Source organism: Pantoea sp. X-Soil-MYKO-1289 (assembly GCF_059730625.1).
On the sequence record NZ_AP036004.1, the window covers coordinates 3,388,181 to 3,445,201 of the forward strand.

At 56.7% G+C, this 57,021-nt stretch carries 47 protein-coding genes, 4 tRNA genes and 4 pseudogenes (1 of these 55 running past the window's edge); 29 read left to right on the forward strand and 26 right to left on the reverse strand.

Translation table 11 applies throughout. The annotated features are described in order from the left end of the window. Window positions 1–256 precede the first annotated feature (256 nt). From deoR to AC6I7Z_RS16165, 4 genes are all read left to right on the forward strand, one after another. On the forward strand, window positions 257–1,030 hold the full coding sequence (deoR, locus tag AC6I7Z_RS16150; protein ID WP_497814946.1) for a DNA-binding transcriptional repressor DeoR: 774 nt from the start codon (window positions 257–259) through the stop codon (window positions 1,028–1,030). A gap of 133 nt (window positions 1,031–1,163) precedes the next feature. Continuing rightward, window positions 1,164–2,831 carry an energy-dependent translational throttle protein EttA gene (ettA, locus tag AC6I7Z_RS16155; RefSeq protein ID WP_033749401.1) on the forward strand — a complete coding sequence of 556 codons (1,668 nt, stop codon included), beginning with the start codon at window positions 1,164–1,166 and terminating at the stop codon, window positions 2,829–2,831. Between the two features lie 230 nt (window positions 2,832–3,061). Beyond that, entirely contained in the window at window positions 3,062–4,219 is a 1,158-nt protein-coding gene (locus tag AC6I7Z_RS16160; protein WP_497814947.1) for a mandelate racemase/muconate lactonizing enzyme family protein, read from the forward strand. Then, window positions 4,212–5,498, forward strand: a complete 1,287-nt coding sequence (locus AC6I7Z_RS16165) for an MFS transporter (RefSeq protein ID WP_497814948.1) — start codon at window positions 4,212–4,214, stop codon at window positions 5,496–5,498. Before AC6I7Z_RS16160 ends, AC6I7Z_RS16165 begins: the two co-directional genes overlap by 8 nt. A 26-nt stretch (window positions 5,499–5,524) precedes the next feature. Here AC6I7Z_RS16165 and nadR read toward each other — a convergent pair whose 3' ends face one another. Genes nadR through serB form a run of 3 tightly spaced genes read right to left on the reverse strand, consistent with a single transcriptional unit; the run spans window position 5,525 to window position 9,184 of the window. Continuing rightward, entirely contained in the window at window positions 5,525–6,763 is a 1,239-nt protein-coding gene (nadR, locus tag AC6I7Z_RS16170; protein ID WP_497814949.1) for a multifunctional transcriptional regulator/nicotinamide-nucleotide adenylyltransferase/ribosylnicotinamide kinase NadR, read from the reverse strand. A 50-nt stretch (window positions 6,764–6,813) separates the two neighbouring features. Further along, on the reverse strand, window positions 6,814–8,196 hold the full coding sequence (gene radA, locus AC6I7Z_RS16175; RefSeq protein WP_033749394.1) for a DNA repair protein RadA: 1,383 nt from the start codon (window positions 8,194–8,196) through the stop codon (window positions 6,814–6,816). A 10-nt stretch (window positions 8,197–8,206) separates the two neighbouring features. Further along, window positions 8,207–9,184, reverse strand: a complete 978-nt coding sequence (gene serB / locus AC6I7Z_RS16180) for a phosphoserine phosphatase (protein WP_497814950.1) — start codon at window positions 9,182–9,184, stop codon at window positions 8,207–8,209. A 108-nt stretch (window positions 9,185–9,292) separates the two neighbouring features. On the opposite strand from serB, the gene AC6I7Z_RS16185 reads away from it, so the two are divergent. Next, window positions 9,293–9,952, forward strand: coding sequence for a YtjB family periplasmic protein (locus AC6I7Z_RS16185; protein ID WP_497814951.1), 660 nt, complete (start codon window positions 9,293–9,295; stop codon window positions 9,950–9,952). Between the two features lie 194 nt (window positions 9,953–10,146). On the opposite strand, the gene yjjG is transcribed toward AC6I7Z_RS16185, so the two are convergent. The 3 genes from yjjG to AC6I7Z_RS16200 are packed head-to-tail and all read right to left on the reverse strand — an operon-like array spanning window position 10,147 to window position 11,667. Then, window positions 10,147–10,827 (reverse strand): pyrimidine 5'-nucleotidase, encoded by a 681-nt coding sequence (gene yjjG / locus AC6I7Z_RS16190; RefSeq protein WP_048780844.1) that lies wholly within the window; start codon window positions 10,825–10,827, stop codon window positions 10,147–10,149. Window positions 10,828–10,844: 17 nt separating this feature from the next. Beyond that, a complete protein-coding gene (gene rimI / locus AC6I7Z_RS16195) occupies window positions 10,845–11,285 on the reverse strand; it encodes a ribosomal protein S18-alanine N-acetyltransferase (RefSeq protein ID WP_033749390.1) in 441 nt (146 codons plus the stop codon). Continuing rightward, on the reverse strand, window positions 11,257–11,667 hold the full coding sequence (locus AC6I7Z_RS16200; protein ID WP_497814952.1) for a DNA polymerase III subunit psi: 411 nt from the start codon (window positions 11,665–11,667) through the stop codon (window positions 11,257–11,259). The genes rimI and AC6I7Z_RS16200 overlap by 29 nt, the downstream gene beginning before the upstream one ends. Window positions 11,668–11,774: 107 nt before the next feature. On the opposite strand from AC6I7Z_RS16200, the gene rsmC reads away from it, so the two are divergent. The 4 genes from rsmC (at window position 11,775) to AC6I7Z_RS16220 (ending at window position 13,262) form a co-directional block, all read left to right on the forward strand. Then, window positions 11,775–12,806, forward strand: coding sequence for a 16S rRNA (guanine(1207)-N(2))-methyltransferase RsmC (gene rsmC, locus AC6I7Z_RS16205; RefSeq protein WP_497814953.1), 1,032 nt, complete (start codon window positions 11,775–11,777; stop codon window positions 12,804–12,806). Between the two features lie 130 nt (window positions 12,807–12,936). Continuing rightward, a tRNA-Leu gene (locus AC6I7Z_RS16210) sits at window positions 12,937–13,023 on the forward strand. A gap of 32 nt (window positions 13,024–13,055) precedes the next feature. Next, window positions 13,056–13,142: transfer RNA gene (locus tag AC6I7Z_RS16215), tRNA-Leu, on the forward strand. A gap of 33 nt (window positions 13,143–13,175) precedes the next feature. Next, window positions 13,176–13,262: transfer RNA gene (locus AC6I7Z_RS16220), tRNA-Leu, on the forward strand. Window positions 13,263–13,307: 45 nt separating this feature from the next. Here the strand turns inward: AC6I7Z_RS16220 and AC6I7Z_RS16225 are convergent. Then, window positions 13,308–13,592: a DUF1435 domain-containing protein gene (locus AC6I7Z_RS16225; protein WP_497814954.1), complete on the reverse strand. Its 285-nt coding sequence runs from the start codon at window positions 13,590–13,592 to the stop codon at window positions 13,308–13,310. A 228-nt stretch (window positions 13,593–13,820) separates the two neighbouring features. Here AC6I7Z_RS16225 and AC6I7Z_RS16230 point away from each other — a divergent pair, with 228 nt between their 5' ends. The 3 genes from AC6I7Z_RS16230 to AC6I7Z_RS16240 all read left to right on the forward strand — a co-directional run bounded on the left by AC6I7Z_RS16230 (window position 13,821) and on the right by AC6I7Z_RS16240 (window position 16,392). Beyond that, entirely contained in the window at window positions 13,821–14,915 is a 1,095-nt protein-coding gene (locus AC6I7Z_RS16230; protein WP_497814955.1) for a GGDEF domain-containing protein, read from the forward strand. A gap of 127 nt (window positions 14,916–15,042) precedes the next feature. Beyond that, entirely contained in the window at window positions 15,043–15,834 is a 792-nt protein-coding gene (gene fhuF / locus AC6I7Z_RS16235; RefSeq protein ID WP_497814956.1) for a siderophore-iron reductase FhuF, read from the forward strand. Window positions 15,835–15,927: 93 nt separating this feature from the next. Next, entirely contained in the window at window positions 15,928–16,392 is a 465-nt protein-coding gene (locus AC6I7Z_RS16240; RefSeq protein WP_497814957.1) for a YbaK/EbsC family protein, read from the forward strand. On the opposite strand, the gene AC6I7Z_RS16245 is transcribed toward AC6I7Z_RS16240, so the two are convergent. The 4 genes from AC6I7Z_RS16245 to AC6I7Z_RS16260 form a co-directional block, all read right to left on the reverse strand. Further along, window positions 16,389–17,609 carry an MFS transporter gene (locus AC6I7Z_RS16245; protein WP_497814958.1) on the reverse strand — a complete coding sequence of 407 codons (1,221 nt, stop codon included), beginning with the start codon at window positions 17,607–17,609 and terminating at the stop codon, window positions 16,389–16,391. The genes AC6I7Z_RS16240 and AC6I7Z_RS16245 overlap by 4 nt on opposite strands. 195 nt (window positions 17,610–17,804) lie before the next feature. Beyond that, a complete protein-coding gene (locus AC6I7Z_RS16250) occupies window positions 17,805–18,791 on the reverse strand; it encodes a nucleoside hydrolase (protein WP_497814959.1) in 987 nt (328 codons plus the stop codon). Continuing rightward, complete coding sequence (locus AC6I7Z_RS16255) at window positions 18,788–19,777, reverse strand: LacI family DNA-binding transcriptional regulator (RefSeq protein WP_497815466.1); 990 nt, start codon at window positions 19,775–19,777, stop codon at window positions 18,788–18,790. The genes AC6I7Z_RS16250 and AC6I7Z_RS16255 overlap by 4 nt, the downstream gene beginning before the upstream one ends. A gap of 124 nt (window positions 19,778–19,901) precedes the next feature. After that, entirely contained in the window at window positions 19,902–21,293 is a 1,392-nt protein-coding gene (locus AC6I7Z_RS16260; RefSeq protein WP_497814960.1) for an MFS transporter, read from the reverse strand. A gap of 575 nt (window positions 21,294–21,868) precedes the next feature. Between AC6I7Z_RS16260 and AC6I7Z_RS16265 the strand changes: the two genes are divergently transcribed. After that, window positions 21,869–22,423: a histidine phosphatase family protein gene (locus AC6I7Z_RS16265; protein ID WP_497814961.1), complete on the forward strand. Its 555-nt coding sequence runs from the start codon at window positions 21,869–21,871 to the stop codon at window positions 22,421–22,423. Here the strand turns inward: AC6I7Z_RS16265 and AC6I7Z_RS16270 are convergent. Further along, window positions 22,416–23,371: pseudogene (locus AC6I7Z_RS16270) on the reverse strand (beta-propeller fold lactonase family protein). The gene AC6I7Z_RS16265 and the pseudogene AC6I7Z_RS16270 sit on opposite strands and share 8 nt — an antisense overlap. A gap of 429 nt (window positions 23,372–23,800) precedes the next feature. Here AC6I7Z_RS16270 and AC6I7Z_RS16275 point away from each other — a divergent pair. After that, entirely contained in the window at window positions 23,801–24,820 is a 1,020-nt protein-coding gene (locus tag AC6I7Z_RS16275; protein WP_497814962.1) for a glycosyltransferase family 32 protein, read from the forward strand. Here the strand turns inward: AC6I7Z_RS16275 and AC6I7Z_RS16280 are convergent. Beyond that, the gene (locus AC6I7Z_RS16280; protein ID WP_497814963.1) at window positions 24,794–25,711 is read right to left on the reverse strand and encodes a LysR family transcriptional regulator; all 918 of its coding nucleotides are present in this window, start codon (window positions 25,709–25,711) and stop codon (window positions 24,794–24,796) included. The two genes, AC6I7Z_RS16275 and AC6I7Z_RS16280, sit on opposite strands and share 27 nt — an antisense overlap. A 120-nt stretch (window positions 25,712–25,831) precedes the next feature. On the opposite strand from AC6I7Z_RS16280, the gene AC6I7Z_RS16285 reads away from it, so the two are divergent. After that, entirely contained in the window at window positions 25,832–26,221 is a 390-nt protein-coding gene (locus tag AC6I7Z_RS16285; RefSeq protein ID WP_033749377.1) for a tautomerase family protein, read from the forward strand. Window positions 26,222–26,420: 199 nt separating this feature from the next. Beyond that, window positions 26,421–28,712, forward strand: a complete 2,292-nt coding sequence (opgB, locus tag AC6I7Z_RS16290) for a phosphatidylglycerol--membrane-oligosaccharide glycerophosphotransferase (protein ID WP_497814964.1) — start codon at window positions 26,421–26,423, stop codon at window positions 28,710–28,712. A 1-nt stretch (window position 28,713) separates the two neighbouring features. On the opposite strand, the gene AC6I7Z_RS16295 is transcribed toward opgB, so the two are convergent. Continuing rightward, window positions 28,714–29,427, reverse strand: a complete 714-nt coding sequence (locus AC6I7Z_RS16295; RefSeq protein WP_497814965.1) for a GNAT family N-acetyltransferase — start codon at window positions 29,425–29,427, stop codon at window positions 28,714–28,716. 87 nt (window positions 29,428–29,514) lie between these two features. On the opposite strand from AC6I7Z_RS16295, the gene pdxR reads away from it, so the two are divergent. Further along, window positions 29,515–30,984 (forward strand): MocR-like pyridoxine biosynthesis transcription factor PdxR, encoded by a 1,470-nt coding sequence (gene pdxR, locus AC6I7Z_RS16300; protein WP_497814966.1) that lies wholly within the window; start codon window positions 29,515–29,517, stop codon window positions 30,982–30,984. Here pdxR and AC6I7Z_RS16305 read toward each other — a convergent pair. Then, the gene (locus AC6I7Z_RS16305; protein ID WP_497814967.1) at window positions 30,978–32,048 is read right to left on the reverse strand and encodes a LacI family DNA-binding transcriptional regulator; all 1,071 of its coding nucleotides are present in this window, start codon (window positions 32,046–32,048) and stop codon (window positions 30,978–30,980) included. The two genes, pdxR and AC6I7Z_RS16305, sit on opposite strands and share 7 nt — an antisense overlap. Window positions 32,049–32,243: 195 nt before the next feature. On the opposite strand from AC6I7Z_RS16305, the gene AC6I7Z_RS16310 reads away from it, so the two are divergent. The 4 genes from AC6I7Z_RS16310 (at window position 32,244) to AC6I7Z_RS16325 (ending at window position 35,860) form a co-directional block, all read left to right on the forward strand. After that, window positions 32,244–33,056, forward strand: a complete 813-nt coding sequence (locus tag AC6I7Z_RS16310) for an ABC transporter substrate-binding protein (protein WP_048784279.1) — start codon at window positions 32,244–32,246, stop codon at window positions 33,054–33,056. 72 nt (window positions 33,057–33,128) lie between these two features. Further along, window positions 33,129–33,941, forward strand: coding sequence for an amino acid ABC transporter permease (locus AC6I7Z_RS16315; RefSeq protein ID WP_033793395.1), 813 nt, complete (start codon window positions 33,129–33,131; stop codon window positions 33,939–33,941). Then, entirely contained in the window at window positions 33,938–34,711 is a 774-nt protein-coding gene (locus AC6I7Z_RS16320; RefSeq protein WP_048784273.1) for an amino acid ABC transporter ATP-binding protein, read from the forward strand. The genes AC6I7Z_RS16315 and AC6I7Z_RS16320 overlap by 4 nt, the downstream gene beginning before the upstream one ends. A gap of 36 nt (window positions 34,712–34,747) precedes the next feature. Continuing rightward, window positions 34,748–35,860: an NAD(P)/FAD-dependent oxidoreductase gene (locus AC6I7Z_RS16325; RefSeq protein ID WP_497814968.1), complete on the forward strand. Its 1,113-nt coding sequence runs from the start codon at window positions 34,748–34,750 to the stop codon at window positions 35,858–35,860. Between the two features lie 172 nt (window positions 35,861–36,032). Here the strand turns inward: AC6I7Z_RS16325 and AC6I7Z_RS16330 are convergent, their stop codons facing one another. Further along, a complete protein-coding gene (locus AC6I7Z_RS16330; protein WP_312058731.1) occupies window positions 36,033–36,542 on the reverse strand; it encodes an RcnB family protein in 510 nt (169 codons plus the stop codon). Window positions 36,543–37,203: 661 nt separating this feature from the next. Between AC6I7Z_RS16330 and AC6I7Z_RS16335 the strand changes: the two are divergent. Further along, a pseudogene (locus AC6I7Z_RS16335) lies at window positions 37,204–37,425 on the forward strand (type VI secretion system tube protein Hcp); the annotation flags it as partial. A 35-nt stretch (window positions 37,426–37,460) separates the two neighbouring features. Next, window positions 37,461–37,910 carry a hypothetical protein gene (locus AC6I7Z_RS16340; RefSeq protein WP_497814969.1) on the forward strand — a complete coding sequence of 150 codons (450 nt, stop codon included), beginning with the start codon at window positions 37,461–37,463 and terminating at the stop codon, window positions 37,908–37,910. Between the two features lie 98 nt (window positions 37,911–38,008). On the opposite strand, the gene AC6I7Z_RS16345 is transcribed toward AC6I7Z_RS16340, so the two are convergent. Next, window positions 38,009–38,773, reverse strand: a complete 765-nt coding sequence (locus AC6I7Z_RS16345) for a CDP-diacylglycerol diphosphatase (protein WP_497814970.1) — start codon at window positions 38,771–38,773, stop codon at window positions 38,009–38,011. A gap of 180 nt (window positions 38,774–38,953) precedes the next feature. Between AC6I7Z_RS16345 and AC6I7Z_RS16350 the strand changes: the two genes are divergently transcribed. Continuing rightward, entirely contained in the window at window positions 38,954–39,163 is a 210-nt protein-coding gene (locus tag AC6I7Z_RS16350) for a hypothetical protein (protein WP_497814971.1), read from the forward strand. Window positions 39,164–39,225: 62 nt separating this feature from the next. Here the strand turns inward: AC6I7Z_RS16350 and AC6I7Z_RS16355 are convergent, their stop codons facing one another. Together AC6I7Z_RS16355 and AC6I7Z_RS16360 are read right to left on the reverse strand one after the other, a co-directional pair. Next, window positions 39,226–40,017 (reverse strand): MetQ/NlpA family ABC transporter substrate-binding protein, encoded by a 792-nt coding sequence (locus AC6I7Z_RS16355; RefSeq protein WP_497814972.1) that lies wholly within the window; start codon window positions 40,015–40,017, stop codon window positions 39,226–39,228. A gap of 9 nt (window positions 40,018–40,026) precedes the next feature. Further along, window positions 40,027–41,043 carry an isopenicillin N synthase family dioxygenase gene (locus AC6I7Z_RS16360; RefSeq protein WP_497814973.1) on the reverse strand — a complete coding sequence of 339 codons (1,017 nt, stop codon included), beginning with the start codon at window positions 41,041–41,043 and terminating at the stop codon, window positions 40,027–40,029. 504 nt (window positions 41,044–41,547) lie between these two features. On the opposite strand from AC6I7Z_RS16360, the gene dndB reads away from it, so the two are divergent. The 4 genes and pseudogenes from dndB (at window position 41,548) to dndE (ending at window position 46,614) form a co-directional block, all read left to right on the forward strand. Beyond that, entirely contained in the window at window positions 41,548–42,633 is a 1,086-nt protein-coding gene (gene dndB, locus AC6I7Z_RS16365) for a DNA sulfur modification protein DndB (protein WP_497814974.1), read from the forward strand. Further along, entirely contained in the window at window positions 42,630–44,252 is a 1,623-nt protein-coding gene (dndC, locus tag AC6I7Z_RS16370) for a DNA phosphorothioation system sulfurtransferase DndC (RefSeq protein WP_497814975.1), read from the forward strand. Before dndB ends, dndC begins: the two co-directional genes overlap by 4 nt. A gap of 1 nt (window position 44,253) precedes the next feature. Next, window positions 44,254–46,255: pseudogene (gene dndD, locus AC6I7Z_RS16375) on the forward strand (DNA sulfur modification protein DndD). Next, entirely contained in the window at window positions 46,255–46,614 is a 360-nt protein-coding gene (gene dndE, locus AC6I7Z_RS16380; RefSeq protein WP_497814976.1) for a DNA sulfur modification protein DndE, read from the forward strand. Before dndD ends, dndE begins: the two are co-directional and overlap by 1 nt. A 284-nt stretch (window positions 46,615–46,898) precedes the next feature. Here the strand turns inward: dndE and AC6I7Z_RS16385 are convergent, their stop codons facing one another. The 7 genes and pseudogenes from AC6I7Z_RS16385 to AC6I7Z_RS16415 form a co-directional block, all read right to left on the reverse strand. After that, on the reverse strand, window positions 46,899–48,293 hold the full coding sequence (locus tag AC6I7Z_RS16385; RefSeq protein WP_497814977.1) for an ATP-binding protein: 1,395 nt from the start codon (window positions 48,291–48,293) through the stop codon (window positions 46,899–46,901). Window positions 48,294–48,333: 40 nt separating this feature from the next. Beyond that, on the reverse strand, window positions 48,334–51,948 hold the full coding sequence (gene dptH / locus AC6I7Z_RS16390) for a DNA phosphorothioation-dependent restriction protein DptH (protein ID WP_497814978.1): 3,615 nt from the start codon (window positions 51,946–51,948) through the stop codon (window positions 48,334–48,336). Then, window positions 51,929–53,284 carry a DNA phosphorothioation-dependent restriction protein DptG gene (dptG, locus tag AC6I7Z_RS16395; RefSeq protein WP_497814979.1) on the reverse strand — a complete coding sequence of 452 codons (1,356 nt, stop codon included), beginning with the start codon at window positions 53,282–53,284 and terminating at the stop codon, window positions 51,929–51,931. Before dptG ends, dptH begins: the two co-directional genes overlap by 20 nt. Continuing rightward, window positions 53,284–54,090, reverse strand: a complete 807-nt coding sequence (gene dptF / locus AC6I7Z_RS16400; protein WP_497814980.1) for a DNA phosphorothioation-dependent restriction protein DptF — start codon at window positions 54,088–54,090, stop codon at window positions 53,284–53,286. Before dptF (AC6I7Z_RS16400) ends, dptG begins: the two co-directional genes overlap by 1 nt. Continuing rightward, on the reverse strand, window positions 54,062–54,883 hold the full coding sequence (gene dptF / locus AC6I7Z_RS16405) for a DNA phosphorothioation-dependent restriction protein DptF (RefSeq protein ID WP_497814981.1): 822 nt from the start codon (window positions 54,881–54,883) through the stop codon (window positions 54,062–54,064). Before dptF (AC6I7Z_RS16405) ends, dptF (AC6I7Z_RS16400) begins: the two co-directional genes overlap by 29 nt. Window positions 54,884–55,009: 126 nt before the next feature. Next, window positions 55,010–56,310 (reverse strand): annotated as a pseudogene (locus AC6I7Z_RS16410) (tyrosine-type recombinase/integrase). 186 nt (window positions 56,311–56,496) lie between these two features. Continuing rightward, window positions 56,497–56,581, reverse strand: a tRNA-Leu gene (locus AC6I7Z_RS16415). A gap of 268 nt (window positions 56,582–56,849) precedes the next feature. Between AC6I7Z_RS16415 and AC6I7Z_RS16420 the strand changes: the two genes are divergently transcribed. Continuing rightward, on the forward strand, window positions 56,850–57,021 hold the start of the coding sequence (locus tag AC6I7Z_RS16420; RefSeq protein ID WP_051563702.1) for a YjjA family protein. It continues 350 nt past the right edge of the window; the window shows 172 of its 522 coding nt (coding positions 1–172); it begins with the start codon at window positions 56,850–56,852; its stop codon lies off the right edge, out of view.

Genomic DNA, 57,021 nt, shown 5'->3' on the forward strand with positions numbered 1-57,021 from the left:
TTACGCAGCGCGCCGCACAGGCTGGCTAAAAGCGCGTTGCTGGCTGGCGCGCGACAATGACATTCTGTTAAAAACCCGTGTAAAAATAAGGCGCGCATGGCGGCGTTTGCGGGGCGATCTGATTACGGGTAAGATTGATCGCCTGCCGGCCTGGACGCGCAACGCATTAAAATTGCGGCAATTATCGCGGTTAACCGGATATGCCCTCTCCTCCAGGGCGCATCACTCTCGGCTATCAACCACAACAGAGACCTCTATGGAAACCCGGCGCGACGAACGCATTCAGAAACTGACCCTGGCGCTAAAACGCACCGACAAGCTGCATCTGAAAGACGCCGCGCAGCTTTTAGGCGTTTCGGAGATGACCATTCGGCGCGATCTGAGCGAACCGGCATCGACCGTGGTGCTGCTGGGCGGCTATATCGTCAGCGATCCGAAAAACCATGGCGGCCACTATTTCGTTTCGGATCAGCATGGTCAGAACGCGGCGAAAAAGCAGCGCCTGGCGCAGGCCGCCGCCAGCCTGATCGGCGAAAACGACACGGTATTTTTCGACTGCGGCACCACGATCCCTTATATCGTCGATGCCCTGCCCGAGGATCTGCCCTTCACCGCCATCTGCTGCGCCATGAATACCTTTCTGGCGCTCAAAGAGAAACCGGCCTGCAACGTGATCCTGAGCGGCGGCGAGTTTCACGCCGACAACGCCCTGTTCACGCCGATCGGCGCGCACTCGATCCTTGACGACCTCTGCCCGACGCTGGCGTTTATCTCGGCGGCCGGCATCGATATTGAGCAGGGCGCGACCTGCTACAACCTCAACGAGCTGGCGATGAAACATCACGCCATGCTGCGCGCGCGCCAGCGTATTCTGGTGGCGGACAGCAGCAAATTCGGCAAGGTGCTGCCCGCACGCATCGGCGAGCTGCACCGCTTTGACCTGCTGGTCAGCGACAGCGCGCCGGACAATGCGCTGGCGGAGTGGCTGGCGCAGCAGCCGCTGCCGCTGCGTCTGCCCGAGTCGGTCTGACTCCCGCCTTTTCTCTTTACGCGTAACAACGCCGCGCGCCCGGAATTATCCCGGCGCGCGGCTGGGATTAGCCAGGCAAAAAGGCTAAACTTCGTCACTAATTCACCCACCAGAATCAGAGGCTCATTACAACGTGGCTCAATTCGTCTATAGCATGCATCGCGTCGGCAAAGTGGTTCCGCCGAAGCGTCATATTCTAAAGAACATCTCCCTCAGCTTTTTCCCGGGCGCGAAAATCGGCGTGCTCGGCCTGAACGGCGCGGGTAAATCCACGCTGCTGCGCATCATGGCGGGCATCGATAAAGATATCGAAGGGGAAGCGCGTCCGCAGCCGGGCATTAAAGTAGGTTATCTGCCGCAGGAGCCGCAGCTTAACCCGGAACAGACGGTGCGCGAATCTATCGAAGAAGCGGTCTCCGAAGTGGTCGGCGCGCTGAAGCGTCTGGATGAGGTTTACGCGCTCTACGCCGAGCCGGACGCCGACTTCGACAAGCTGGCGGCCGAACAGGGTCGTCTGGAAGAGGTTATTCAGGCGCACGACGGCCATAACCTGGAAACGCAGCTGGAGCGCGCCGCCGATGCGATGCGCCTGCCGGACTGGGACGCCAAAATCGGCAACCTTTCCGGCGGCGAACGTCGCCGCGTGGCGATGTGCCGCCTGCTGCTGGAAAAACCGGACATGCTGCTGCTGGACGAACCAACCAACCACCTGGACGCCGAGTCCGTGGCCTGGCTGGAGCGCTTCCTGCACGAGTTCGAAGGCACCGTCGTGGCGATTACCCACGACCGTTACTTCCTCGACAACGTTGCGGGCTGGATCCTTGAGCTGGACCGCGGCGAAGGCATTCCGTGGGAAGGCAACTACTCTTCCTGGCTGGAGCAGAAAGATCAGCGTCTGGCGCAGGAAGCCTCTGCTGAAGCCGCCCGTCGTAAATCGATCGAGAAAGAGCTGGAGTGGGTACGTCAGGGCACGAAGGGCCGCCAGTCTAAAGGCAAGGCGCGTCTGGCCCGCTTTGAAGAGCTGAACAGCACCGAATACCAGAAGCGTAACGAGACCAGCGAACTCTTTATTCCGCCGGGTCCGCGTCTGGGCGATAAAGTGGTCGAGGTGAAAAACCTGACTAAATCCTACGGCGACCGCGTGCTGATCGACGATCTCTCTTTCTCGGTGCCGAAAGGCGCTATCGTCGGCATTATCGGTCCGAACGGCGCGGGTAAATCGACCCTGTTCCGCATGATGACCGGTCAGGAGCAGCCCGATGCCGGCAGCATCGAGCTGGGCGAAACCGTCAAGCTGGCGTCGGTCGATCAGTTCCGCGACGCGATGGATAATTCCAAAACCGTGTGGGAAGAGGTTTCTGGCGGACTGGACACCATGCGTATCGGCACCTTCGAGATGCCGAGCCGCGCCTACGTCGGCCGCTTTAACTTCAAAGGCACCGACCAGGGCAAACGCGTCGGCGAACTCTCCGGCGGCGAGCGCGGTCGTCTGCACCTGGCGAAACTGCTGCAGGTTGGCGGCAACCTGCTGCTGCTTGACGAACCCACCAACGACCTGGATATCGAAACCCTGCGCGCGCTGGAAAACGCCCTGCTGGAGTTCCCGGGCTGCGCCATGGTGATCTCGCACGACCGCTGGTTCCTCGACCGTATCGCTACCCATATCCTCGACTATCAGGATGAGGGCAAGGTGGAGTTCTTCGAAGGCAACTTCAGCGAGTACGAAGAGTACAAGAAACGCACCCTCGGCGCGGACGCGCTGGAGCCGAAGCGTATCAAGTACAAGCGTATTACCAAGTAATCCAAAAGGCGGCAGCGATGCCGCCTTTTCTCTTTTTGTGACTGCCTGCGCCTTTCTCTGTCGCTTCGCCCAATTCTTCCCGCTATTGCGCCTTTAACCCTGGGCTGCTGCCCGATGCCGCGTCAACACCCGCTTTTTATACTCGCTGATGATCTGACCCGATCCACCTTACCGTTCCGGCAGGCTCTGATAATAATTCGCGCCGGAGGTCATCTTACGAGGTCTATGGCATGAAAATAGCTTCAATTGACGTCACGCGTATCGCCATCCCGTTTGACGCGCAGCGACGCGCGCCTGAACACCAGGAAACCACCTTTAATGCCGCCTCCTCTTCTCTGCGCCGCATGGAAACGCTGCTGGTTAAAGTCACCTGCGACAACGGCCTGTGCGGCTGGGGCGAAGCCTTTGGCCATCTGGCCAATCCCGTCACAGAACAGGCGATTTGCACGCTGGTGGCGCCGGCCTTTATCGGCAAACCGCTGCCGGATTCACCAGACGCCATCGCCGCCCTGATGCAGCAGGCGGAAAAAGCGCTGCACGCTTTTGGCCGCAGCGGCCCGGTGCGCTACGCGCTCTCCGCGGTGGATATCGCCCTGTGGGACGCGCTCGGCCAGCGGCAACAACAGCCGCTCTGGCAGCTGCTTGGCGCTGCGCGGCAGCGCATTGAGCGCTACGCCAGCCTGGTGAGCTACGACAACCAGCCCGCCGCCGTCGCCGCGCAGGTAAAACGCGCCTGGGATGAGGGCTTTACCACGCTGAAACTGCACGAAACCACCTTCGACGCCATTCAGGCCGCGCGCGCCGCGCTGCCGGCGCAGGCGGAGCTGCTGGTCGACGTCAACTGCCCCTGGACGCGCGAAGAGGCCGCCCGGCAGGCGCATGAGCTGCGCTCGCTCCAGCTCGGCTGGCTTGAAGAGCCGATCTGGCCGCCCGACGATTATCAGGGGCTGGCGCAGCTCAAGCGCGTCGGCGTGCCGCTGGCGGCGGGCGAAAACGTCGACGGCGACTGGGGCTTTATGCATCTGCTGGAAAACGGCGCGGTGGATGTGGCGCAGCCCAGCGTGGCGAAAGTGGGCGGCATCAGCGCGGCGCTGCGCGTGTTCGCCGCCGCGCAGCAGTACCGCGTGCGCGTGGTACCTCACTGTTTCTATTACGGCGCCGGCCTGCTGGCGACCGCGCATCTGGTGGCGCTGCTGCCCGACGAGGTGAAGCTGGAAACGCCCTGGATCGATTTCGAAGCGCGCCTCTATCCCGATCTGCCGCGCGACGTCGCCTTTACCCTCTCCTCGCGTCCCGGCCTGGGCTACGCGCCGGATGAAGAGGTGCTGCGCCACTACCGCCTCTCGCTGAGTCAGATTACCGATAAAGGAGTCCGCCGCTATGCGTAAAAACTATCGCGTGGTGATCGCGCTGCTGCTCTTCTTCGCCGGCATGCTGAACTATCTCGACCGCGCCGCGCTCTCGGTGATGGCGCCGCTGATTAAAAGCGATCTGCACATCAACGACGCGCAGATGGGCATCCTGTTTAGCTGCTTTTTTATCGGCTACTGCGCCTTCTGCTTTCTCGGCGGCTGGGCGGCGGATCGCTTCGGCCCGCGTCGCGTCTACGCCTGGGCGGCGGGCGTCTGGTCGCTGTTTTGCGGCGCCACCGCGCTGGTCACGGGCTTCGCCCATCTGCTGATTGTGCGCATGCTGTTCGGCATCGGCGAAGGGCCGATGGGCACCACCACCAACAAATCGATCGCCAACTGGTTTCCCAAAAAAGAGACGGGACGCGCGGTCGGCTTTACTAACGCCGGGCAGCCGCTTGGGGCGGCGATCGCGGCGCCGGTGGTCGGGCTGGTAGGTCTGCACTACGGCTGGCGCATCGCCTTTATCGTTATCGCCCTGCTGGGCTTTGTCTGGGTCGCCTGTTGGCTCTGGCTGTTCCGCGATAAGCCGGAGGATCATCCGCGCGTCGGCCCAGTCGAACGCGAGCTGATCAGCCGCCATCGCCCGGCAACCCAGGCGGCGGCCGCGCCGCAGCAGGATCGCCATTCCCTGTGGCGCTACGTCTTTTCGCTGCCGGTGCTGGGCGTGGCGAGCGCCTTTTTCTGCTTCAACTACATCCAGTACTTCTTTCTCTCCTGGCTGCCAAGCTATCTCACCGATTTCCAGCATCTGGATATCAAAAGCATGAGCATTATCGGCGTGCTGCCCTGGCTGGGCGCGACGGCGGGCTTTCTCGGCGGCGGCATCATTTCCGATATGCTGTTCCGCCGCACGCAAAACTTTTTGCTGTCGCGCAAGCTGGTGATCTTCGTCGGGCTGGCGGTGGCGGCGCTCTGCGTGCTGCTCACCGCCTGGAGCCGGGATGTGGTGAGCGCGGTCACGCTGATTACGCTGGCCAGCGTGTTCGCCTATATGACGCCGCAGGCGTGCTGGTCGCTGCTGCAGGATATCGTGCCGGCGGGACGCATCGGCACCGCAGGCGGCTTTGTCCATCTGCTGGCGAATCTGGCGGGGATTCTGTCGCCGGGCATTACCGGCTTTTTGATCCAGTATGGCGGCGGCTACCATACGGCATTTCTGCTGGCGAGCGCGCTGGCGGTGGCGGGCATGCTGCTGCTGGCGCTGCTGGTGCGGCAAAAAGGGGTTAATACGCTGCGCGCGCTGGCGGCGAACTGAAGCGCGCGGGGGCGAGGCCCCCGCTTTCAGGCAGGGGTCTTGCCGTCCATCATCCCCTTCACCAGCTCGATACAGCGCAAAAAGCGCGTATCGTAATCGTCCTCGCGCACGTGCACAAAGTCGACGTTGTTCTCCCGCAGCATGGTCACCAGCATCGACTGGAACTCGCGGCGGTCCACCGAGCTGCCCAGGCTGCGCAGGCCGTCCGCCACCCAGGGCACGTTATTCTCCAGCAGGATCACCAGATCGAAACGGTATTCGTCGATCAGCGCCTGCACGAAGGGGTGCTCCCGGCCTTCATACTTCAGGCAGAACGCCTGGGTAGTGATGAAATCGGTATCGATAAAGGCGACTTTATTGGCGTACTTCACCGCAAAGTCGATGTACTGCGCCTGGCCGAGGGCGATCTTGTCGTAGTCGGAATATTGCAGCGCCATCTCGTCGCCGCCGAGGTGAGAGAAGACGTAGTCGCGGCCATACTCCCAGGCGCTGGTGGTGTTGAAAATGTTGGCCAGCTTGTTGACCAGCGTCGATTTGCCGCTGGATTCGCCGCCGAGCACGGCAACGGTGCGCACGAAAAAGGGCTTCACCTCGGTCGGAATATATTCCCAGTAGCGAAAGGGATCCTGACGGATCTGCGCGCCGCTGATATTCATAAAGGATCGCGCCGGATCGACCAGCACGGTGCGCACGCCCAGATGCTGCTGATACATCTCCGCATCCGCGGTTTCGCTGGTGTAGATGCAGTCGGGCGCGATGCCCTGATCGCTGAGAAAGGTTTTTACCCCTTCGCTCCAGACGTCCCAGCCGTGCGGGTAGGGCTCAATGCCCTCTTCATTAAACGAGTGAATGCGAATGTTTTTTTGATACTTGAAGGTTTGCAGCAGCCAGCGCAGCCGATCGCTGATGGTCGGCTGCTGCGACATGGCGCTGTTCTCGAACAGCTCGCGATCGCGCGGCTCGTCGTGCCCCATAATAATATGCAGCTCGTCGACCTGGCTGCAGGCGCGCTGGATCAGGTAAATATGGCCGGTATGCAGCGGATAGAACTTGCCGAACACCACGCCGACGGTTTTATCGCGGCGCGGAAACTCCAGACCCAGAAAGCGATGCAGCGCTTCCAGCTTTTGCGCGCTCGGGCTTTTGATTTTGGCGTTGAGCAGCTGGCTCAGATAGCCCTTGGTCATCCCGCTGGCGTCGGCCACCTGCTGCAGGGTATGCCCCTGCTGGCGAATGGCGGTTTTCAGATAGTCGAACGACGTCATGCTGCCTCCTGCATGGATTGAAGTTGCCTGCGAGTTTACCCGCTCAGCCTTTAAAGCTCATCCAGTATCGCCAGCGCGTCCGCCAGTTTTTTCGCGCTGTAAACCTTCATGCCGTCGACCGCTTTCTTCGGCGCATTGCCGGCCGGCACGATGGCGCGCTTGAAGCCGTGTTTGGCCGCTTCGGAGATACGCTCCTGCCCGCTCGGCACCGGACGGATCTCGCCCGCCAGCCCGACTTCGCCGAAAATCACCAGATCCTGCGGCAGCGGACGGTCGCGCAGGCTCGACACCATCGCCAGCAGCAGCGCCAGATCGGCGCTGGTCTCGGTGACCTTCACGCCGCCGACCACGTTGACGAAGACATCCTGATCGGCCATCTGCAGGCCGCCGTGGCGATGCAGCACCGCCAGCAGGATCGCTAACCTGTTTTGCTCCAGTCCCACCGCGACGCGGCGCGGATTGCCCATCATCGAGTGATCCACCAGCGCCTGGATCTCCACCAGCAGCGGGCGCGTGCCTTCCCACACCACCATTACGGAGCTGCCGGAAGTGACCTCGTCGCCGCGCGACAGGAAGATCGCCGACGGATTGCTGACCTCGCGCATCCCCTGCTCGGTCATGGCGAATACGCCCAGCTCGTTAACCGCGCCGAAGCGGTTTTTATGGCTGCGCAGCGTGCGGAAGCGCGAGTCGGCGTCGCCGTCCAGCAGCACCGAACAGTCGATGCAGTGCTCCAGCACTTTCGGACCCGCCAGCGAGCCATCTTTGGTGACGTGGCCGACCATCACGATCGCCACGCCGCGCGTTTTGGCGAAGCGCGTCAGATAGGCGGCGGTTTCGCGCACCTGCGCCACGCTGCCCGGCGACGACTGAATATCCGCCATGTGCATCACCTGGATGGAGTCGATCACCATCAGCTTCGGCTCTTCCTGCTCGGCGATCTGGCAGATCTGCTCGATGCTGGTTTCCGACAGCATGTTGAGGTTTTCGCTCGGCAAACCGAGACGGTGCGCGCGCATCGCCACCTGCTGCAGCGACTCTTCGCCAGTGACGTAGAGGGTTTTCATCTCCTGCGCCAGGCGACACATCACCTGCAGCAGCAGCGTCGATTTCCCCGCGCCGGGATTGCCGCCGATCAGGATGGCGCTGCCCGGCACCACGCCGCCGCCCAGCACGCGGTCGAACTCTTTGAAGCCGGTCGAGAAACGCGGCAGCGCCTCCAGGCTGATTTCCGACAGCTTCTGCACCCGGCTGACGCCCGCGCTGCCGGCGTAGCCGCTCAGGCGCTCATTGCGCGCCGCCGCCGGCGACGCCGCAATACGCACTTCGGTGATGGTGTTCCAGGCGTGGCAGGCGCTGCATTGCCCCTGCCAGCGCGGATAGTCTGCGCCGCATTCGTTACAAACGAAGGCGCGTTTTGCCGCTTTGGCCAAATCAATACCTCTAACGCTCTTCGTGAATCAAGCTGCCGCTGAGGATGCAAAATACGCCCATCAGATCGGCGTGACGGATAGTCACCTGCGTCTGCTCATTCACTTTGGGTTTAGCATGATAAGCGATACCCAGCGCCGCAGCCTTAATCATCGGCAGGTCGTTGGCGCCGTCGCCGATGGCGACGGTTTGCTCCGGCGCGATGTCGAAACGCTGCGCCAGCTTCTTCAGGGTATCCGCTTTGTATTGCGCGTCGACAATCTGTCCCAGCACTTCGCCGGTCAGCCTGCCGTCGCGCATCTCCAGTTCGTTGGCGGCGACGTGCGCCAGATGCAGAGTATCGCGCAGGTATTCCGCAAAATAGGTAAAACCGCCGGAGGCGATCGCCACCTGCCAGCCCAGCGCCTGCAGCTTCTGCACCAGCTCGGTCAGCCCTGGCATCAGCGGCAATTCGTCGCGCACCTGCTTCAGAATATTGGCGTCGGCGCCTTTCAGCGTCGCCACGCGCTGGCGCAGGCTGGCGGCGAAGTCCAGCTCGCCGCGCATCGCGCGCTCGGTCACTTCCGCCACCAGCTCGCCGCTGCCCGCCAGTTTGGCGATCTCGTCGATGCACTCGATCTGAATCGCAGTGGAATCCATGTCCATCACCAGCAGGCCCGGCGTTTTCAGATGCGGGATCTTGCCAAGCGGCGCGACGTCGAGGCCGTTCTCGTGCGCCAGCTTCGCGGCGCGCGGCGTCAGCGAACCGGCCAGACGCACCACCTGATAGTCGTCGACGCGCCAGGCGCTGACGATCACCATCGCCGCGCCTAACTGATGCTGATAATCGGTAAGCTGTTGTTTAGTCAGTTCACGACCATACAGCAGCCAGCCGGTCCGACCGGCACGGTAGTCCAGCGGCATCACTTCGTCGCCGCTAAGGGAAAGGGGTAAACCCGGCCATTCGGAGAGTTCGGCGGGCAGATCGCACCAGGTAAGACGGTTCGGCATCAGAGCTCCTGTAGGGGGACAACAAAACCACGCAAGAGGCTACCTTGTCTGCGCCGCTTCTGGCAACATAATCTCCTGGTTTCTGTTGTGACGTGACACAGGTTATCGATGGCTAAAAGGGCACTGAAATTTCGCTTACATCGCACGGTGATTGTGCTGATCTCGCTGGCGCTGTTGGTCGTCCTGATGCAGGGCGCCTCCTGGTTTAGCCTCGGCCATCAGATGGCGCGCTCCGAACAGGTCGAAGAGCTGGCGCAGACCCTGACGAAGCAGGTCGCCTTTAGCCTGTCGCCGCTGATGGACAACAGCGACGATAACCGCAGCCAGATCGAAGCCATCCTCAACCAGATGACCACCAACAGCCGCATTCTCGACGCCTCGGTTTACGCCGACGACGGCAGCCTGGTGGCGCACAGCGGCGAAAACATCAACGTGCGCGATCGTCTGGCGCTCGACGGCAAGCGCGCCGGCAGCTACTTCAACCATCAGCTGGTGGAGCCGCTCGGCAACAGCGACGGCCCGCTCGGCTTCCTGCGCGTGACGCTGGATACCCATGTGCTGGTCACCGAGTCGCGTCAGGTCGACAACACCACCAATATTCTGCGCCTGATGATGCTGCTGGCGCTGGCCATCGGCATTATTCTGTCGCGTACGCTGCTGCGCGATCGCCGCACCCGCTGGCAGCAGTCGCCCTTTCTGCTGACCGCCAGCACGCCGGTTAAAGAGGATCGCGACGACGAAGGCGAGAAGAAAGAATCGGTGCCTTAAGCCACAGGCGCGCCCTGTTTATCGGTTTTCGCCATTTAATATGGGGTCCACCAGAGCGTATTCAAGCAAAAGTGCAAGCCCATTCACGTCGAATGAATAGATTCGTGAATAGATTCGTGAATAGATTTTAAATGAAAAGAAGCCCGCTTTGCGGGCTTCTTAGCTTTGAATCAGCTGCTACGGTGAATAGATACTCAGGCGAGCAGCAGCGCCTTCAGCTCGCCCAGCGAGGTCACCGTCCAGGTCGGGCGAATCGTCTCTGGCAGCGGTCGCGTGCCGTGGTCGATCCAGCAGGTTTTTAAACCGGCGTTCATGCCGCCGAGAATATCGGACTCCGGCGTATCGCCCACCATCAGCACGCGGCTGCGATCCGGATTGCCCATTTTCTCCAGCGCGTAGTCGAAAATAGCCGCGTCCGGCTTAGGCACGCCGACCTGCTCGGAGATCACCAGCGCCGAAAAGTAGTCGCGGAAGCCGGTGCGCTCCAGACGCGCCTGCTGCAGCGCGGTAAAGCCGTTGGTGATGATGCCCATCGGCACTTTGTTGTGCAGCGCATGCATCAGGCTGACCGCGCCCTCCAGCGGCATGCAGATCTCCGACATGGCGCTCAGAAAGCCGCTGTTAAGCACGTCTGGCGCCACGCTCAACTTTTCCGCCCAGCCGGTAAAACGCCGCGTCTGCAGCTGCAGCGCGGAGATGGCGCCGTTCTGGTAATCGACCCACAGCGGCTTGTTGATCGCCTGATAGTCGGCGTAATCCTGATCGGTGAACTGAACGTCGTAACCGGCGAAGAGACGCTGCAACCCGGCAAACGCGTCGAAGTGGAACAGGGTGTCATCGGCATCGAACAGGATGCAATCCCAGTCTTTTAACATTACAGCTCCTTAAAAGCCTACAGCGTCAGCGCCATGATGATGGCGTCTTCACGTCCGCTGGCGGTGGGATAGTAGTTGGGACGGCGGCTCACCTGGTGAAAGTCGAGCTGCTCGTACAGGGCGATAGCGGGATGATTAGAGGCGCGCACTTCCAGCCACAGCGTCATCACGTCGCGCTTCTCCAGCTCGGCGATAAGATGCTGCAGCAGCTGACGCCCGTAGCCGCGCCGCTGGAACGCGGGATCGACGGCGATATTGAACAGCGACGCCTCATCCAGCACCACCTGCGTAATGGCGAAGGCGGCCATCACGCCGTCAACGTCGAGGCGGTAGTTAAGAAAACGCTCGCCCTGGTTGCTGGCGAAGGTCTGTTCGCGCCACGGGAATGCGTGGCTGCGGCACTCGATGGCGAAAGCCTGGGCGGTGTCCTCAGGGGTGAGGAAAGAGATCGCTGTCATGGTTACACATCTGTTGCCAGAGCGCGCGTTTCGCCGCGCCGCTGCTGGAGAGTTCATTTAAAGAGGCTGAATGAAGCGCGACGCCGCTAAAGGGGTGCGGCCCGTCGATGCCGATCAGCCAGCCCGCGCAGTCGAGCGATTCGGGCAGCATCTGCAGCTGATCGGGCGTCAGCGCCATCACCTGGGCGGGCTGCAGGTCGAGCACGTGCAGCACGTCGCGCACCAGCGGCTCGTGCAGGCCGGGCGCGACATCGGCGACGATAATCAGCCTGGTGCCTGGCGTCAGCCGTACCGCGATTTCGCCCTGAAGCACGCGCGGGCGTCGCAGTTGATACTGCGTTATTCCCATTTGCTGTAACAGCCAGTCGCGCCTGGACGTCATGATTTACCCTTGATGTGCTGCCGGAATGCGACGCTATGCTAGCAAACCCATCGAACATGCGCCAACAAACCACTATAATCGCCGCTCTGATCTAACAGGAGCCTTTCATGTCTGCTTTTACCCCGGCCAGCGAAGTCATACTGCGCCACAGTGATGAATTTACCGCCCGCCACGTCTTGTTCGCTGGCGATATGCAGGATGACCTGCCCGCTCAGCTGGAGACCGCCTCGTCGCGCGCGCATACCCAGCAGTATCATCACTGGCAAAACCTGAGTCGCCGTCTGGGCGAACGGGCGCGTTACGGCCTGGTGGCAACGCAGGAAGAGGTTGAAGGCTGCGACACGCTGATCTACTTCTGGCCGAAAAACAAGCCGGAAGCCCTGTTCCAGCTGATGAACCTGCTCTCCCTGCTGCCGCTGGGCTGCGACATTTTCGTCGTGGGCGAAAACCGCAGCGGCGTGCGCAGCGCCGAAGGCATGGTCGAAGAGTGGGCGACGCTGGACAAAATCGACAGCGCGCGCCGCTGCGGACTCTATCACGGCCGCCTGGAAAGCAAGCCGACGTTCGACGCCGAAAGCTTCCGCGACAGCTACGATCTCGATCCGCTGACCATCTGCACCCTGCCGGGCGTCTTCAGCCGCGACGACCTCGACATCGGCAGCGCGCTGCTGCTCACCACCCTGGCGCCGCACACCAAAGGCAAAGTGCTGGATATCGGCTGCGGCACGGGCGTGCTGTCGGCGGTGCTGGCCAACCACTCGCCGAAAGTGCGTCTGACCCTGTGCGACGTGCACGCCGCAGCGATTGAGGCGAGCAAGGCGACGCTGGCGATCAACGGCTTCGAGGGCGAGGTTTTTCCGAGCAACGTCTTCTCCGACGTTACCGGCCGCTTCGATCTGATCCTCTCGAACCCGCCGTTCCATGAAGGGCGCGAAACCAGCCTGGACGCGGCGCAGACCCTGATCCGCGGCGCGGTGAAGCACCTCAACACCGGCGGCGAACTGCGCATTGTCGCCAACGCCTTCCTGCCCTATCCGCAGGTGCTGGACGAAACCTTCGGCAGCCATGAAGTGCTGGCGCAAAACGGACGCTTTAAGGTTTACCGCGCCGTTTACGGCCGCGGCGCGAAAGCGCGCTAAGCAGCGGCGACGGTGAAAACGTTGCTTTTTACAGCAGTCGATTCACCGTCGCGAAATATCTGTTGACGCCGGGTGTAAAATCTCTAGAATGCGCCTCCGTGGTTGCAATACTGTCATGTATTGCTGGTACGCGAAGGTGGCGGAATTGGTAGACGCGCTAGCTTCAGGTGTTAGTGTCTTAACGGACGTGAGGGTTCAAGTCCCTCTCTTCGCACCAACAACCACGATTTTCATCTCGCATCGCACTGCGCGAAGGTGGCGGAATTGGTAGACGCGCTAGCTTCAGGTGTTAGTGTCTTAACGGACGTGAGGGTTCAAGTCCCTCTCTTCGCACCAATGCGGCGATATGAAAAGCAAGATGACTCAAATGCGAAGGTGGCGGAATTGGTAGACGCGCTAGCTTCAGGTGTTAGTGTCTTAACGGACGTGAGGGTTCAAGTCCCTCTCTTCGCACCAGAGTTGTCCTCCCCTGCTTCACCTCTCTGTTTTGCTCTCTCTGTTTCAGGCCCCATGAAAATTCACCGCAACGGCCGCTAATCCGCCCGCTAACGCCAGGCATGAAGGCAGCAGCAGATAGTGACGCAACCGGCGATGGAACAGCATTACCACCGTCAACAGCAGCGCGATAATCATCAGGATACGCCACTGGCTAAAGCTCGGCTCCCATAGCGCAAAACACGGCATCGCCGCGCAGGGCAAGAGCACGCCCCAGGCGCTGTCCAGCTTCTTCCCCATTACCCAGCTGAACCCCCACAAGCCGCAGGCGGCGAACACGGCCATTAACATGACGTCGACCTCAAATGATAAGAGTTCGCATTATCATATGATAATAAATCTCATCTTGCAGCCTGTTTTTTTCGCCTCTGGGCCGGAAGATGACAGACCAGTTGGAAAATGCTAGATTGCGGCCGATAACACCTTTCATAACACAGCAAATTTGCTCATTGTCCGGCAAATGGATTTATTTTTGCCGGAATGCGCTTTGATATTTCAGGGCCGTTTCGAGTATTAATAATGAAATTACAATCTTACGATGAATTGAAACAGAGCAAATATCGGCTATCGCTGCTGCTCTTTCTGTTTTTAAATGTCGCCGTATCGCTGTTTTGCCTGATCCCTTTCGCCGGCAGCCCGGCTGCGGACTTGCCTGTCCCGATTATTACCGTCGCGCTATTTAGCGCCGCGACGTTAATTTCGTGTTTAATCAGGCCCAAACTGAAATTACCTTTATTAAATCCTGTGGCATTACTGCTTGGCGCGTTTTGGGCCTGGCATATTGAGCTCAAATATCAGCAGGTTTTCTTTTTCGACGACAATTTCCTGATTATTAGCCTGCTGAGCGTATTTTTTATCAGCGCTATCGCCCTGAGCGATTACCTGCCGGCATTTTGTCTGCATATCACCCCGCCGGTGGTGACGGTGCTGCTGCTGGATAAGGGCACGCATCTGGCGATGCTGCTGCTGACCATCTCGCTGCCGCTCATCGGCTTCTCTCTGCAGCACCTGATGCGCCGCCGCGTCGACCGCTTCACCCGCCGTCTGATGCACCAGCTCTATGAAGAAAAAGAGACTTTCAGCGATCTCAGCATGCTGGACCCGCTGACCGGCCTTTATAATCGTCGCGGACTAAAAAACCGGCTGGATAATATTCTGGAAAATCATGCGGGCAGCCACTTCGTGCTGCTGCTCGATATCGATCACTTTAAGGCGTACAACGACAACTACGGCCACGCCATGGGCGACCAGGCGCTGGCGCGCGTGTCGGTGGCGATCCGCGACGCCGTGCGTTCGCGCGATGTGGTGGTGCGCTACGGCGGCGAAGAGTTTCTGGTGCTGATGACCAACGTCAACGCGTCGATCGCCATGAAGCTGGCGGAGCGCATTCGCCAGTATGTGCTCGATCTGGAGATCCCCCACCGTTTCAACGAAAAGGTCTCTACCCACGTGACCGTCAGCGCCGGCATTGCGCCCATCTTCGACGACGAGTTCGATCAGGCGGTCGCCAACGCTGACCGCGCGCTCTACGTCGCCAAAAATCAGGGCCGAAATACCATTCTCGCCTGGGAAGACCTGCCTAAAACCCTGACCGTCAGCGGCGAAGCGCTTTAATTCTTCGCCCGCCATCGCGGCGACGCGCGGCAAGTGCCCGGCCGCGCCGTCACTTCCGCCGACTTGTGAATAGGACTAAGAACGATTATCATTCTTTCTTCTCTGCTTCCAGGGCGTGTTATTCAGCATGGCGAACATCAGGCAGCAATCTCAACGCTTTCAATACGCTCAGCCTATTTTTATGCAGGGCGATCGCTCGCTGGCGCGCGCCCTGCGCGATCTGATGCGCGAGCAGCACGCCTATATGCTGGAGAGCATCCACCTTGACGAAGCCGCGCCCGCAGAGGCTCTGACGCTGGCGGAGTGGGCTCGCCCGGAGCAGTTCCCCGCGCTGGCGCAGCGCTACAGCGACTATCTCTATCGTCAGCACCCCGACGCCGTTCAGGAGGCGAAGCCGGTTCAGTCGCTCTGGGCGCAGTGGTATTTCGGCCTGCTGCTGCCGCCGCTGATGCTGGCGCTGCTGACGGAATCGCGCGCGCTCGACTGCTCGCCGCAGCATATCCACGTTCAGTTCCACGAACATGGCCACCCTTGCGCCTTCTGGATCGCGACGCACGAAGATGAAGAGGCGCGCTACCTGACCGCGCCGCAGCGCATCGATCGCCTGATCCAGCAGCATCTGATCCCGGCGGTGAACGGCATCGCCCAGCATGGCGGCATCAACGCCAGGCTGATCTGGAACAATATGGGCTTCTCTTTTCACTGGTTCCTCGGCGAGCTGAAAACCCTGCTGGATGAGGCGACGATTCTGCAGCTTGAGCAGACGCTCTTTTTCACCAGCCGCCTGCAGGACGGCAGCGACAACCCGCTCTACCGCACCATGCTGCCGCGCGGCGGCGAGATGGTCAGACGCAGCTGCTGCCAGCGCTACCGCATTCCCGACGTCGAACGCTGCGGCAACTGCACGCTCAGCGTATAAAACCGTCTCCCGACGCACTTTCTCCTTTTCTCTCGTTTACACTTTTTCCGCCTTGTGGCAGTTTTTACGCCTTCGACCTGCATGGAGAAAAAGATGAGCCTGGAGTCGGTACGGCAGTTTTTCGCCGAACACGCACCTGATATCGAGATTATCGAGATGTCGCAAAGCACCGCTACCGTGGAGATGGCGGCGCGCGTTCACGGCGTCGCGCCGGGACAGATCGCCAAAACCCTGTCGCTGAAAGTTAAAGACGAGGTGGTGCTGATCGTCACGCGCGGCGATGCGCGGCTCGATAACCGCAAGCTGAAAGCGGCGCTGGGCGCTAAGGCGCGTATGCTGAGCGTCGATGAGGTGGTGAACTGGACCGGCCATCCGGTCGGCGGCGTCTGCCCGTTCGGGCTGGAAAATCCGCTGAAGGTGTATTGCGACGAGTCGCTGCGCCGCTTCGACGAAGTGCTGCCCGCAGCGGGCGCCGTCCATAGCGCCGTGCGTATTACCCCACAGCGCATGGCCGAGCTGACGCAGGCGCAGTGGGTAGACGTGTGCGAAGCGCTCTAGTGCGTCGGCTTCGACACCGCGCCTGATATTTCGATGCCGCGCGTTTCGCGGCCGAAGGCGACAAACAGGCAGATCAGCACCGCCACCGTGCCGGCGACGATGGCCATTCCCAGGCCGTAGTTGCCGTTATGCGCCTCGGCGATGCGCGACTGCAGCGTGGCGTTGACCGAGGCGATCAGATTGCCCAGCTGATAGACGAAGCCCGGCAGCACCGCGCGCGCGTTGGCGGGCACCAGCTCGGTGAGATACGTCGGCACCACGCCCCACGCGCCCTGCACCATAAACTGCATCAGAAACGCGCCCAGCCCAATCGCCCAGGAGCCGCTGGAGAAGGCCCAGAGCGGCAGCACCGGCAGCGCCAGCAGCGACGCCAGCATAATCGCTTTTTTACGTCCGATGCGCTCCGATAGCGCGCCGAAGAAGACGCCGCCCAGCATCGCCGCGATGTTGTAGCTGATGGCGATCAGGCTGACGGTGTGCGCGTCGAACTGATGCTGCACCTTCAGGAAAGTGGGATAGAGATCCTGGGTGCCGTGGCTGAAGAAGTTGAAGCAGGCCATCAGCAGCACCAGATAGAGACACATTTTCCAGTGCTGGCGGATGATCGGCAGCAGCGCGCTGCTCTCCTGGCGCTCGCGCGCCGCCAGCCAGACCGGCGACTCCGGCACTTTGAAGTAGATAAACGGCAGCAGCAAAATCGGCAGCGCGCCGATCAGGAACATGCCGCGCCAGCCCACCGCGTCGAAAAAGAGCCCGAAGATCACCGAGGCCAGCAGATAGCCGCACGGATAGCCTGCCTGAAAGATGCCGGACATCAGCCCGCGCGAGCGGTCGGGAATGGTCTCCATCGCCAGCGACGAGGCGACGCCCCAGATGCCGCCCATCGCCACGCCGTAAATAATGCGAAAGCCGAGAAAGGCGCCGAAGCTCGGCGACCAGGCGGAGAGCAGCTCAAACAGGGAAAACAGCACGATGTTGAGCATCAGAACCGGCCGACGGCCATATTTCTCCGCCAGCCGTCCAAACAGCAGCGCGCCGATCGGGCGCACCGCCAGCGTCAGCATAATCGCGATCGACACCTCTGACACCGAAGCGTGAAAGTATTGCGCGAGGTCGCTTAAAACAAACACCAGTATAAAAAAGTCAAACGCGTCCAGCGTCCAGCTGGCGAAGCTGGCAAACGCCACATTCCGCTGGGTCGGGGTCCAGTTAAACATAAACGTATCCTGTCAGTGCCATTCGGATAAAGGTCCGAAAGAAAGAGGCGCAACCGCCGCAACGGTTACGATATTGTTAACGTTTTGTTTATAGCACTTTGCCAAACGCGAGCGCGTTCAAATGCTGGCATCCCTGACGTCAGGATGTAACTAAGGGTGTCGGCGCATGTCATTTCGGGCGAATCGCTCTGCGGGTTAGCGTTTCAGCTGCGTCAGAGCCTGTTCGAGGATCTCCAGCAGCAGCGCGTTATCGACGTGGTGCAGCACATGAACCAGCGCGCCGCTGTCGACAGGGATACCGACATCGACGCGCAGCGGCGTGCGATAGCGCCAGCTTTTGCCGCGCGTCGCGCCCGGACGCAGTTCGATATCCACACGGTAGTCGGTGCCGTTCGCCACGCGCTGATTCAGCAGCCAGGCGACCACCAGCGCGTCGTGGATCCAGCTGCCCGGGAGATTACGGGTGCGGATAGAGTAATCGATCCACGGACGCAGCGTGTCGCGCACAAAGCAGGAGAGCGGATGATCACTGGCGGTGATGCGCGACAGATCCTGATGGGTCAGCAGCGTCTGCGTGGTCACGTCCATCGGCACCAGCGTGATAGCCGCGCCGCTGTGCAGCACCTGATGCGCCGCCTCGGGATCGAGACCGAAATTGGTATCTTTGATGTAGTCGTCCAGCGCGAATACGCCGCCCATCACCACAATCTCCGCCACCGCTTCCGCCATTGCCGGGTAGCGCTGCAGCGCCAGGGCCACGTTGGTCAGCGGCCCAATCGCCACCAGGGTAATTTCGCCGGGGTTGTCGCAAATCAGCCTGCCGATAGCTTCGGCCGCGTCGTAGCCGTCCGCCGCCATTGGCTTTGGCGCGCGCACGCCCTGCCACAGCCTGACCATATCGAGCTGCTCTACGCGGTTATCGAGCGCCGCGCGCCAGGGCGCATGATCCTCTTTCAGCGCCTGAGAAGCGCCCTGCACCACCGGAATCGCCGAGCCGAGGCGCGTCAGCAGATCTTTCGTGACCTGCGCGCCGATGTCGCTCGGCGTATTGCCTGCGACGGTGGTGATCAGCTCCACCGACAGCGCTGGCGAAGCAAGGGCCAGCGCGAGCGCCAGGCCGTCGTCGGTATTGGCGCCGGGAATGCCGTTGCCCGGGTCGCAGTCAATAATCACTCTTTTCATGTTGTCGTCGTGTTGGTTTCGATGTGCGGCGTACAGCCGCAGGATTCGCCGATTTCAAGGTAGTGCGGAAACTCGCGCAGCTTCGCCTCGCCGTCCCAGTTTTGCAGCATGGCAATGGCGCAGCGCGCCATATCCCGCAGCGGCTGGCGCACGGTGGTTAAGGTCGGCACATGGAAAGCGGACTGATCGGTGCCGTTGAAACAGACCAGCGCCACATCCTGCGGCACGCGAATGTTGCGCTCGGAGAAAGCGCGAATCGCGCCGATCGCCTGCCCTTCGTTACTGGCAAACAGCGCGCGCGGCGCGCCGGGGCCGGCGAGCATGCGCTGCGCCGCTTCGTAGCCGCCCTGCCGCGTATAGCTGGCGGGAAAGATCAGCGCCTCATCGACCGGCGTCCTGTGCGCCGCCATCGCATCGCGCCAGCCCTGAATACGATCCTGCGCGTTAAGCATCTCCAGCGGGCCGCTGATGATGCCGACCTGCCGATAGCCGTGGCTGAGCAAATGGGAAGTAACCTGAAATGCTGCCTGACGCTCGTCGACGCGCAGCATGCTGACGCCCGGCTGCGGCTCGACGCGATCCAGCATCACAAACGGCGTGCCGCTGGCCTGAATCACGTCGATATAGGGATGGCGATCGACGCTGTTGTAAAACAGGCCGTCGACCTGACGGTTCAGCAGGCTGTGGATCAGCTCCAGCTCGCGCTGACGATCGTCGCCCGCGTCGCCGAGCAGCATTACGTGACCATGATCCAGCGAGGCCTGCAGCAAGACGTGCGCCATAGAGGCGACAAAAGTATTGCCGATATTCGGCACGATCAGCCCATAGGTTTTGGTGCTGCCCGACGCCAGGGCGCGCGCTACGCCGTTGGGGCGATAGCCGGTCAGCCGGATGGCGTCCAGCACGCGCTGACGGGTGCTTTCCGCTACCGGACGCGGACCGTTGTTGATCACGTAGCTGACCACTGCAACCGATGTGCCGGCCATTTTCGCCACGTCGCTGCGTGTGACTTTGCCTGACGGCTGTTTCAAGCTTTTAGCTCCCGATGTAAACACGAAAGGCCGTGAATCATCACGGCCTGCTCGTTAGCGTGCGGGAAGCGACGCCGCATTAGATGGCGTCTTCCGGCAGATTGAGATCGCGCCCTCGCGTCTCCGGCGCGACAAAGGTCGTGAAGAAACCGATGGCCGCCATCGCGGAGAAGTAGACCGCTATCGGCCACCAGTGACCGCTCCAGGAGAGCATCGCCGCCGCCAGCAGCGGCGCGGTGCCGCCCGACAGAATCGAGCCCAGCTCTTTGGCTACCGCCATTTTAGTGTAGCGATGTTTGACGCCGAACAGCTCTACGCCCCATGCGGCCTGTACCCCGTAGATGCCGAGCGACGCCAGCGCCATGCCGACCACAATCACCGGAATCACGATGGCCGGCTCGCGGCTGTCGAGCAGATAAAAGGCAGGCCAGGCGTAGAACATCAGCAGCAGGCAAAAGCCGCGATAGGTGATGCGGCGGCCGAAGCGATCTGAGAGCCAGCCCGCCAGCGGGATCACCGCAAAACCCAGCACCGAGGCGATAAAGACCGCCGTGGTCGGCACCGACTTATCGACCATCAGCACCTTCGCCACATAGCCGACCATAAAGCCCTGCGCCAGATAGGAGGGACCGTTCTCGCCGATACGCAGACCGACCAGCGTCCAGAACGCACGCGTGCGCGTCCAGAAGCCGCGCGTATCCGCCTGCTCCGGCTGTGCGCCGCGCGCCGCGGCGCGTTCCGCTTCCATTTCCTGCTTTCTACGCTCAAACACCGGGGTTTCGCGCAGATGGCGACGGATCCAGAGCGCCGCCAGCGCGATCAGCACGCTGCTGAGAAAAGGAATGCGCCATCCCCAGGCCAGCAGGCTCTCTTGATCCATCTGCACCACCGCCAGCCACACCAGCGCGGCGAGCAGCGTGCCGCTGTTGGAGCCTAAAGCAATCACCGACGAGACCAGCCCGCGCCGCTCGACCGGCGCATATTCGCCCAGCATCACCGTGCCGCCGGAGAGTTCCGCGCCGGCGCCCAGCCCCTGGGTAAACCGCAGCAGCACCAGGCAGGCAGGCGCCCAGACGCCGATAGCGGCGTAGCTGGGGATCAGGCCGATCAAGGTAGTGGAAGCGCCCATCAGAATAATGGTGATGACCATGACCGTTTTTCGCCCTTTGCGATCGCCGATCCAGCCGAACAGCACCGCGCCGATAGGACGCGCGATAAAGCCGACAGACCAGGTGGCGAAGCTGGAGAGCAGCGCCATTGCAGGGGTCGCCTGGGGGAAGAAAACATCGCCGAAGATAATGCCCGCCGCCAGGCCATAGAGCGCGAAATCCGCATACTCCATCGCCGTGCCGAGCCAGCAGGATAAGGTGGCGCGCCAGAAATCTTTGCGCCCGGAAGAGGTGGTCAGCCGCTCATCGGCGGCGGAGTGCAAACGCGTGGAATCGCGCTCAACGGAGTGTTGTGCCGTCATACCATTTCCCTGTGTTAGTGATCGTGAACGCCCATCCGTGGGACGGTTCTTTGATAGCAATCAGAACTCCCCGGGTGGCGATGTACTGGTTAGCTAACCCTTGTTGCGGTCAGTAAAGAATTCCCTGGTGTTGGAATCTCTGACTTTGTCTGCTCTGCCGATGTTAAGCACCGGTCGTATTAAGCAGGCAAAGGACTAAACCTACTGGGCCTTTCTCGCATCGTCCGCCGCGAGTAATCACTGAGGGCCAGTTTATCTACGCGCGTAGATAAATCAAGTAAATTTAGCCATAAATGTCAAAAACTATACAGCCCCGCTAGCGCAAAAAATGGATTTACACATTAAATACAAATAGTTGCCATAAATACCCAGTGCGAAACTCAAACAGTATCATTTGGGACTTAACACTTTCTCTTAATAATACCTGGCCGTAACCTGTTAGGGCGTAGCGCACAGAGTTATCGCCTGGAAACATGACGGAAGGATGACAGCCTCGGCGGTTTCGTCAGGTTAAGTCAGGTTTTAACATTGCGCCGCTTTGCATTAGGCTTAGAGCAGAACGAAGCAGGAGTCCTATGACCATTATCTTGATGCGACACGGCAAACCCGACCATCGCGCCGCCGGTCGGCTGAGCGCCCAGGGGCTGGCCGACTGGTGCGAGGCGTATGATATGGCGCTGGTGTGCGACATGCCGCCCGATCGCAGCCTGACCATCGCGCGTCAGGCGTCGGTGATCGTCTGCAGCCCGCTGCCGCGCGCGCGCTCTTCGCTGACGCGTCTCGGCCTGCAGCCGATCCACGTCGATGCGCTGTTCAGCGAAATCTCGGTGCCGCTGATCGCCTCGCGCCGCCTTGAAATGCCGGCCGTGCTCTGGCTGGCGCTGCTGCGCATGCTGTGGCTGTGCGGCTATGCCGGCGAAAGCGAGTCGCTGCTGCGGGCGCGCGAACGCGCCGCGCGCGCCGCCGAGCGGCTCATTACGCTGTCGGAGCAAGGCACGGTGCTGCTGCTCGGCCATGGCCTGATGAATAAAATGATCGCGCGCGAACTGCGCAAGCGCGGCTGGCAGGCGGAAAAGCACGCCAGCAGCCGCCACTGGAGTTCCGCGATCTATCACCGCCCTTTTATCTGACCAGATCGAAAAAGCTCAGCACCTCGCAGCCGGTGCCGACGCGCGGCGTGGCGATAACGCGGTTTTCTGCGCCAGATCGACCACGCTTAAGGTGCCATCGCCTTCGTTGGCGATGAGCAGCTGCTGGTTATCAGGGCTAAAACAGCCGTCCATGGGTTTGTTTCCTACCGGAATATCGCCCAGCGGATTGAGCAGATCGTCGAACAGCGTGATGACAGGCTCGCCATCGCCTATCGCCACCAGCCGCTCGCCGTTCGCGCTGAACCGCACCACCTGACAGGGTTGCTGATGTCCCGGCAGCGCCAGCCGCTGGCGCACGCGGTGGCTCTGGCGGTCGATAACGTAGAGATAAGGCGCATCCGCCGCGCTGGCCACCAGATAGGGATGTTTCGGCGACGCCGCGATGCCGGCGATGGGACCTGGCAGCAGAATCGTATCGATCACCCGCCCTTCTGCTTCGCACAGATCCACCACGGTAATGCTGGCGTCCTCTTCATTTTCGGTAAACAGCTTGCGGCCGCTGGGCGAGAGCGTCAGGCGGTGAGCGTTATGCGAAGGAAGCGGAATGGTTTTTTCCACGCGGTCGGTCTCAGGATCGATCACCGCCACCGCCGCGCTGCTTTCGCAGCAGAGATAAACCTTGCCGTCGCGCCCCAGCTGACCGCTGTGCGGCGCGCGCAGCGGCGAAAGATCGATAAAGCCGCTGATTTCGCGCTTCGCCAGATCGATTACCGCCACCTTGTGGCCCGGATGCGGATTGTCGCCGTGCGCGCCGTCGCCGTAGATTGGCACATAGGCTTTTTGCCACGCCGGCAGCATCAGCAGCTCATGCGGACGCGGCGGGAAAGCGTTTAGCTCGCGCTCGACGGCAAAAGTCTCGGGATTGAGAAACAGCACGCGATTGCCCTGCTTATCGACCGCCAGTAATCCGCGGATGGGTTCAGACATAGCGACTCCTTTTCTCAGTAAGCCTTCCTTAAGCGTAGACAACTGCGCTTATGCCACCATCTCCCGATGGATACATCAGCACGGTTAATCAGGCGCCCTAACCCCCAGGCGCAATGACATAATCAGCCCGCCCCTGTTATTTCTGAAGCGGAGAGATAAAAACCAGGATTATCTTTAGCCAGGTCGATAAATAAAGAGATGAATCGTCTTATTTAAATATAAGGCAGACGGTAAGTCGATAACCGACAATATGGCCTGCCGCTTTCCGGATTATCTGAAATTCAGCAAAAGTCGTAGCGCGCATATAAATAATGCTTTATTAAACTGATGAAGGGATTTTAAACACAGTCGTGAGGAAAAGAATGCGCGCGCTGCGCTACGCCTCACCGGGGAAACCTCCGCCGCAATAATCACAATAACAGGTGCCTCATGAATCCATACCGTCAACATCCTGCACACTCTCTCTGGCGCAGCTGGAAACGCGTCTCTTTCAGCAGTCAAATGCTGTGGCAGAAAAAAAAGCACAGCGCCCTCTCCGCGCCGGAATATGATGCCAGCCAGGAGGAGAATCTGGTGATCCTCTCCGCCGAGAAAGCGCCTGCGGCGATCCCGAAAACCATCTGGATGGTCTGGCTCGACGACCAGCTGCCGCCCTCGCTGCGTCTGAATATCAATCAGCTGCGTCAGGATAATCCCGACCATACGCTGCATCTGGTGACGCAGCGCACGCTGACGCAGTGGCTGCCGGAGATGGCGTTTATCTCCGCCGATCTGACGCCGGCGCATAAAAGCGAAATTATTCGACTGGAGCTGCTGCACCGCTTCGGCGGCATCGGCATCGACTGCGGCACGCTGTTATTTGAGAAGCTCGACTGGGTGCATCAGGTTCAGCAGGATAAGCCGATGGACGTTATTGGCTATTACCGCGAAAACAGCACGCTTAATTTCCTGTCGCCGGTTATCGAAGGCTGGTTTATCGCCGCCGCGCCGGGCAACGCCTTTATTCGCGAATGGCTGAAGCAGCTGGCGCCGATTAAAAATCTCGGCGTGCAGAACTATATTAACGAGCTGAAGAAGCGCGACGACTATCCGCTTATCGTGCAGAAAATTCACCACCCGGCGCAGGCGGTGCTGTCGCTGGCGCAGCAGGTGGCGGTAAAAGAGTATCGCCGCGTCAATTTCCACTTGCGCAAAGCGGACGCCAACGCCTGGTTTTATCAGCAGCTGCACGCCGGCAACAGCGACGCGTTCGCCTGCTCGGTGCTGTTTCGTCAGCGCCCGCAAACCCCGCCGCCCATTATCCGCCTGAGCGGCGACGAGCGGCTGCACCTCGACTTTAACCTGCGCATCGGCCTCTATAACCGCGCCAGCCTGCTGGGCGAGATGATGCAGGCGCCGACGCGCCCGACGCTGGCGCTGCCCTCAGGCGTCGACAAAGCGCGCGCGTAGCCAGTGCGTAAAGGTGGTGACCGCGCGCGGCACCTGCGCGGCGTAAGGCCTGACGATCCAGAGCGTCTCCGCAAAGGCCTCTACCGCTCGCCAGCGCGGCAGCACCTGCCGCAGCGCGCCGCGGGCGAGCGCCTCGCGGGCGCTGAAGTCCGGCAGCATGGCGATGCCCAGCCCCTGTAGCGCCGCATCGCGTATCGACTCGCTGTTGTTGGTGGCGAAACTGCCCTGCACCCTCACCTGCACCCGTTCCTGCGCCGCGTCGACAAAGGTCCAGCGCGGGGTTTCCACGCCGCGCGGATAATATAAGCAGTTGTGCTGCGCCAGCTGATGCGGCGTCTGCGGCGCGCCGTGCGCCGCCAGATAGTCCGGCGAAGCCACCAGCAGCGTGCGCGTCTCGCACAGCGGCAGCGCGACGTGGCTGTCCGGCAGCGCGCTGCTGTGGCGGATCGCCAGATCGAACCCTTCGCTGCTGAGCGAGACGAGGCGATCCGTGACGTCGAGCTGTAGCCGGATATGCGGCCAGGCGCGCAGAAAATCCCCGACGATCGGCACCAGCTGCTGGCGCGCGAACGCCACCGGCGCAGTCACTCTCACCAGCCCGCGCACCGGCCCGGCGGCGTCGCGCACGCCGAAGAAGCTCTGCTCGATGCGAGCGAAAGGGTCGCGCAGCTCCTCCACCAGCTTTTCGCCCGCCGCCGTCAGCCGCACGCTGCGCGTGGTGCGCTGCACCAGCGTCACGCCCGCCGCGCTCTCCAGCTCTTTGATCTTCTGGCTCATCGCCGCCTTGCTCACCTCGAGCCGCTCCGCCGCGCGGGTAAAGCTGCCCTGCTCCGCCAGCACTAGCAGCCAGTGCAGATGGATCCAGAGCGCATCCGTTTTTATCGCTTTCATGGCTTATTGTTCGCTATATCGAATAATCATTTCAGCAGGCGCGCTTTTTCTTTCTCCGCCGACGCGCCAGGATAGAGGCATCAGCATACGTAAATTCCCCCTTCCAGAGGAGCAACAATAATGCCGCTACTGCAATTCGACGTGATCCAGGGACGTTCCGAATCTGAACTGCGCACGCTGCTGGACGCGGCGCACCGCGCGGTGCTGACCGCCTTTCAGGTGCCGGAACGCGATCGCTATCAGATTGTTCACGAAAACAAGGCTTATCAGATGGTTTTCCAGGATACCGGCCTCGGCTTTAGCCGCAGCGATAACCTGGTGATGGTGCGCGTCTACACCAGCCCGCGCAGCGCCGAACAGAAACAGCGCTTTATGGCGGAGCTGGCGCGCGAGCTGCGCGAAAGCTGCGGCGTGCAGGGTCAGGATCTGATGATTAGCTTTATTACCAACGACAAAGGCGACTGGAGCTTTGCCGACGGCGAAGCGCAATACCTTACCGGTCGGCTCTGATTTCCCGCCGTTTTTCTCCGCTATCAGCGACGACCAGCGCGGCCGTCGCCTGCTTTTCTCTCTGAAAGATTACCCACTGCACAATTCGGACGGCATATGTTGCAGCGCTATGACAGCCATTATAGATTGACGCCAGTTCCCCCTTCTTCCATGCGGGCTGCGCAGGATGCGCTCACTCACTTCAAGAGAGGATTTGACGTTGTCCGAATTTGTTTCAGTGGCGCTGTTTCTGGCGGCCATTGCCGTTTACTCGTGGAAAGCCGGCCGCCATAAACTCTGGTTTTCCTTTGTGCTGCTTCTGCTGGTGCTGTTCGTCCTGCTCAACGCCACGCTCTTCGCCAGCAACTACTTCACCGGCGACGGCATCAACGACGCGGTGCTCTATACCCTGACCAACAGCCTGACCGGCGCCGGCGTCAGTAAATATGTGGTGCCCGCGATCGGACTGCTGCTGCTGCTCTTTCTGCTGATCTGCCTGCTGAGCTGGCTGCTGCGCCGCCACGAGCGGCCGCACCATCTCGGCTGGAGTTTGCTGGCGGTAGCCTGCGCCGCCGGTTCGGTACAGACCACGCCCGCATTTCGCCAGGTCGCCAGCCTGGTCGCCTCGCATACCCGGCTGGCGGACTCCGACTTCGACAGCTACTACAAGGTGCCGCAGAAGGTCATCACTAACCCGCAGCTCAATCTGGTCTATATCTACGGCGAAAGCCTGGAGCGCACCTACTTCGATGAGCAGGTTTTCCCTGGCCTGACGCCGGAGCTGAGCCAGCAAAAGGCGCAGAGCCTGGATTTCAGCGAGACCGTGCAGCTGCCCGGCACCGACTACACCATCGCGGGCATGGTCGCCTCGCAGTGCGGCATTCCGCTGTTCGCGCCTTTCGACGGCAACGCCTCCGCCGCGCTCTCCAGCTTCTACCCGCAAAACGTCTGTCTCGGCGATATTCTGAAAAATTCCGGCTATGAGAACTGGTTTATTCAGGGCGCGGATCTGCGCTTCGCCGGTAAAGATATCTTTTTGAAATCGCACGGTTTCGATGCCGCTAATATGGTGGGCTCGCAGGAGCTGAAAGATCGCGTCGCCGATCCCGCCTACCGTAACAACTGGGGCTACTACGACGACACGGTGATGGATGAGGTGTTCGAGAAGTATGAGGCGCTGTCGCGCCAGCAGAAACGCTTCGCCCTGTTCGCGCTGACCGTGGATACGCACCATCCCGACGGCTTCGTGTCGCGCAGCTGCCAGCGCAAAAGCTACAGCTACGAGGGCAAGCCCAACCAGTCGTTCAGCGCGGTGGCCTGTTCGCAGGAGCATGTGGCGCGGCTGATCGCCCGCATCAAGGCGTCGCCTTACTTTAAAAACACCGTGATCGTGGTGACCTCGGATCATCTGGCGATGAACAACACCGCCCATCAGTATTTGATCAAGCAGCCGCGCCGCGATCTCTTTATGGTGATCCGCGGCGATCGGCCACAGGCAGAGGTGATCGATCGGCCGCGCAGCACGCTGGATAACGGCGCGACGGTGCTCGATATTCTCGGCGGCGATAAGGCGATCGGCCTTGGCCGCAGCAGCCTCGCGGGCGCGACGCTGGCGGGCCAGCTCACCGATTTTCAGAGCCATATCAGCCGCTGGAAGGCGGATATCATTCAGCTGTGGAACTTCCCGAAAAAGCTCGATCGTTTCGTTATTGATACGGCGAAAAACAGCTTCAGCTTTTCCGGCGCGACGTTCCGGCTGCCGATCCTGTTCCGCGTTGCCGAGAACCACGTCGAGCCGCTGCCGGAAGGGGAATATGCAGCGCCGCTGCGCTACCAGCTGGCGGACTTCACCGCCAGCGAGAAGTTCGTGTGGGTCGATCGCTGCTTCCGTATGGCGCGGCTGTGGCAGCCGGAGCTGGCGCTCTCCACCGACTTCTGCGTGGCGATGGGGCAGCTCGGCGGTCAGCCGAGCGTCGCGCGCATCGACAAAGCGCAGTGGAAAGGCCAGGCGCAGTTTCCGCAGACGGCGCTGAGCCCGGCGAACTACCAGCGTAATGAGTCGCTGCTGCGCGTTGAAGATAACGATATTCGCTACGACGCCGACCGCTTTCTGTTTGCCGTGCCGGGCGCGCCGGCCAGCGTGAAGCGGTTCAGCGGCATCTCGCGCTGGGAAAACTGGGGACGCTGGTCCAACGCCAACCTGGCGCCGGAGGTTAAGATTGAATATGTCGATCCGCTGCCCGCGCGCTTTGACCTGGTGATCACCGCGCGCGCCTTTGGGCCCAACGCGCACCGCCCGATTCCGGTGCGCGTCGGCGATCGGGAGCAGCTGCTGACGCTGGGCGAGGATCTCTCCACGACCACCCTGCACTTCACCAATCCGGCGGGCGATCATACGCTGACCATCGCGCCGCCGGAGCCGCAGCAGAGCAATGTGGGCAATATTACCGGCCAGGATCCGCGCCGGCTGGGCATTGGCATGGTGGATATCCGCATCGTGCCGCAGAGCTAACTCAGGGGCGCTGGCGCAGCGCCTCCAGCGTTTCGCGCTGTTGGCCGTCAGCCCCGAAGTTATCTGCCGCCAGCCAGCGCGCGAAGCCCTGCTTCACCTGCGGCCACTCGCTGTCGATGATTGAGAACCAGTGGGTATCGCGCGTGCGGCCGCGATAGACGATCGCCTGACGGAACGCCCCCTCATACTGAAAACCGAGCCGGGCGGCGGCGCGGCGCGAGGGCGCGTTCAGGCTGTCGCACTTCCACTCGTAGCGGCGGTAGCCGAGCTGTTCGAAGGCGTAGCGCATCAGCAGAAAGTGCGCCTCGGTCGCCTGGCGCGTGCGCTTCAGCAGCGGCGAAAAGGCGACATGCCCGACTTCGATTACGCCGTGCTCCGGCGCGATGCGCATCAGCGCCAGCGTGCCGACCGCCCGCCCGCTCTCAAGATCGATCACCGCGAAGTGCAGCGGATCGCGGCTGCTTTCCATCTGATGCGCATAGCTGAGCCATTCCGCCTCATCGGCAAAGGGACCGGCGAATAGATAGGTCCAGTCGCGGCCATCCTGCGCCAGTTGATAGGCGGCGCGCAGCGCGTCGCCGTGCTGCGCCACGCTTAACGGCTCAAGACGACAGTAGCGGCCCTCCAGCGTTTCGCGCTGCGGCAGCGGACGCGGCTGCCAGTCCGTTAAAGGGTGGCCGACCGGCTGGCCATACTCATTGGTGGTGTGCGACATAGCATCTCCTTATTGTGGTCACCTGAGCGTGCCGCTTTTCTGGTAGGCTAAAAAGCTCCACGGCCTGAGAGAATGATGGATCCACGCATGCCCGACGCCCGCCCGACCTCGCCCGTCCAGCTGCTCTCCGCCCCGCTCGCGCTGCGCGGCGGTGAGACCCTGCAGCAGCAGCTCTGCCAGCGCGTAAAGCGCGCGATTCTCGCGGGCCAGCTTCCCGCGGGCACGCGCCTGCCTGCCACGCGCCAGCTGGCGCAGGATCTTCAGGTGTCGCGCAATACGGTGATTAACGCCTGGACGCAGCTGCAGGCGGAAGGCTACCTGATTAGCGATCGCCAGGGCAGCCGCGTCAGCCCGATTGCGCTGCCCGCGCCGGTCGCCGTCGACGTCGTCAGCCAGGCGCCGGTGGCCGAGCGCGTGGCGATGCTGCGATCCGGCCATCGCTACAGCAGCGAAGAGATGCCGCTGCGTGCCGGGGTGCCCGCGCTGACGCACTTTCCCTTTGCCGCGTGGCGACGCGCCCTTAACCGCGTGCTGAACGACACGCCACAGCGCCTGCTGGGCTATGGCGATCCGCTGGGCGAGATGGCGCTGCGCGAAGCGCTGGCGCAGCATCTCAGCCTGACGCGCGGCGTGCGCTGCCAGCCACAGCAGATTGTCATCACCGAGGGCGCGCAGCAGGCGCTGTCGCTCTGCGTCACCCTGCTCAGCAACCCTGGCGATCTCGGCTGGGTAGAAGATCCCGGCTATCGCGGCGCGAAAGCGGCCATGCTGGCGGGCAACCTGCGCGTGCAGGCGGTGGCGGTGGACGAGCAGGGGTTAGCGCCTGACGATCGGCTGTGGCAGAGCGCTCCGCCGCGCCTGATCTTCTGCTCGCCGACCCACCAGTACCCGACCGGCGCGGTAATGAGCGCGGCGCGCAGGCTGGCGCTGCTCGCCCAGGCGCAGGCGCATCAGGCGTGGATTATCGAGGATGACTACGACGGCGATTTTCGCTACGTCGGCGAGCCGATCGGCGCGATGCAGGGCATGACGCCCGGCGCGCCGGTGATCTATATCGGCTCCTTCAGCAAGACGCTGTTTCCGGCGCTGCGGCTGGGGTTTATGGTGCTGCCCGCCACGCTGGCGACGCCGCTACGTCCGGCGCTGCACGAGCTGCTGCGCGGCGGCAATCGCCTGGAGCAGCAGGCGCTGGCCGCCTTTATCGCCAGCGGCGACTTCATGCGGCATCTCAGCAAGATGCGTCGGCTTTACCGGCAGCGGCAGCAGACGCTGCGGCAGGCGCTGCAGGAGACGCTGGGCGAGCAGGTTCCGCTGCTGGGCGGCGAATGCGGCATGCATCTGGTGCTGCGGCTGGCGGACGAGATCGACGACGTCGCGCTGGCGGCGCAGCTGTGGCAGGCGGGCTACGCGCCCGCCGCGCTCTCCAGCTACTGCGCGGAAGAGACGCCGCAGCGCGGGCTGGTGCTGGGCTACGGCAACACCAGCGGCGCGCAGCTTAAGGCGGGCGTGCGGCAGATTGGTCGGCTGCTGGCGCGGGCGCCGCGCAGCAGCTACTGAGCGGGCGCGGCGATGGAGTGCCGCAGGATAAGCTCGGCGCCGAAAGCGGGCAGCGGTCCGACGCGCTCGCCGCGAATATCGGCGATCAAACGGCGCGCCGCTTCACGGCCCATCTCATAGACCGGCTGCGCCACCACCGTCAGCGGCGGCGCGACGATTTCGCTCCAGGGAAAGTTGTCGTACATGATAAAGGAGAGATCCTGCGGAATGCGCAGCCCGCGCTGCGCCACGGCGCGCAGCAGCGACATGGCGACCAGGCTGTCCGAGGCGATAATCGCGGTCGGCGGCGCGGCGCGCTGCCACAGCGACTCGACGATGCGCGCAATCTGCGCGTCGTCGCCGGCGTTCGCCTGGATCAGCGACGTATCGTAGTGCCGACCGGCCGCCGCAAAAGCGTCCATGATGCCGCCGACGCGCTGCGCCACCGGCGTCAGGCCAAAATCCGCGGCGTCGCGGTAGGCGCCCTCCAGCTCCATGCTGGTGATATAGGCGATGCGCTCGTGCCCAGCTGCCAGCAGCCGCTGCGTCGCCTCCCGCGCCACGGCGCTGAAATCGCAGCAGATCGCCTCAACATCGAGGCCAATGACCGCGCGATCGAACAGCCGGAGCGCGCGTCCCTCTTCCAGCACCTGTAGCAGATGACCATTTTTTTCGCGCGCCGAGTGGCTGGGCGCGACGATGATGCCGTCAACCCGCTTCTCCAGCATCACGCGCACCGCATCCTGTTCGGCCTGCAGTTTCTCGTCGCTGTTGCCCAGCAGCAGATGAAAGCCCGCCTGACGCGCCACGTCGGCCATGCCGCGCAGCGCCAGGCCAAAGTGCGGGTTCTCGATATCGCCGACAATCACGCCGATGGTGTTGGAGCGGCCGGTGTTCATGGTGCGCGCTACCTCGTTGGGCCGGTAGCCGAGCGCCGCCGCCGCCTGGTTAACCCGCGTCTGGACCTCTTCACTGACGGCGCCGTAGCCGCCGAGCGCCCTGGCCGCCTGCGCCTTCGATACGCTGGCCGCCCTGGCGACGTCGGCAACGGTGGGCGCTTTAATGCGTGCTTTCTGGTTGGTCATAATTAATTCGAATCACAGGTTGATGACAGAGAGATTGACGTCGAAAAAAGGCTGTGCTTAAACTCATTGTATCGCCTTGAGACCGGTCTCACAACAACTGTTCTCTTGTCGTTACCTGCGTTGAGACCGGTCTCAAAACACTATTATTACCGGCTCAACTGTCTCTGATGTTTAACCTGCAAAAACGGATGAGCTATGAAATCGCCAATTCACCTGAGCGCCCTGTGCGGCGCCGCAATCGCACTCTGTTCGTTCTCCTTCAGTACGCTGGCGGCCAGCAGCGACAACCCCTACGGCCTGCTGGAGCCTGGCCACCTGCGCATCGCCAGCGTGGGCGACTCCAAACCCTATACCTTCACCGACGCCAGCGGCCAGTTCACCGGCTTCGACGTGGAGTTCTTTAAAAACGTGGCGCACCGCATGGGCATCGATCAGGTCGATTTCGTCGGACAGGATTTCTCCGCCATCCTGCCCGCCGTCGCCAACGGTCAGTTCGATGCCGCCGTCGCCGCCATCGGCATTACTCCGGCGCGCGAAAAGACCGTGGATTTCTCTACCGGCTATCTGGCGGGCTACCTGACGGTGCTGACGCGCAGCGACAGCGGCGTGAAGAACGTCGAGACGCTGGCGAAGCGTCGCCTTGGGGTGATTCAGGGCACGCTGCAGGAGAGCTACGCGGCGCAGCATTTCACCCAGACCGACCTGGTGCGCTTTCCCGACAATAACGCCGCCGTCTCGGCGCTCAACAACGGCACGCTGGACGCCGTCTTTCTCGACTACGAAGCCGCCAAAAGCTACGCCGAGCGCTTCAAGCTGATCTCCGCCGCCGATATTCCGTCGTTCGACGCTCCGGCGGGCGTCGCCATCGCCAAAAACAAACCGGCGTTCAAGGCCGCGCTCGACAGCGCCATCAAGGCCGCCATGCAGGACGGCACCTGGAAACAGCTCTATCAGAAGTGGTTTCCCGGCTCGCCGATGCCAAAGCAGTATCTGCCTGGCGGACAGTAGTGCGTGAGCGCTAAGCGTTCAGCTTTTTACCGGTGACGGCGCGCCCGTCACGCGTACCCGTGGAGTACGGCGATGGATCTTCTGACAATGCTTTCCCGCACCTTCTTTGACTTCGCCTCAATGAAGGAAGTCCTGCCGCAGCTGCTGGCAACCGGGCTGGTCAATACCCTGATCATCTCGATCGCCTCGACGCTGCTCGGCACGCTGTTCGGCCTGCTGCTGGCGCTGATGGGCATTTCGCCGTCGCGCTGGCTGCGGCTGCCGGCGCGCATCTACACCGATCTGTTTCGCGGCCTGCCGTCGATTCTGACCATTCTGCTGATTGGCCAGGGCCTGGCGCGCTTCAGCTACCAGCTGTTCGGCCCGACGCCCTATCCGCTCGGCATCTTCGCCCTTAGCCTGATCGCCAGCGCCTATATGGGCGAGATTTTTCGCGCCGGCATTCAGAGCGTCGAGCGCGGACAGATGGAGGCGTGCCGCGCGCTCGGCATGAGCTACGGCCGCGCCATGCGCCAGGTGGTGATCCCGCAGGGCATCCGCCGCGTGCTGCCCGCCATCGTTAACCAGTTTATCGCCATTATCAAAGACTCCTCGCTGGTCTATCTGCTCGGCCTGATGACCGGCCAGCGCGAGCTGTTCCGCGTCGGTCAGGACGCGGCGGTGCTCAGCGGCAACCTGTCGCCGCTGATGCTGGCCGGGCTGTTCTACCTGATCATCACCGTGCCGCTGACCCACGCGGTGAACGTGATCGACGTGCGCTATCGCACCGGCCGCCGACGCCTCACCGCGCCGCAGAGCGGCCTGAAAGAAGTCGAAGAAGTGCAAAAGCGCCCCGCGGGCGCGCTGGCCGCACAACCCTTAACCGGCAATCGGGGGCAATCATGAGCGTTGCAATGAAACTGAGCGAGCCGCCCGCCGCGGCGAGCTGGAAAGGGTCGAGCCTGGAGCTGCGCGATTTGTCGCTCTCCTATGGGCCGATCGACGTGCTGCGCGGCGTGTCGCTGCGTATCGCGCCCGGCAGCACCACCTGCATTATCGGGCCGTCCGGCTCCGGCAAATCGACGCTGCTGCGCGGCATCAACCGCCTGCATGAGCCGAAATCGGGCGACGTGCTGCTGGCGGGACGCTCGGTGCTGCAGGACAAGCCCGACGCCCTGCGGCTGCGCATCGGCATGGTGTTTCAGCACTTCAACCTGTTTCCCGACCACAGCGCGCTGGAGAACGTGGCGCTGGCGCCCTGGAAGGTGAAAGGCCTGCCGAAGGCGCAGGCGATGGCGATTGCGCGCCAGCGGCTTGAGGAGGTGGGCTTAGGCCAGCGCGCCGATCACCGTCCGCGCGATCTCTCCGGCGGCCAGCAGCAGCGCGTGGCGATCGCCCGCGCGCTGGCGATGGATCCCGAGGTGATGCTGTTTGACGAGGCGACGTCGGCGCTCGATCCCGAGCTGGTGAAAGGGGTGCTGACGCTGATGGCCGATCTCTGTCGGCGCGGCATGACCATGGTGGTGGTGACCCATGAGATGGGCTTCGCGCGCAAGGTCGCCGATCAGGTGGTGTTTATGGATGAAGGCGAGATTGTCGAAGCGGGCCCGCCCGCCGCGCTGTTTGACGCGCCGCAGTCGCCGCGCCTGCAACGTTTTCTGTCGGAAGTGCTGTAGGCCCTTCCCCTTTCGAACTGAACAAGGAACTGAATCATGGCATTAGAAGATCTGCGTCGCGTAGTGGTACTGGGCGGCGGCGCGCTGGGCGTCTCCAGCGCGCTGCATCTGGCGAAACGCGGTGCGGCGGTCACGCTGGTGACCGAGGCGGAACTCTGCTCCGGCGCCTCCGGCCGCTCGCTCTCCTGGCTTAACTCGGCGGGCGAGCGCTCTCTGCCCTATCACGCGCTGCGCATGGCGGGCATCGATCGCTACCGCACGCTGTTCGCCGCCGATCCGACGCGCGACTGGCTGCGCTTCGACGGCGGCCTGTTCTGGGCGGCGGACGACCTGAGCGGCACGCGCGCGCGTCATGCTTATGAGAAGGCGCACGGCTACGACTCGCAGCTGGTGACGCGCAGCAGCCTGGCGCAGGCCGACGCGCAGGTTGAAGGCGCGGCGCTGGCGCAGGAGGCGATCTTTAATCCTGGCGAAGGCTGGGTCAGTTTGCCGCACCTGGTGGCATATCTGGCGCAGCAGCTGCGCGCGCTGGGCGGCGAGATCGTTGAGCACGCCGGAAAATGCGCGGTGCTGCGCGACGGCCCGCGCGCCAGCGGCGTCAGGCTGGCGAGCGGGGACCAGCTGCGCGCCGACGCGGTGCTGGTCGCCTGCGGCCCGGCAACGCCCGACGTGGTCGCGCCGCTCGGCGTCACCATCCCCAATGGCTCGCCCGTGTCGATGCTGGTGATCACCGAGCCGGGCGCGCACGGGCTGAAGGCGGTGCTGAACACGCCGCGCGCGGCGGTGCGCCCCAATCCGGGCAACACGTTCGCGCTGGATCACGACTGGTATGAAGAGGATATTCAGCAGCAGGCCGACGGCAGCTATGTCATTGACGAAAGCGTGGTGGCGCAGCTCGCCGCCGAAGCGAGCCAGTTAGTGAAAGGCGAGCCGCTGCGCGCCGCCAGCTGGAAGCTGGGGTTAAAACCGATCCCCGGCGACGGCGAGCCGGTATTCGGCGAGCTGGAGAGCGTGCCCGGCTGCTTTGTCGCCTTTACCCACTCCGGCGCCACCCTGGCGCTGATTGCGGGCGAGCTGCTGGCGGAGGAGATCGTGACCGGCGAGAAGCAGCCGATGCTGGCGAGCTTCCGACCGGAACGGTTCGCATAAAAAAAGCCGGTCGCGTGACCGGCTTTATCCAACTGACAATATCCACAAGCAGGTGAGATGGCTCGAAGAGCAAAGCGTCCCGCGACAAGGATGTCGCGGGTCGAGCTGGCAGGGATGCCGTTTTTGCGTCTTTGCGATCGAGCCTTCTCACCTGCGAGCACGGCTCGCGCGCTTAGCCGCGATAGTAGATATCGCCAGACTCCGCCTTCAGGATTTTACCCACGTCGTTGGTGATCAGCAGGTAGTTGCCGCCGATATAGGTCCAGTGGCTGCCGGTTTCCGGCGCGGGCAGGTTACGCTTCTGCCACTCGACGATGTTGTAGGATTTGTCGAGATACTGCTGCGGCACGCTGTCGCCGATTTTGTAATCTTTGTAGTCGATGATGATGCGGTTCAGATCGTAGTTCGACTGCGCCTGCGGGCTGCCGGCGTTAGCATCCGGCGCGGGAGACGGCGTGCTGCCCGCTTCCGGCTCTTCGGCGTTCGGTCCCAGCGGCGGCTGGCCGCTGCTGTCGGTGGTGTCGCCCTGCTGCGGCTGCGCATCGGCAGGCGCCTGCTGCTGAACCTGCGGCGGCGGCGGAACGGTATCGGCGGCTTCGCCTTCAGCCTGTGCGGCGGGAACAAGGCTCAGCGAGCCAAACAGTAAACCCGCTAAAAAGAGTGCGTTCTGAGTCCTGCGCATAGAGTTTTCCACGTTGATTGATTTTGTTAAGAGTAGATCAGGATAAAGACAATCTGTACAGCCTGTCAGTTCCGCAGCAAAGCAGGTAAATGTAAAGAAAGGCGTCACTGCTGGCGTTCCGCCCTGAGGTCGGGCACGATCTTCATCGCCTCGCTGACGGCGAAATCCATCGTGATGCTGGGCTTCCACCGCATCACCAGCATCTGGCTCAGCGCCAGATTGCCGACTTATACATTAATCGCTTCGACGCCGCGCCAGGCGCATTACCAGCTGCGGCTACGACGGGAGATCGAATAGCGAAACGGGATGCTCGTCCGCAGCGCGTAGTCCCATCCCTTTATAATGCGCTCCAAAAGTTGACGGCAGGCTGCTCAGGACAGATGCTTTACTTGCCGCTTATTCACCAGTGACAATATTTTGGTGATAAAGGCTTTGTTAAGGCTATCGCTAAATTTTTCCATTCGAAAAAAAGCTAATTATTAATTAGCTAATGATTATATTTACACGTAAACCTTTTAAATTTCGATGTAATATATTTTGGACTGAATAACACTTTAGCCACAGCACGGCCAACAGATTATGCACTTTTGATACCGATCAATAATTACTCCCTTTTTTAAGCGTAGGGTCAATGCTCTTTTAATGAAAAGGAGTTCTTATTATGGCTATCCCTGCTTATTTATGGCTGAAAGATGATGGCGGCGCAGATATTAAAGGTTCGGTGGATGTACAAGATCGGGAAGGCAGTATAGAAGTTCTTAGCTTTATGCATGGCTTAGGTATTCCCTCAGATCCCCATACTGGAAAACTGACCGGCACGCGTATCCATAGCGCGCTTGAGTTTGAACAGGAGTTTGATTCTTCCAGCGCCTGTCTTTATAAATTTTACTAATTGCGAGATCGTAAGGCTGTCGTCATATGAAAAAACTATTCCTTCTGGTTTTAACTTTCATCAGCTTTAGCACTTTATCCTCTGTAAAACCGGAACAATGCATACCAGTTAAAAACCATGTGGGCATAGCGACGCTTTTTACTATGGTAGAGGATTTTGATATCCCAATTGCTCAAGTAGACCGGAGCAAAACCAAAGCAGAGATACTCTATACAGAACCGGTAAATCATGAGCTTGCAATAATTTATGGTAAAAAAGAGAGAATCCTTAGTGGCGGAGAAATGAGTGAAGACAAAACCACCGCAGAGCAATACGCAGAAGGATTTATGTGGAACAACGCTAAAAATATAATAGTGAAATATAATTTTTATAATCATCAGGGAAAGGAGAATATTTTAATTATCTCGGCATTCGTCAGTGATACCGACTGCGCGGTGCGCTGGAATGGATACGTGGTGGTGAAGCGAGAGTTTTAATCGCTGCCAGACACAAATCCCTGTGACAGTATTCACGATCCTACTAACGCAATCTGCCTTTAATTTTTCTGGCGCTAGTTAGCATTGAAGACGCTTGATTAACCTTCTCCGCCGGCGGCATAAACAGCCGGCGGAGCCGTAAGTATCTCGCAGCGCTTATCCAGTAAAGACTCCACCGAGGCGCGGTTGCCCTTATCCCAGCCGCGCCGCGTGGTCAGCAGGATAAATCCTTTCTCTCCCGAGAAAGTCGTGGGTATCAGAGCCACGCCATACTCCGCCAGCTGCGGCGGCGACAGCTGAAAATGGCGCGCCACCGAGGCGATGGGATAGATGCCCATCGCCGCTGGCTGCATCACGCGGCGGGCATAGTAAGTATGGTTCAGCAAGCGATCGGGCAACGACCGCCACTGCTCATCAATATAAGGTCGCTCCGCCTGCAGCTGGCGACGCACGTCTTCGCGAAGACAGGTGAGATGAATATGCAGCTGATTCTGGCTGCGTCCCCAGGCGGAGTTAATCGCCATGCCCAGTTTGTCCTCAGGAACGTCGGCGCCATAAGCCGCCATCAGGCGGTAGCGCATCAGCCAGGCATAGCCGAAGTAGTCGGTGCGGCCCGCGCGCGACAGCGCGATGCTCTCGATACCGGACATCGCCAGGTTCGGCACCAGGATAAAATGATAGGGATAGCGCGGATTCTGCAGGATGCTGAAGCCTTGCTCTTTGCTCTGCGGCTGATAGATCTGCTGGCAGGGCGCCGGGTCGCGCCGGTATTGGTAGTGGGTCATGCAGAGATCCTGCGTCACCATCCATAGCGCGTCGGAGCGCGCGCAGCCGCCCAGCAAGAGCGCCAGGGCAGCGAGCATCCATCCTCGAAAAAACCTTAATCGCATAGAGTCAGCCGTGATTGTGGGTGGCGCTACGTTTGGCGTTGCGCTTCCTGATAATATTAGCGAGAAATGATGTAAAACGAAGCGCCGATCGGAGCGGCGACCGCCCTTTCGCTCTCCGGCGGCTTCCTGATTTTTATTCGGGGAAAAGGATTTATGAAAAAGCTTCTTGTGGCGACGCTGGTTGCCTGCGGCTTATCCGCCTGTAGTTACGATAACGGGTCGGCGACCAGAGCGCCGGATAACACCCGGCGCGCGATGCCGGATATTTTCCAGCCGATGACGCCCTCGCAGCAGCGGGCGGTGATGTCTGGCGAGCGGCCCGACTGGACAGAGACGCCGCCGGTCAGGATCCCGCGTCATTAAAAGGCGGCGGACGGCACAGCGGGATGCGGCGCGCGGCCCCATCCCGTTTTGCCGCATCAGGATTACGGATTTACCGGGATCACCGAGCCGTGATACTGCTGCTCAATAAACTTCGCCACCTGCGGCGAGGCGAGATCTTTCGCCAGCTCCTTAATGCGCGGATCGTTCGCCAGCTTCGGCGTGGTCACCAGCACGTTGGCGTAAGGATTGCCCTGCGCCTTCTCCAGCGCCAGCGCGTCCTTCGACGGCGTCAGGCCCGCCTGCAGCGCGTAGTTGCCGTTGATCACCGCGAACTGCACGTCATCCAGCGCGCGCGGCAGCTGCGGCGACTCGATCTCGACGATCTTCAGGTGATGCGGGTTGCTGTCGATATCCGCCGGCGTCGCCAGGTTGTTGATGGCGTCGTTCTTGCCCGCCTTCAGGGTAATCAGTCCGTTCGCCTGCAGCAGATAGAGCGCGCGGCTCAGGTTGGTGACGTTGTTCGGCACCGCTACCTGCGCGCCGTCCGGGATATCTTTCAGGGATTTCACTTTGCGCGAGTAGAGCCCCAGCGGCTCGATATGCACCGTCGCCGCCACGTCGAACTTCTCGCCCAGCGCCTTCTCCTGATCGCGCAGATAAGGCACGTGCTGGAAGTAGTTGGCGTCGACGTCGCCGCGCGCCAGCAGCTCGTTGGCGTTGAGGTTGCCGTTGAGTTCGATCACCTGCAGATCAAGACTGGGATCGATCTTCTTCACGTAGTTGAGGATCTCGCTGTGCGGCACAGGATCCGCCGCCACGCGCAGCACCGCCGCCGAACTGGCGCCCGAGAAGAGCGCCGCCAGCGCCAGAGTCGCTACCATCTTCTTTTTCATGCAATGTCCTTATGAAAGTGTCTTGAGATAATCGCCGTAATAGAGCTGGGCTACATCGCGGTGCGAGCGTAAACGTCCTTTAAGGTAGTTCCAGCCCACGTCGCGGATCAGCGGATTGGCGGGATCGCTGGTCGGCCCCAGCGCTTCCGCCGCCAGCGCGTCGGGCAGCTGGTAGATCGGTACCTGAGTGTCGAGCTGCGCGCCGAGGAAAAAGGCGATGGAGATGCGCTCCTGCCCTTCTGGCGGTGAGAGCACGCGGTGTACGGTGGCGCGCAGATAGCCGTTGGTCGCCAGCTCCAGCAGCTCGCCGATATTCACCACGAACGCGCCCGGCTTCGGCGCGGCATCGACCCAGTTATCCGGCGTCACTTCCACCTGTAGCCCGCGCTGCTCGTCCTGCAGCAGGAAGGTGAGAAAGCCGGAGTCTTTATGCGCGCCGACGCCCTGCTGGCTTTCCCCGGCGCTCTGTCCGGGATAGCGGATCAGCTTGACATGCTCGTTGGGATAGCGGCCGTAGAGCGCGTCGAAGGCGTCCTCCGGAAGCGACAGCGAACGGGCGAAGGCGCGCAGCAGGCGCAGCGCGACGGCGGTCATCTCCTGCTGCCAGGCGTTGATCACCGGACGCAGCTGCGGCAGCGCCTCCGGCCAGAGGTTCGGTCCCTGCAGGCGCTTCCACGCCGCATCGTCAGGTTGCAGCAGCAGCGGCTCGCGATCCGCGCCGATATCAAACTGCTCGCGCTGGTCTCGTTGCTCGCGGGTGTACTCCACCCCCGCCAGGTTGTAGCCGCGGAAGTGCGGCGAGTGGATCATCGAGACGCGCAGCTTCTCTTCTTGCGGCAGATCGAAAAAGGCGCGCGTAATGCTCTGCACGTTCTGCTGCAGCTGCGGGTTGATGCCGTGATTGATGAGGTAGAAAAAGCCCACGTCGCGCGCGCTTTCGCGCAGGCGGGTTAAAAAGTCGGTTTGTTCGGTTTCGCTGCCGGCGAGTTGCGCCAGATCCAGCACCGGTAAGCTTGTCCAGGTCATTGTGCGTTTTCCAGAAAGGATGCCCGGATTTACCCTCGCACTAATAAAACGCATCGGGAAATAGTGAAGGGTTATATGTTATCGCAAGGGGTTTTTAGAAGAAGTTGGGGAAAGGGTATGCGGGAAAGGGATTAGGAGAAATTTAACACGATACAAAATTGCCTTATTTACATTGACACTGAGGTTTTCCACCTGAGAACATCGCTTCCAAATTACAGGCTTATGATTAACTCGCACTCATCCATTTGATTAATATAGGTAAATTTTAATATTTTAAGATGCCAGTTACGCATTTTTTGCTTTACTTTAGGTATTGGTGCTTTTTGCGAGGGTTCAAAACTGTATATAACCTTTGAATTTGAAGGATTTTTTGCATTTTCTAGAAAGAATTAACTTCAAAATGGAACCTAGTACGCAAATTTTCACGTCAAAAGGCTGTAAATCCGCACAGGTATTACGTAAAATATCACGTATCTTTTGAATGAAATTTTCACGGATTACATTATGGCTAGTATTGATGCGGACTACTGCTACTCGTTCCCGGCTATACGTGGCATTCAGGCGGGGCGCCCTTTTTATATCGCTACCTGCCCAATGCGCATCATCCCTAAGATATTCAGTTTTGATGAAAATGACGTTCCTCCAGAGCTACGTGCACAGCGTACCTTGAACAAATCGCGTATACCAGAAATGGTAAGGTACTTGCTTGAAAACCCTAAAGATTATGTTTTCTCTGCATTAACAGCTTCCATCGCGGTTGACGTTCAGTTTGATGAGTTTCCTGGGTCTAACAATCTGGGAACACTATCCGTTCCGATGGATGCACAGATCTTGATCAACGATGGTCAGCATCGTCGTAAGGCGATTGAAGATGCTTTGGATGCTCGTCCGGAACTTGGGCAGGATAACATTCCAGTCCTGTTTTTTGTTGATGAGGGATTAAAACGCAGTCAGCAAATGTTTGCCGATCTGAACAAATACGCAATACGTCCTAGTCCTTCACTGTCATCACTCTACGATCACCGTGATGCTAGCTCTAGTCTGGCGCGTTATCTGGCTATGTCTGTTGAACCGTTTATCGGAATGACTGAGCTTGAAAAATCAGGTATCAGCCAACGTTCCAATAAATTATTTACTTTGAGTAGCATCAAGCAGGCAACTCGTGCACTACTGGGTAAAGATCCCAAAGAAGAAAATTTTGAAGAGTGCACTCAACTCGCAGCAAATTACTGGAAAGCTATTTTTAACGTCATGCCAGACTGGCAGCTAGCCGCTAAAAAAGAGGTGTCACCTGTTCAGCTACGCCAGGATTACGTGCATGCTCACGGTATTGCTTTGCAGGCGCTCGGACAACTAGGGCATTGCCTGCTGGCAAACTATCCTGAGCACTGGCCAGAGAAAATCGCTGCCCTCAAAACCTTTAACTGGCGCAGAAACAATCCAGATCTGATAAAGCGCGCAATGCAGCACGGTAAGCTGAGTAAAACCAGTTCGGCAATCCAACTTACGTGCAATGCATTAAAGACCGCACTTTCAATTCCCCTCACTCCTGAAGAACAGGAGCTTGAAACTCAAATGGTTACCTTATGAGTAAATTAGTTCAGGCCTTCGATCTGGCTGAATATGAAGATTTTATTAATCAGGAACAGTTCGCTGGGCGTCCTTTAGCCGAATATGTTGCTGAAGTACAAAGAATTTACTGCGCAGATAAACGTCCGTGGGTAATTGGCTACAGTGGAGGGAAAGATTCTTCCGCAGTGATCACGCTGGTGTATCTGGCATTACTCGGCTTACCCCCGGCAATGCGCAGTAAAGATGTTTTTTTGGTCTCGTCCGATACGTTGGTTGAAACTCCAGTAGTTGTAGATTTGATTAAGAAAACAATGCTTCAGATCGAGGCGGGTGCAAAGCGTAACGGCCTGCCAATAACTCAACATGCAGTAACGCCCAAAACCAACGAAACCTTCTGGGTAAATTTGCTTGGGAAAGGTTATCCAGCTCCAACGCGTAGCTTCCGTTGGTGTACTGAACGCATGAAGATCAACCCGGTTAGTGACTTTATTAAAGATAAGGTCAGCCAGTTTGACGAAGTCATTGTGGTTCTCGGTTCACGTAGCAGCGAAAGTGCCTCCCGTGCTCAAGTAATTGCAAAACACAAAATCGATGGCTCGCGCCTGGCCCGGCATACCACGCTAGCAAACGCATTTATCTATACCCCTATTGATACATGGGATGTAGAAGACGTCTGGAAGCTACTGCGCGGCGCGTTCCGCTATGCTCCTGAAGATATCAACGAGTGGGAAAGCCCGTGGGGCGGAAACAACCGCCCTCTATGGACGCTTTATATGGATTCCTCTGCACAAGGTGAATGCCCACTTGTTATCGATGAAAGTACCCCATCATGCGGGAATTCTCGTTTTGGCTGCTGGACTTGTACAGTAGTCACTAAAGATAAAGCGATGGAAAGTCTGATTAAAAGTGGAGAAGAATGGATGTCTCCGCTGTTGAAATATCGCGACCTGTTAGCCTTTACCACCGATCCGGTAAATAAAGACACTTATCGTAATTATAAACGTCGTACAGGCAAAGTGAGCTATCAGTACGCTAAAGAAAGTGATGAACCAGGCGCTGAGCGTAAACATGTTCCAGGTCCTTACTGGCTAAAATACCGTCAGGAGTGGTTGAGAGAGTTGTTGAAGATTGAGCGTGATTTGAATGCTCAAGGTCATACTATTACGTTGATTACCGAGCCGGAGCTACATGCGATCCGTCAGGAGTGGCTGAAAGATCCTAATGAACCAGACTGGTATGACACTCTGCCTGGTATTTACCGTGAAGTGTATCAGCGGGATTTAGACTGGGTGGTTGACGATCAGTCCCGCTTTGATGCCAGTGATGCAGACTTACTTGTGCAAATAGCACAGGGATTTAATGTTGTTCCTGAAATGGTAATGAAACTCATTGAGCTGGAAGTCTCAATGGAAGGATTAAGTCGTCGTCAGGGGATCTTTGAAAAACTCGGCACAATTTTAAAACAGGACTGGGGCACTCTGGAAGAAATTCAGCAACAACAAATAACACTACAAAAACGCAACGAACGGGACATCCATCAGGAAGAAATTACAAAGTTGGAAACTGAACTTCAAGTTTTACAGCGCAGGATCGTTGATGCCAGTGAATCCTCGGTGTTTATTGGGGAGGAGAAGTAGCATGCTTATCAAACAACTGGTACTGAATAATTTTAGAGTCTTCAATGGTACTCATACCATTGATCTGGCTCCAAGACAGCGCCCCCGCGATTCGAATCCTAGGCCGATTGTTCTGTTCGGCGGTTTAAACGGTGCAGGAAAAACATCGATCCTGTCGGCAATTCGTTTAGCACTGTATGGTCGACTGGCATTTGGTCTAGCAACGCAACAGCAGGATTATATTGAGCAACTTAGTTCCTTGATTCATAAAGGAGCGAGCTATACTGAGCCACGGGAAGAAGCTTCTGTCGAGCTAACCTTTACCTATAATAAGGGAGGTCATGAAGCGGAATTCACTGTTACCCGAACTTGGAAAAAGGGCAAGAAAGATCGTCTTTCACTACAACAGGATGGGCAACCACTTAATGAGTTGGATTACGATCAGTGCCAAGGGTTTCTGAATGAATTAATTCCACATGGCATTGCCGATCTCTTCTTTTTTGACGGCGAGAAAATTGCAGAAACTGGCGGAAGATGAATCCGGCAATATTCTGCGTACTGCTGTGCGCCGTTTATTAGGTCTGGATCTGATATCCAAACTGCGTAATGACTTAATGATTTTTGTTAAGCGCCAGCAATCAAGCCAGTTATCGGATACTCAGCAACAGCAGATTGAAGAGCTTGAAAAACAAAGTAAGGAATTAGCCTGCCAGACAGAAGCATTACTGGAAAGCGCCGATTTTGCCAAAACGCGGATGGATTTTCTTTCTAAAGATATAATCCGTTATGAAGGCCTGCTAAATGCTCAGGGTGGCGCGTTTGCCCAGACTAAAGCGCAGGAAAAGCAGAAAGTTGACACACTTTTAAAAGATAAAGAAAATCTGGAAAAAGCATTGAGGCAAGAATGTGATGGCTCGCTACCTTATGCGCTTGCGCCCAATATTTTGTCTCGTTTGCTACAAAAAATTGCCGATGAAACGCAGATTAAACAAGCGAAAAGCTTTGAAAAAGAGCTGAGCCAGTTTTTAACCCAACTCAGAAATGATATTGCATTTCGTTCAGCAGGCACTGGTAAAATAGCCGCTGAAGCGATTACTGATAATCTACAAGATTACATGGCAACAAAACCCAAAGGCGATTTGCTCTTTGATATCTCTGAGCGTGAAGCGGGTATGCTTCAACAGTCCATAGAGATAGACAGTAAGAGAGCATGGCAGCGTTTTGAGCTTTATCGCACGCAGTTATCTGAGATTGAAAAGCAGTTAGAACAAGCAGCTGCTAATATTGCCCGTGCCCCTGAAGATGATCAGCTGATGGATCTTTTTGAGAAATTACGTGATCTGGATAGGCAGCGTGAAGCCCAATTGCAGAAATATCGGTCATTGCTGGAAGATGCTAAGCGCATTAAACAGCAGCAGTTGGATTGTGTTCGTCAAATACAAAAAGCGCATGATGCCGCTCGTTATCAGCACAGTTACAGTAGTGCATTTCAGAATGCCCAAGAAACGATAAATTTACTCGATCGTTACAGTGATGTATTAACACAGGCTCGAGTTAAAACGCTGTCTACAAACTTTGAGCTTGCTTACCGTAAATTGGCTCGTAAAGAGGATTTACAACTTAGCGCACATATCAATCCTCAAACGTTTGATGTGGAGTTGATTGATGAGAATGGCTCAGTAATTAACCGTAAGTTACTTTCTGCTGGTGAAAAGCAGATTTATGCCATTGCTATTCTTGAGGCGCTGGCGAAAACCTCTGGTCGTAATTTACCGGTGATCATTGATACACCCTTGGGACGTCTGGACTCTCAGCATCGGGATAAATTGATTAACCACTACTTCCCTGAAGCCAGCCATCAGGTTGTTTTGCTCTCCACTGATACTGAAGTAGATGAGCGTTATTTTGTTGATCAGTTGCGTGATGATATCTCTCATGCTTATGAAATTGTTTTTAATGCGCATACTAAATCATCGACGCTGAAACCTGGATATTTCTGGGAATTAACTAAGGAGGCAATCTGATGCTCCCGAATCGAATGGTGCTTAGTCGTCAGACTGAAGAGCAGCTTAAAAAATTGAAAGGATATACAGGGATTACGCCCAATGTCGCTGCTCGACTGGCATTTTTCCGTTCGGTAGAGAGCGAGTTCCGTTATTCGCCTGAGCGGGATACCAGGAAGCTGGATGGCTCGCTGGTACTGGATAAAATTACGTGGCTGGGGGAGACATTACAGACTACAGAATTGGTATTGAAGATGCTTTATCCACAGATGACGCAGAAGGATATGATTAAAGCCTGGGCAGCACATGTTGAGGATGGGATTGCGGGGTTAAGAAACTATCGCTCGGTAAAAGATTTTGTATATGGAGTATACAAATAATGGAAAATAATAAGTCGATATTCACCCCATCTTTGCTAACAAAGCATGAAAATGGCACACTAACAACGGTAATCTGTATTAGTCGCGACTTGATCTGAAATATGGTAATCCCCCCGAAAAATCGATGCAGGCATAAGTAGAATTTTCTCCTAACCTGAATGCAGGGGGGATTACCAGTGCATATAACAACATCAAAGGATTATGAGGGGCCCTTTAGTCCCCTCGCCACCAGCACGAAATTAACTAAATTTTTCAGAAAGCTAAGATCCATAGACCTACCAGGCTCAACCCTTAGAATTGTTCAGGCGGGATAACATGGAGGAAACCTTCACTTTCTTAACACTCATCTTCAACTGACCGTTATCCAAATGGTAGCCAACTGATAAACACTGTCCTTTGGATAGGTCTCCTAGTTGCTTTTCCCACTCAGCCTGCTTTGTACCTGGCATGCTCAGTTCAAGAATTTTCGCGTACGTCTTTGTCTCTGTTTTTGCTGGTGCAAAAATCAGCTTGTGACACGCCTGGAATAAACGATCTTGCTCATCTTTACGCAGCATACTTAGCGTTTGAGTCGCCAGAATTAGGGATACCCCAAACTTGCGTCCTTCCGTTAACATTTTGCCCAATGGGCTCTCCAGGCGATGATCGAGGTTCTGCACTTCATCCAATACAATAGGAATCGGTTTTTCCTTACTACCGTAACTACATGCGTAGGAGTATAGATCCCAAAGTAAAAACTCAGTACAAAGCATTGAAATATCGTGGTTAAGCGACGCAAGTTGCATAATTGTTGAGCGGTGATATTCACTCTCAAACACATCATTCCAACTTTTATCACTGTCAGATGAAAACAAGTTAGACTTAACAAGAGGAGCCAGCTTGCTTGCAAGTGCTGGTCCTGCAGTTTCTTCCTCGTTTAGGTCATCCAACATATTCTGTAAGCTATAAGCACTACCATATCGTTGGACACCAGATTCAATCACTTCATTGAGCACTGCGATCTGGCGCTCGCCAATTGTCGAATATACCTTGTTAAAAACAGAGGCTACCCTTCCAGCCACCATATGAGGCTTCTCTTCGAGAAAAATCCCGCCAAAATCTTGCTTTTGAGCTCTAAATGGCGACATACCAAATGGCTCATTACAAAGAATATTGGATTTAGGATTTGTTCGTTCAATAAACTCCGGCTCAAGGTGATTCGGCAAGAATCCGTTTGTATAATCAATCACCAGCGACCGAATTTGAGCATCGGCCAAGCTCATCAACAAACCTTGTATACAGTAGGTCTTACCCTGCCCTGAGCTACCAAAAATGATCAGGTGACGGTTTGCTAAATCCTTGTGCCCGTACTCCCAGAAAACTTTTTCGCCGGTAAGCGTATTCTGACCAATTTCAACTCGGCATTCACTCGCATAATCTGGGGTTGGCTCTGCAGCTAACTTTGACGGCTCCTCTGTTTGGAGGTTCAGTTTTAAATCCTCTGGCTTATCGACCACAACGTCTAATGGAACGAGCGACTCTCTTTTTTTCAAAGCTGTCTGCCCCACCAACATATACTCCGCCGGCACATGGCAGATCTGTGCGATGTCCTTTTCGTTCATTAATACTTGAAGCGGGTGTTGCACCAGTGAAGGCAGCAAAGACATAGGAAGGTCAACCTTCAACACGCCATCCTGCATGTGATAGCCAGGTTCGAAACAGCTTCCGCTTTCAAGGTGGCTAACCACTAGACCTGCTGGATAGTTTCTCAAGCTCCGCAATCGCGTAGTTACCGCGTAGCCACTCTTCTTTCTCTGCCAGCAGGGCTTCGAAATAGTCATTGCTGAATACGTTGTACAGACGGTATTTGTCGATTTGCATCAACACTTGGCGGATAAACAAGCCTCGGTATAGCTTCGACGCCAGTGTCTCGTCGCTCAAAAGCTCTGTTAGATAGCGGCGAAGCTCATTCGCTTGCTGTACTGCTTTTTTGTAGTCTGGCGTGGAGCCTGCTTTCACTTCGACAGGAAGCAAATAAAGGTTACCCTCTTTAAAGCCCACCAGCAGTATATCATCTGAAATCGCGCCTTTTTTATATCTCTGCACATTGCGTGAGAAGTCACTGTCGGTCATTTTCAGGCCGATGTTACCCGACACGCGGATCATTTCACCAACTGAGAGCGGAACCCAGGTGATATCAGATTGGTGCACCAGACACGTCGCAAATTTATAGGCGCCGATAATGCCAGTTCGCTCTTTGCGAATGGTGTCGTTGCAAGTCAACATCTTCAGTAGCCAATCACCATTGAAGGCATTGAACTCGTTAATCTGCTTGCCGCCACTTTGTGCAACCACCCTTTCGAACAAACCACGCTGTGCCGTCACGGTTATCGCATCGTAGCTGGCTGAGCTGGTGTACTGATCAGAATAATGAATAAGCACGATACATTGATTGGCGTGGAAGAAGTCTAGCGTCACTTTCGGGTCGATGATGGTGGTCCAAATCGAGCTGTCATAAGAGCGCGCTAGCAGTGATTTAAAGTCTTCACTGACCGCAAGAGCAGGAGCATTGGCCCCCGTGTATTGTGTGCTGGGCTTAAATGCTGGTTCTATTAACGAGCCAACATACTTCGCTATTTCCAAGTGTGGTTGGTTACTATATTGAACGTTTTGCAAACCAAATGCAGTGAAGTATGAGCCTTCATCACTTTTAGAAGCGTCGCCCGTCAGCAGACCATCACACGCAATACCACTAGGCATGTCGTCAACGCTCAAGGTCGTTAACTTCACGTTGTCGTTGTTTCTGAAAAAAGACAGGTGCGAGTAGGCTTGCCCTTCGCGTTCACTTTGAGCATTGGTAAACTTGCTGTAAGTTAGCCGGGTTCGCAGAATATCGATAATGGTGTCGGCATTTTCTCGCACTTTCTCTCGGTCCAATTCCAACCAAGACTTTAATTCTTCGTAATTGAACGTTTCTGCAAACTGGTCAAATGCATTGAAAACCAGCTCATCATCGTAGAGGTTGACATGAATTGATGCCGCTTTATCGAGGTTATCTTTTACATAGTCAACCAAACCGAGGAATAACTCTTCTGCACGATCTTGATTCACGGCATTCACCAACACACTCTTCTCTGAGCCGGTAAACAAGTGGCGAAACGCTTTTTGGAACTCGTTGATCTTTTCTTTAACCAGCTTGCGAACGAACTTCAGACAACTTTTCTGGTGAGGGACACTTTTAACCCAAAACCCGTTTTCTGTTACTTGCTGGTTGTAGGCAAACCCATGCTTGGGATGATAGACATACGGAAGCAGTCCACTTGGCCCCAAACGATTGAACGTGACAGTTGGCAAGTCAGCAAAGCTGTCATCTTTTTGCATTTCATTACAAAGATTTAAGTAGTAAGCCAACACCATTGGGTGGAATGGCGAGTAATATTCTTCACCATTCTCGCGAACCAAACCGATTTGCATCACAAGCTTTTGCTCTTTGGTAAGCATGCCACCAGTTGGGATCGCGTTGAAATAATCAAGGAATGCATCCACGGTCGCTTTCACAAGTGCCGTAAATATAGGCCCCCACGAAACCAACGAAATAGTTGTTCGTCGGCTCGCTAGATAGTCAAACAGTGCTTGGTATGCTGAGTGAAGACCGTCATCAATAGACCTTAACTGTTCCAACGCCATGCTGTTGGATTCCGCTAGGTAGACTTGCTTTTGCTGAACGAAACACTCTTCCCAACGAAGTAGGCTAATGCGCGGCTCCATGACGCGAAATTCACTATGATCGATCGCGACAACGTCTTTACTCGGATAAAGCTCGCCAAACACGTGATCGTCAAACAACTTGTGGAAGCGAGATTGGTTAAGCAGCAATGGGAAGGACAGGCTGCTTTCTACCTGTTCACCCTCAATATAAAATGTCAGGGAATTATCACCTGATTTCACCACAAAGCTGATTTCTTCTGACTCGTTGGACAAAGATTCAAAATCGACAACACCAAATTCTGCGCGGTCAACCACTTCACCGACATCATCTAGGCTTCGGTTTGCAGTTAGCGCCGGGTTAATAACCAAGCTGTTGTCTACCGTTTTCAAGGTAAGGCGTTTTTTTGAAGGCTCAACGGCGAAAATGTTTTTGAATGCCTCGAGGTGAAACTCGCCTTTTCTGACAACCAAGCAACGGAAGTTATGGTGTTCAGAGGTATTGTCACGCTTCAATGCTAGCGTGAAAAACAAAGGCTCATTGGCATAACTAGCTGCTAGAGTAGCGTTTGCCCCTTTACTAGTTAGGCGCGTGCTGATGACTTCTTGTTTGCCAAGTGCATTCGCTGGCGAGACTTTAAACTGCTCTTTTCTTAAATCGCTGATGCCAGAAAAGCTCAGTTTAAGTTCAAACTCACTTTGCCCTTCTTCCAGTGCAATAATCAAGTGACGGTCACGCAATCCTGCTTTAGTTTCTTTTGGGTAGCGACCAATCACTTGCGCATTATTGGTCTCGTCTTCACCTTCATGCTTAAGGTTCTGAATCTTATTCCTTTTGATCTCTTCTCGATAAGTTTCAAACTCCACATCTTTCCAACCATCGTCAGAAAAATGTTCTTTGATAAACCTACTACTAAAGCCTTTCAGCCTTTCTTCGAGTTGCTGACCAAAATGCTCTACTTCAAACGACAACTCTTGGTAAAGAGTACGGTTTTCTTCCAGGCGCTGTTTGATCTGTTTTTTATTGCCCGATAACTCAGCAACAAAAGGATCCTCAAACATGCCTAGCTCGCTGAAACACAGCTCGCCATCCTCAACTGCCTTGTATAAAGACTCGAAACCGAACATGGTCGCACCATCTTCCAAAATCGCGTCAAATTGGTCGTCCAAAAGGCAAAGCGAAACGTCTCGAGATTTGTCAGATTGCTCAATAAAGCCACTAAGAGCGAATTTGATTTTCGCTGGACTCCACACCTGGCCTGACTGGCCAAGATCTTCCGCCGAGTTGATGAGAGTATCTAGGCGACTATTGTGAATCACCACCAGTGCACAGCCCTTCAACGGACCTTCCTGGCTTGCTATTTCGTCACGCAAATTAGAGATGTAGTTTTCGGTAAAGCCCGTTTCACACGCATCTTCGCTATGAAGCACTGGCACCACTTTGCAGTCTTCTAGGTCTAAATAGCTCAGCGCTACACCATTGCGAGCTTCGCTCTCTCCTCCTTTTCGCGCTAAGAGCGCATCGAAAAGTCGCTGACTATTAGCATGGTCAGGAGAGTTAAACTGGTAGCGATAGCCTGCGCGGATGTTTCCTTTCGCGTGCAGTAAAAACTGCTCAACCAGAAACGATTCAAATTGTTTTGCGCACATACACTGCATCTCCACTATCACTCATGCGTTCAACGTTGCCAATTCGCTCATAGAACTTAATAAGCTCTTGTTCTGTCTGCTTATCAACAAAAATCCCCCTTTGCTGTAAGCCAATTATCAGCTCATGGAAGCGAAGCTTTTCTTCCTTACCCACCACCAGGTTAGTAAGCAAAATAATGTGGTCTTGAGTGAGTACTAACACCCGACCAGAGCGACCACGAGCTTGCACGAAGCCAGTAGCCATGTTTTCTTCAACCGCTTTAATATATTTTTTGATAGTCCCCGGACGGTCGGTTTTAGAGTCTCTGAACTGTTCTTCAGCAAGCTTCAAAGCATATTCCAACCAATCAATTGCGGTTTCTGCTTTTTCAGGTATTGCTGTTTCAAGTTTTCTGTTGTGGCGAAACATTTTTGCGTAATTTTCAATATACCCAGCCAGATCACTCCGCTCTGAACTCTTAATATCCTTTGCCAATTGCCACAAAGGTTTTTTTAATTTTTCTGGATTTGGTTGAAGATTTTCCAGCATAGAGAGGAAGGGAAACAGCTTGAAAGACGATTCGCTAAAAAGCTTGTAACCGTGCTTTTTGATATGGATACGTTCACTGCTGGCGCGCTCATGATCCATGATGAAATACAGCGGTTTCGCGGTTGGGGCTTCGCCTGTTTTCCAATCCGACAACGATAGGCTTAATTGAGCCGTATAAGCAAAGCCATAGAATGCCAAGAAACGCTCGAACTCATCCAACAGGTATTTCGGATAACCAGTTAAAAACTCGAGGTCACGTTTAAACGCCTCTGCTATATAGGGCAAATATGGTGACTCGGTCACTTGGAAGTCCTTGTCACGATCTGACTTTGTTTTGTCTAAAAGCGTTTTAAGAAACTCCTCTTCGAGGAAGTTCAAGTTAGATTCAAATCGTTCAATTTGCTGTCCTTGAAGTAAGTTAATAAACAAGGATGCCATTCGCATGTCGCGCGTGTACTTGTTATCTTGACTCTTCTGGCTCTTAAACAACAGAAACTCAGGGGTTACCGAGAATATATTTTCATTAGTGAAATACATATCTTCAATTACACTCCAAAATTCCTCTTCACCCAATTTTTTTTGTAAGTTGTTTTTGCAATCCGCAATAAAATCTTGGTAATTGTACTTTTCTATTTTTTTACAAAGTAATCCACGCAGGACTAAGCCCACGACTGATGACCAGTCAAAATCATTACCTTGCGTACGAATGGGAATGTAACTGCTCAACGTATTCTTATTTTGGAACTTATCAGCTACCGTTTGTGGCAAACCGGCCTTTATCGGTAATGTGAAATTATCGGTCGTCATTAGTGCATACCACTCACTTCAAAATAGTCACTTTCTTCTTTCACGATTTTGTAGCGCTTATCACCCTTGAGAATAAAAAAGGTCTCTTTTTGCTTAGCTACTGTCAGCATCTGTTCCAATGCTTCATCAAGTAACAAAACAGCATTTTTGTCGTGCTTGTTAGGGCGATACCCCTGCCCAATCTTGACCAAAAGCTCAAGTAGTTTGACGCTAATTGGCATTGGCTTAAGCGATTGTTCATCGACTTTCAGATACACATTGAAGGTGCCTATTTTTTCGAGTGTACTGTTTTGTATTGCTGAAAAATCGGCCTTAACTTCAAGAGACACCGCCGTTTTGTAGCCATTAAGCTCAGAAACTAAATACTCGTCTTTGTCGAGTGTTGGGGCATGACGATTACAATAGCGGTGAAGCGCTGCGATCAGCGTTTCTTTGTAGAAACTGCCAAGCAGTTTGCGCATCTTTCCTGAACCATCGAAATCACGATGTCGCATCCAGACAGATGCATAGGTTTCTACCAGATTGTTTGTGAACTCGTTTTGGATAGGCGTTACAAACTCATTGCTGAGCTCTTTGTCACCCCGAAGCAAATAGAAAAGGCGAAGAAAAGACGTTGCTTTGGTTACCTCGTAAAAACCAAGCTCGTTAATTTTAGATCTAAACGCATTGAAACGCTCATCTTCAATGCCCAGCTCATGCTGAAGCACAAACTCATCGACGGTGCGCGTGTGCAGATTACTTGGGTCAAAACCCTGTATACGGGATAACAGCTCGTTATCACTGCCCGCAAACAAGTTGTCGAACAAGTAGCCATCCGCCGCGAGCAACTGGAAAATGAAATCCAGTAACGCTCGGGCCGTGAGGAAACTGATCTTTGATAAGACGGGCTTTGAGTAATAAGCCGATCAGAGATTCCTGAACTGAAGGGCGACTCAGCAGCGCATAGTTTGCCGTCAGGCGAGTATGACCTAGAGATTTGAGCTCTTTGTCATAAAGCGCATAGAAAGGATTCTCAAGCGTTTGTGCTGTCAATCTTTTTAGAAATTTTTCTGCAAAGTCTGATGCACAGCCCTCAGCATTGAAGGTGAATTTTGGATAGTCTTCAAAATCCAAGAATACGTACTGCTTTGGAATTGCTGATCGCTTACGAGAGAGAAAGTCTCTGAGCACCTTTTTGATGTCGCTATGCTCTTTGGAACCTTCTTCTGCATAATTGCCGAGCATACCAACGTTAATACCCACAACAAGTGGTTTATGACTTTGCTTGAACTGGGTGAATCTTTGATCAAGAGCTTGAATGGCTGTCTGGCTTGGATTGAAGCTGTGAGTCGCATCCAAATGGAAGTCATGAGTCACTTTGTGCTTTTGGCTATACTGCGTCAAGATCTCAGACTTGCCATCACCACTACTTCCGCATAGGAAGATGACTTGATTGGACTTAGCAGATAGGAGTGCTTTTTTAAAATCCGCTTCTATATCTGTCGTGATGTATATGTATCTCTTGAATCCAACGAGGTGATCTTGATAGTGCTCTCTCTCGGTACTGACCGCATACGGTGAAGACTTTGAGAGAATGCTGAGAGCTTGTGCAAATTTCAACGGTCATTATTCCTTGAAATAATCAATAGGTTAAATATTACTAAAAAAAGCACTGTATTACTGTGATTTCAATACGAATATAGAGTGTCATCATAATGGACAAAAATCGATGAAAGAGACTGTAGTTTAAATTGTGTATCTGCCTGTTTTTGATATGTTCCTCCTGTGACCTGCTCCCCGGTTGATCTTCGCATAGTCAAACGGCGTGATCCCTTTCTCCCGGTTCGCATCCAGAAAATCAGCCCACCACTGCAACATCAACTTGCGCTCATCCAGATGTTCCGCTTTATGGATATACGCCGCCCGCACCGAATTGCGTTCCATATGGCTCATCTGCCTTTCAACCGCATCCTTCGACCATAGCCCTGACTCAATTAACGAACTACAGGCCATTGTACGAAAGCCGTGACCGCAAACCTCAGCTTTAGTGTCGTAACCCATAACCCGTAGGGCACTGTTAACCGTGTTTTCACTCATGGGTTTACGCGGGTCGTGATCGCCAATGAAAATCAGCTCGTGCTCCCCACAAAACTGTTTTATCTGTTTCAGGATCGCCAATGCCTGCTTAGAAAGCGGAACCAGATGCGGTGTGCGCATTTTTGAACCGCGATGAGAATGTTTCACTCCAGGAATAGGCTCTCGTTCCGGCGGGATTGTCCACATTGACGTTTTAAAATCTATCTCTGACCAGCGAGCAAAACGCAGCTCACTGAAGCGAATAAAGATAAGCAAAGTAAGTTCTGTTGCCCAGCGGGTTAACGGCCTGCCGGTATAGCCATCTATTTTCTCAAGTAACTCAGGGATGCGCTTTAACTCCAGTGCCGGACGATGTTGCCTGTTTCCAGAAGCAACTGCCCCAGCCATCTCCTGAGGGGGTTATAATCAATCAATCCACTCTGCAGAGCATAACGCATGATTGCTGTGGTTCGCTGTTGAAGACGGGCAGCAACCTCAAGACGTCCAGACATCTCCACGGCTTTAATAGGTGCTAATAAATCGCGAGTCTTTAATTCCGTAATATTACGCTCCCCGAGCTCTGCGAAGAGATTATCTTCCAGGCTTTTTAGCACACGATGGGCATGATCTTCAGACCACTTTTTATTGGTGCTATGCCACTCAATCGCCACCTCTTTAAAAGTATGGGCTTTTCTCTGCTCAACCTTATCACTTTTCTTTTTGTCTCTTGGATCGACGCCATTCGCCAACAGCTTACGCGCTTCGTCGCGGCGTGATCTAGCATCCGCCAATGTAATTTCAGGATATACCCCAAGTGCCAGCATCTTTTGCTTGCCGTCAAAACGGTACTGCAAACGCCAGTACTTAGAACCATTAGGATGGACGAAAAGATGCATACCGTTGCCATCGGTCAGCTTATATTGCTTATCCATTGACTTGGCTGTTCTGACTTTGATATCTGTTAGAGCCATGCTTATCCCCTCCCTGTTGGTACAAGCATTATCGAATCGGAAATACCATCATCTGTACCAACATGTGTTGGTAGATGTACGTTGAAGTCGGTTGACCTTGAGAGAGTTAATATAGCGAGAAAGGTAGGTAAATGCTGGATTTTAGAAATAAAAAAAGACCTCAGTTGAGGTCCATTTACATACTTGTGGTGCCGAAGGCCGGACTCGAACCGGCACGTATTTCTACGGTTGATTTTGAATCAACTGCGTCTACCGATTTCGCCACTCCGGCACGGAAGGGATGCGGAAAACGTTGAGGATTATACCGTTACCCACCAGCCGCGCAACCGGAATCACCTTCCCTGCGCGCTAAACGTCCAAAAAAGCGCCATACCTTCTCTCACCCATCCCGCACCATCATGCCTACCCCTTCCCCTACAGAATCCTCCGATTCCACCCTTCTCATCTCCCACACTCGGAACTTTCTCACCCCGTTTTCCTCTTAGCAAAACTGGCGCAGCAACGCATCGCGCGCGGGATACACAGAAAACGAGGTTGAGATGAATAAAGCCACACAACGAACAATTTTGGGGATGGGGTTCAGCGCGCTGCTGCTGGCAGGTAGCGCATCAGCGGCAAGCTGGCAGGATCAGCTGAGCAGCGCGGCGTCGCAGCTCAGCCAGCAGAACAACAGCAACACCAGCGCGACCAACAGCACTGCGCAGAACGGCG

Bases quoted from the DNA above. Each gene is read 5' to 3' on its own strand.
- AC6I7Z_RS16285 (WP_033749377.1), top strand. From the start codon at position 25,832: ATGCCGCTACTGCAATTCGACGTGATCCAGGGACGTTCCGAATCTGAA.
- AC6I7Z_RS16305 (WP_497814967.1), bottom strand. From the start codon at position 32,048: ATGACCAACCAGAAAGCACGCATTAAAGCGCCCACCGTTGCCGACGTC.
- AC6I7Z_RS16295 (WP_497814965.1), bottom strand. From the start codon at position 29,427: ATGTCGCACACCACCAATGAGTATGGCCAGCCGGTCGGCCACCCTTTA.
- AC6I7Z_RS16330 (WP_312058731.1), bottom strand. From the start codon at position 36,542: ATGCGCAGGACTCAGAACGCACTCTTTTTAGCGGGTTTACTGTTTGGC.
- AC6I7Z_RS16260 (WP_497814960.1), bottom strand. From the start codon at position 21,293: ATGACGGCACAACACTCCGTTGAGCGCGATTCCACGCGTTTGCACTCC.
- AC6I7Z_RS16340 (WP_497814969.1), top strand. From the start codon at position 37,461: ATGAAAAAACTATTCCTTCTGGTTTTAACTTTCATCAGCTTTAGCACT.
- AC6I7Z_RS16160 (WP_497814947.1), top strand. From the start codon at position 3,062: ATGAAAATAGCTTCAATTGACGTCACGCGTATCGCCATCCCGTTTGAC.
- AC6I7Z_RS16310 (WP_048784279.1), top strand. From the start codon at position 32,244: ATGAAATCGCCAATTCACCTGAGCGCCCTGTGCGGCGCCGCAATCGCA.
- dndB (WP_497814974.1), top strand. From the start codon at position 41,548: ATGGCTAGTATTGATGCGGACTACTGCTACTCGTTCCCGGCTATACGT.
- AC6I7Z_RS16230 (WP_497814955.1), top strand. From the start codon at position 13,821: ATGAAATTACAATCTTACGATGAATTGAAACAGAGCAAATATCGGCTA.
- AC6I7Z_RS16200 (WP_497814952.1), bottom strand. From the start codon at position 11,667: ATGACGTCCAGGCGCGACTGGCTGTTACAGCAAATGGGAATAACGCAG.
- AC6I7Z_RS16360 (WP_497814973.1), bottom strand. From the start codon at position 41,043: ATGACCTGGACAAGCTTACCGGTGCTGGATCTGGCGCAACTCGCCGGC.
- serB (WP_497814950.1), bottom strand. From the start codon at position 9,184: ATGCCGAACCGTCTTACCTGGTGCGATCTGCCCGCCGAACTCTCCGAA.
- AC6I7Z_RS16345 (WP_497814970.1), bottom strand. From the start codon at position 38,773: ATGCTCGCTGCCCTGGCGCTCTTGCTGGGCGGCTGCGCGCGCTCCGAC.
- pdxR (WP_497814966.1), top strand. From the start codon at position 29,515: ATGCCCGACGCCCGCCCGACCTCGCCCGTCCAGCTGCTCTCCGCCCCG.
- AC6I7Z_RS16385 (WP_497814977.1), bottom strand. From the start codon at position 48,293: ATGCAGGATGGCGTGTTGAAGGTTGACCTTCCTATGTCTTTGCTGCCT.
- AC6I7Z_RS16355 (WP_497814972.1), bottom strand. From the start codon at position 40,017: ATGAAAAAGAAGATGGTAGCGACTCTGGCGCTGGCGGCGCTCTTCTCG.
- AC6I7Z_RS16265 (WP_497814961.1), top strand. From the start codon at position 21,869: ATGACCATTATCTTGATGCGACACGGCAAACCCGACCATCGCGCCGCC.
- dndC (WP_497814975.1), top strand. From the start codon at position 42,630: ATGAGTAAATTAGTTCAGGCCTTCGATCTGGCTGAATATGAAGATTTT.
- rimI (WP_033749390.1), bottom strand. From the start codon at position 11,285: ATGACAGCGATCTCTTTCCTCACCCCTGAGGACACCGCCCAGGCTTTC.
- nadR (WP_497814949.1), bottom strand. From the start codon at position 6,763: ATGACGTCGTTCGACTATCTGAAAACCGCCATTCGCCAGCAGGGGCAT.
- AC6I7Z_RS16315 (WP_033793395.1), top strand. From the start codon at position 33,129: ATGGATCTTCTGACAATGCTTTCCCGCACCTTCTTTGACTTCGCCTCA.
- AC6I7Z_RS16320 (WP_048784273.1), top strand. From the start codon at position 33,938: ATGAGCGTTGCAATGAAACTGAGCGAGCCGCCCGCCGCGGCGAGCTGG.
- AC6I7Z_RS16245 (WP_497814958.1), bottom strand. From the start codon at position 17,609: ATGTTTAACTGGACCCCGACCCAGCGGAATGTGGCGTTTGCCAGCTTC.
- AC6I7Z_RS16250 (WP_497814959.1), bottom strand. From the start codon at position 18,791: ATGAAAAGAGTGATTATTGACTGCGACCCGGGCAACGGCATTCCCGGC.
- AC6I7Z_RS16225 (WP_497814954.1), bottom strand. From the start codon at position 13,592: ATGTTAATGGCCGTGTTCGCCGCCTGCGGCTTGTGGGGGTTCAGCTGG.
- rsmC (WP_497814953.1), top strand. From the start codon at position 11,775: ATGTCTGCTTTTACCCCGGCCAGCGAAGTCATACTGCGCCACAGTGAT.
- AC6I7Z_RS16165 (WP_497814948.1), top strand. From the start codon at position 4,212: ATGCGTAAAAACTATCGCGTGGTGATCGCGCTGCTGCTCTTCTTCGCC.
- fhuF (WP_497814956.1), top strand. From the start codon at position 15,043: ATGGCGAACATCAGGCAGCAATCTCAACGCTTTCAATACGCTCAGCCT.
- dptG (WP_497814979.1), bottom strand. From the start codon at position 53,284: ATGACGACCGATAATTTCACATTACCGATAAAGGCCGGTTTGCCACAA.
- yjjG (WP_048780844.1), bottom strand. From the start codon at position 10,827: ATGTTAAAAGACTGGGATTGCATCCTGTTCGATGCCGATGACACCCTG.
- AC6I7Z_RS16255 (WP_497815466.1), bottom strand. From the start codon at position 19,777: ATGGCCGGCACATCGGTTGCAGTGGTCAGCTACGTGATCAACAACGGT.
- AC6I7Z_RS16280 (WP_497814963.1), bottom strand. From the start codon at position 25,711: ATGAAAGCGATAAAAACGGATGCGCTCTGGATCCATCTGCACTGGCTG.
- AC6I7Z_RS16325 (WP_497814968.1), top strand. From the start codon at position 34,748: ATGGCATTAGAAGATCTGCGTCGCGTAGTGGTACTGGGCGGCGGCGCG.
- AC6I7Z_RS16350 (WP_497814971.1), top strand. From the start codon at position 38,954: ATGAAAAAGCTTCTTGTGGCGACGCTGGTTGCCTGCGGCTTATCCGCC.
- dndE (WP_497814976.1), top strand. From the start codon at position 46,255: ATGCTCCCGAATCGAATGGTGCTTAGTCGTCAGACTGAAGAGCAGCTT.
- AC6I7Z_RS16275 (WP_497814962.1), top strand. From the start codon at position 23,801: ATGAATCCATACCGTCAACATCCTGCACACTCTCTCTGGCGCAGCTGG.
- AC6I7Z_RS16240 (WP_497814957.1), top strand. From the start codon at position 15,928: ATGAGCCTGGAGTCGGTACGGCAGTTTTTCGCCGAACACGCACCTGAT.
- deoR (WP_497814946.1), top strand. From the start codon at position 257: ATGGAAACCCGGCGCGACGAACGCATTCAGAAACTGACCCTGGCGCTA.
- dptH (WP_497814978.1), bottom strand. From the start codon at position 51,948: ATGTGCGCAAAACAATTTGAATCGTTTCTGGTTGAGCAGTTTTTACTG.
- AC6I7Z_RS16185 (WP_497814951.1), top strand. From the start codon at position 9,293: ATGGCTAAAAGGGCACTGAAATTTCGCTTACATCGCACGGTGATTGTG.